The organism is Chryseobacterium taeanense (genome assembly GCF_900099685.1).
Classification (GTDB): domain Bacteria; phylum Bacteroidota; class Bacteroidia; order Flavobacteriales; family Weeksellaceae; genus Chryseobacterium; species Chryseobacterium taeanense.
Window position 1 is genome coordinate 115343 of the sequence record NZ_FNDW01000010.1, and the last position, 45390, is coordinate 160732.

39 protein-coding genes and 1 pseudogene (1 of these 40 running past the window's edge) are annotated in these 45390 nt (G+C 35.8%); 23 read left to right on the plus strand and 17 right to left on the minus strand.

The annotated features are described in order from the left end of the window. On the plus strand, positions 1-1113 hold the 3' portion of the coding sequence (locus BLR30_RS13650; RefSeq protein WP_089859941.1) for a type IA DNA topoisomerase. 1005 nt of this gene lie to the left of the window's left edge; only the last 1113 of its 2118 coding nucleotides appear in the window; the start codon falls outside the window, past its left edge; it ends in the stop codon at positions 1111-1113. 71 nt (positions 1114-1184) lie between these two features. Here the strand turns inward: BLR30_RS13650 and BLR30_RS13655 are convergent, their stop codons facing one another. Both BLR30_RS13655 and BLR30_RS13660 read right to left on the minus strand, forming a co-directional pair. Next, entirely contained in the window at positions 1185-2351 is a 1167-nt protein-coding gene (locus tag BLR30_RS13655; protein WP_089859944.1) for an FAD-dependent oxidoreductase, read from the minus strand. A gap of 25 nt (positions 2352-2376) precedes the next feature. After that, entirely contained in the window at positions 2377-3129 is a 753-nt protein-coding gene (locus tag BLR30_RS13660; RefSeq protein ID WP_089859947.1) for a helix-turn-helix domain-containing protein, read from the minus strand. Between the two features lie 111 nt (positions 3130-3240). On the opposite strand from BLR30_RS13660, the gene BLR30_RS13665 reads away from it, so the two are divergent. The 4 genes from BLR30_RS13665 to BLR30_RS13680 all read left to right on the plus strand — a co-directional run bounded on the left by BLR30_RS13665 (position 3241) and on the right by BLR30_RS13680 (position 6976). Further along, positions 3241-3663 carry a PaaI family thioesterase gene (locus tag BLR30_RS13665; RefSeq protein WP_089859950.1) on the plus strand — a complete coding sequence of 141 codons (423 nt, stop codon included), beginning with the start codon at positions 3241-3243 and terminating at the stop codon, positions 3661-3663. Positions 3664-3735: 72 nt separating this feature from the next. Beyond that, positions 3736-4080 carry a phage holin family protein gene (locus BLR30_RS13670; RefSeq protein WP_089859952.1) on the plus strand — a complete coding sequence of 115 codons (345 nt, stop codon included), beginning with the start codon at positions 3736-3738 and terminating at the stop codon, positions 4078-4080. A 160-nt stretch (positions 4081-4240) separates the two neighbouring features. Then, positions 4241-6235 carry a S9 family peptidase gene (locus BLR30_RS13675; protein WP_089859955.1) on the plus strand — a complete coding sequence of 665 codons (1995 nt, stop codon included), beginning with the start codon at positions 4241-4243 and terminating at the stop codon, positions 6233-6235. A 249-nt stretch (positions 6236-6484) separates the two neighbouring features. Continuing rightward, the gene (locus tag BLR30_RS13680; RefSeq protein ID WP_089859958.1) at positions 6485-6976 is read left to right on the plus strand and encodes a DNA-deoxyinosine glycosylase; all 492 of its coding nucleotides are present in this window, start codon (positions 6485-6487) and stop codon (positions 6974-6976) included. A gap of 50 nt (positions 6977-7026) precedes the next feature. On the opposite strand, the gene BLR30_RS13685 is transcribed toward BLR30_RS13680, so the two are convergent. After that, positions 7027-7719 (minus strand): AIM24 family protein, encoded by a 693-nt coding sequence (locus tag BLR30_RS13685; protein WP_089859960.1) that lies wholly within the window; start codon positions 7717-7719, stop codon positions 7027-7029. A gap of 174 nt (positions 7720-7893) precedes the next feature. On the opposite strand from BLR30_RS13685, the gene queA reads away from it, so the two are divergent. The 5 genes from queA (at position 7894) to BLR30_RS13710 (ending at position 13420) form a co-directional block, all read left to right on the plus strand. Continuing rightward, positions 7894-8943, plus strand: a complete 1050-nt coding sequence (gene queA / locus BLR30_RS13690; RefSeq protein ID WP_089859963.1) for a tRNA preQ1(34) S-adenosylmethionine ribosyltransferase-isomerase QueA — start codon at positions 7894-7896, stop codon at positions 8941-8943. A 71-nt stretch (positions 8944-9014) separates the two neighbouring features. After that, a complete protein-coding gene (gene rlmN / locus BLR30_RS13695) occupies positions 9015-10049 on the plus strand; it encodes a dual-specificity RNA methyltransferase RlmN (protein WP_089859965.1) in 1035 nt (344 codons plus the stop codon). 74 nt (positions 10050-10123) lie between these two features. Continuing rightward, positions 10124-11062 carry a sterol desaturase family protein gene (locus BLR30_RS13700; protein WP_089859968.1) on the plus strand — a complete coding sequence of 313 codons (939 nt, stop codon included), beginning with the start codon at positions 10124-10126 and terminating at the stop codon, positions 11060-11062. 327 nt (positions 11063-11389) lie between these two features. Beyond that, positions 11390-12268: a hypothetical protein gene (locus BLR30_RS13705; RefSeq protein WP_089859971.1), complete on the plus strand. Its 879-nt coding sequence runs from the start codon at positions 11390-11392 to the stop codon at positions 12266-12268. A gap of 174 nt (positions 12269-12442) precedes the next feature. Continuing rightward, entirely contained in the window at positions 12443-13420 is a 978-nt protein-coding gene (locus BLR30_RS13710) for a polyprenyl synthetase family protein (protein WP_089859974.1), read from the plus strand. Position 13421: 1 nt separating this feature from the next. Here the strand turns inward: BLR30_RS13710 and BLR30_RS13715 are convergent, their stop codons facing one another. Beyond that, positions 13422-13715 (minus strand): hypothetical protein, encoded by a 294-nt coding sequence (locus tag BLR30_RS13715; RefSeq protein WP_089859976.1) that lies wholly within the window; start codon positions 13713-13715, stop codon positions 13422-13424. Between the two features lie 137 nt (positions 13716-13852). On the opposite strand from BLR30_RS13715, the gene BLR30_RS13720 reads away from it, so the two are divergent. Together BLR30_RS13720 and BLR30_RS13725 are read left to right on the plus strand one after the other, a co-directional pair. Continuing rightward, the gene (locus tag BLR30_RS13720) at positions 13853-16285 is read left to right on the plus strand and encodes an alpha-ketoacid dehydrogenase subunit alpha/beta (RefSeq protein ID WP_089859979.1); all 2433 of its coding nucleotides are present in this window, start codon (positions 13853-13855) and stop codon (positions 16283-16285) included. An 82-nt stretch (positions 16286-16367) separates the two neighbouring features. After that, complete coding sequence (locus BLR30_RS13725; RefSeq protein ID WP_089859982.1) at positions 16368-17225, plus strand: DUF7003 family protein; 858 nt, start codon at positions 16368-16370, stop codon at positions 17223-17225. A gap of 2 nt (positions 17226-17227) precedes the next feature. On the opposite strand, the gene BLR30_RS13730 is transcribed toward BLR30_RS13725, so the two are convergent. Beyond that, the gene (locus BLR30_RS13730) at positions 17228-17617 is read right to left on the minus strand and encodes a winged helix-turn-helix transcriptional regulator (protein ID WP_089859985.1); all 390 of its coding nucleotides are present in this window, start codon (positions 17615-17617) and stop codon (positions 17228-17230) included. A 292-nt stretch (positions 17618-17909) separates the two neighbouring features. On the opposite strand from BLR30_RS13730, the gene BLR30_RS13735 reads away from it, so the two are divergent. Next, positions 17910-18971: an NADH:flavin oxidoreductase gene (locus tag BLR30_RS13735; protein ID WP_089859988.1), complete on the plus strand. Its 1062-nt coding sequence runs from the start codon at positions 17910-17912 to the stop codon at positions 18969-18971. 446 nt (positions 18972-19417) lie between these two features. Here the strand turns inward: BLR30_RS13735 and BLR30_RS13740 are convergent, their stop codons facing one another. Beyond that, positions 19418-20620: a C1 family peptidase gene (locus BLR30_RS13740; protein ID WP_089859991.1), complete on the minus strand. Its 1203-nt coding sequence runs from the start codon at positions 20618-20620 to the stop codon at positions 19418-19420. An 84-nt stretch (positions 20621-20704) separates the two neighbouring features. Beyond that, on the minus strand, positions 20705-20941 hold the full coding sequence (locus tag BLR30_RS13745; protein WP_089859994.1) for a hypothetical protein: 237 nt from the start codon (positions 20939-20941) through the stop codon (positions 20705-20707). A 371-nt stretch (positions 20942-21312) separates the two neighbouring features. On the opposite strand from BLR30_RS13745, the gene BLR30_RS13750 reads away from it, so the two are divergent. The 8 genes from BLR30_RS13750 (at position 21313) to BLR30_RS13790 (ending at position 29440) form a co-directional block, all read left to right on the plus strand. Then, the gene (locus tag BLR30_RS13750) at positions 21313-21831 is read left to right on the plus strand and encodes an RNA polymerase sigma factor (protein WP_089859997.1); all 519 of its coding nucleotides are present in this window, start codon (positions 21313-21315) and stop codon (positions 21829-21831) included. An 11-nt stretch (positions 21832-21842) separates the two neighbouring features. Further along, complete coding sequence (locus tag BLR30_RS13755; protein WP_089860000.1) at positions 21843-22937, plus strand: TonB-dependent receptor plug domain-containing protein; 1095 nt, start codon at positions 21843-21845, stop codon at positions 22935-22937. Positions 22938-23081: 144 nt separating this feature from the next. Next, positions 23082-25058 carry a vWA domain-containing protein gene (locus tag BLR30_RS13760; RefSeq protein WP_089860003.1) on the plus strand — a complete coding sequence of 659 codons (1977 nt, stop codon included), beginning with the start codon at positions 23082-23084 and terminating at the stop codon, positions 25056-25058. Between the two features lie 143 nt (positions 25059-25201). Then, entirely contained in the window at positions 25202-26377 is a 1176-nt protein-coding gene (locus BLR30_RS13765; protein WP_089860006.1) for a TlpA family protein disulfide reductase, read from the plus strand. Positions 26378-26476: 99 nt separating this feature from the next. Beyond that, the gene (locus tag BLR30_RS13770; RefSeq protein WP_089860010.1) at positions 26477-26980 is read left to right on the plus strand and encodes a GbsR/MarR family transcriptional regulator; all 504 of its coding nucleotides are present in this window, start codon (positions 26477-26479) and stop codon (positions 26978-26980) included. A 79-nt stretch (positions 26981-27059) separates the two neighbouring features. After that, entirely contained in the window at positions 27060-27431 is a 372-nt protein-coding gene (locus BLR30_RS13775; RefSeq protein WP_089860012.1) for a hypothetical protein, read from the plus strand. A 567-nt stretch (positions 27432-27998) separates the two neighbouring features. Further along, on the plus strand, positions 27999-28448 hold the full coding sequence (locus BLR30_RS13785; protein WP_089860018.1) for an SRPBCC family protein: 450 nt from the start codon (positions 27999-28001) through the stop codon (positions 28446-28448). A 95-nt stretch (positions 28449-28543) separates the two neighbouring features. Beyond that, positions 28544-29440 carry a TIGR01777 family oxidoreductase gene (locus tag BLR30_RS13790; RefSeq protein WP_089860021.1) on the plus strand — a complete coding sequence of 299 codons (897 nt, stop codon included), beginning with the start codon at positions 28544-28546 and terminating at the stop codon, positions 29438-29440. Between the two features lie 228 nt (positions 29441-29668). Here the strand turns inward: BLR30_RS13790 and BLR30_RS13800 are convergent, their stop codons facing one another. The 10 genes and pseudogenes from BLR30_RS13800 to BLR30_RS13845 all read right to left on the minus strand — a co-directional run bounded on the left by BLR30_RS13800 (position 29669) and on the right by BLR30_RS13845 (position 42925). Beyond that, on the minus strand, positions 29669-30025 hold the full coding sequence (locus BLR30_RS13800; protein ID WP_089860025.1) for a hypothetical protein: 357 nt from the start codon (positions 30023-30025) through the stop codon (positions 29669-29671). A 6-nt stretch (positions 30026-30031) separates the two neighbouring features. Continuing rightward, positions 30032-30901, minus strand: coding sequence for an RHS repeat domain-containing protein (locus BLR30_RS18045; RefSeq protein WP_317041396.1), 870 nt, complete (start codon positions 30899-30901; stop codon positions 30032-30034). A 365-nt stretch (positions 30902-31266) separates the two neighbouring features. Further along, positions 31267-32187 (minus strand): RHS repeat protein, encoded by a 921-nt coding sequence (locus tag BLR30_RS13810; protein ID WP_089860032.1) that lies wholly within the window; start codon positions 32185-32187, stop codon positions 31267-31269. Between the two features lie 136 nt (positions 32188-32323). Next, complete coding sequence (locus BLR30_RS13815; RefSeq protein WP_089860035.1) at positions 32324-32764, minus strand: hypothetical protein; 441 nt, start codon at positions 32762-32764, stop codon at positions 32324-32326. Between the two features lie 625 nt (positions 32765-33389). Further along, positions 33390-33661 (minus strand): annotated as a pseudogene (locus BLR30_RS17600) (RHS repeat domain-containing protein); the annotation flags it as partial. 103 nt (positions 33662-33764) lie between these two features. Beyond that, on the minus strand, positions 33765-34310 hold the full coding sequence (locus BLR30_RS13825; RefSeq protein ID WP_139164635.1) for a hypothetical protein: 546 nt from the start codon (positions 34308-34310) through the stop codon (positions 33765-33767). A 13-nt stretch (positions 34311-34323) separates the two neighbouring features. After that, positions 34324-37848 carry a DUF6443 domain-containing protein gene (locus BLR30_RS13830; RefSeq protein WP_089860041.1) on the minus strand — a complete coding sequence of 1175 codons (3525 nt, stop codon included), beginning with the start codon at positions 37846-37848 and terminating at the stop codon, positions 34324-34326. Between the two features lie 5 nt (positions 37849-37853). Further along, complete coding sequence (locus tag BLR30_RS13835; RefSeq protein WP_089860044.1) at positions 37854-40904, minus strand: hypothetical protein; 3051 nt, start codon at positions 40902-40904, stop codon at positions 37854-37856. A 45-nt stretch (positions 40905-40949) separates the two neighbouring features. Beyond that, the gene (locus BLR30_RS13840; RefSeq protein ID WP_089860047.1) at positions 40950-41246 is read right to left on the minus strand and encodes a hypothetical protein; all 297 of its coding nucleotides are present in this window, start codon (positions 41244-41246) and stop codon (positions 40950-40952) included. Then, the gene (locus BLR30_RS13845; RefSeq protein WP_089860051.1) at positions 41246-42925 is read right to left on the minus strand and encodes a T9SS type A sorting domain-containing protein; all 1680 of its coding nucleotides are present in this window, start codon (positions 42923-42925) and stop codon (positions 41246-41248) included. The genes BLR30_RS13840 and BLR30_RS13845 overlap by 1 nt, the downstream gene beginning before the upstream one ends. A 454-nt stretch (positions 42926-43379) precedes the next feature. Between BLR30_RS13845 and BLR30_RS13850 the strand changes: the two genes are divergently transcribed. Then, positions 43380-43637: a hypothetical protein gene (locus BLR30_RS13850; RefSeq protein WP_089860054.1), complete on the plus strand. Its 258-nt coding sequence runs from the start codon at positions 43380-43382 to the stop codon at positions 43635-43637. A gap of 24 nt (positions 43638-43661) precedes the next feature. After that, positions 43662-45104, plus strand: coding sequence for an alpha-L-fucosidase (locus BLR30_RS13855; protein ID WP_089860058.1), 1443 nt, complete (start codon positions 43662-43664; stop codon positions 45102-45104). Positions 45105-45390 lie beyond the last annotated feature (286 nt).

Consider the following 45390-nt stretch of genomic DNA (forward strand, 5'->3'; position numbering starts at 1 on the left):
GCTCCTTTATTAGAAGCTCCTATTCCAAAATCCAAAGCCGTTTTTGACGACACGAAAGTTACGGATCACCATGCGATTATTCCCACGGAAGTTCCGCCTTCTCAGAATCTGAGCCGCGAAGAAAAACTGATCTATGATTTAATTGCAAAACGTTTTATTTCCGTTTTTTATCCTGAATGTAAAATTTCCAACACGCTCGTGGAAGGTAAAGTAGGAACCATTCCTTTCAAAACGAGTGGAAAACAGATTCTTGAACCGGGCTGGAGAGCCGTTTATGCCAAAGAACCGAAAGATGAAACCGAAAAGGAAAAGGATAAAGAGGAAGAACAAACCATTCCCGAATTCACGGTTGGAGAAACCGGGTCGCACGATCCGATGATTCATCAGGGGAAAACGTCGCCGCCAAAACCATACACCGAAGCAACGCTACTCCGTGCTATGGAAACAGCCGGAAAACAGGTAGAAGACGAAGAACTTCGTGAATTGCTCAAAAACAACGGAATCGGAAGACCGTCTACCCGTGCCAACATTATCGAAACGCTTTTTAAAAGAAAGTACATCGAAAAGAAAAGAAAAAACCTCATCGCTACCCAAACCGGAATTCAGTTGATTGATACCATTGAAGACGAACTTCTTAAAAGTCCTGAACTTACTGGAGAATGGGAGCTTAAACTTCGCAAAATTGAAAAGGGTGAATATGAAGCCAATCATTTTAAAGAGGAACTCATTCAGATGGTTACAGAGCTTACCGAAAAAGTAGTCTACGGAAAAGGAAAAGTAATCAATCTGGAAGAAGAAAAAGAGGTGAAGGAAAAGAAAAAACGTGAACCTGCTGCTAAAAAAGAACTTCAGTCCTGGGAAGAAATCAAATGTCCGAAATGCAAGGAACATCATCTCATAAAGGGAAAAACGGCCGTCGGATGTTCAGATTTTAAAAACTGCGGATTTAAAGTTTCATTTGAAATCTTTGGAAAAAAACTTTCCGATAAACAGTTGATGGATTTAATCATAAAAGGAAAAACTTCAAAACTGAAAGGTTTTAGCACACATCCTGAAAATATGACAGAAGGAGTTTTATCAATAAATGAACATTTTAACATCATCCTTGTCTGATCCTGGATTTATCAAAAAAAAATAGAAATACTTCATAGCATTTCTATTTTAAGTATTATTGATAAGTTTGTTTAGTAATGATGACTCTTGAAAAAGCTCAGCATATTCTCAAGAGCATTTTCAGCGTGCATCAATTCTCCGTTGTCTAGAGATTCTTTTGCCACTTTTGCAGACCTTTTCCTCATGCTGATCTCGTATGACGAAATAGCTTCACGCAAATTTTTATACTTGTCAGAGGTAAGGCATTCGCTCAGTTCCAGTGCATCAAGCATCGCCATATTTACTCCTTCTCCCGCAAATGGAGGCATTACGTGTGCTGCATCGCCGATCATGGTTATATTAGATTGTGCTTCCCAGGTCTGATCAAAAGGAATACAGTAAATAGGACGTGGAATAAAAGGAGTTTCTGTATTTTCAAACAGTTCAAGCCATATGCTGTCCCATTCAGGATAAGTCGTTTTATACCAATCTAATATTTGAGTTCTATCAGTGAAATCTAAGTCGCTTTCTGATGCCCAGTTTTCATCCGTTCTGAAACTGGCGTAAAAACCGATATCGCCGTTTCCTTTTTGTCCCATCAAAAGATTTTTATTGTTTCCGAAAGCCATTATTTTTCCGCCTCTCAACAAAGCATTAACTTTTGGAGCGGCTTCTTTTACCTGTTGAATATTTCCTTCAAGCATGGTGATTCCGGTGTAAAAAGCTTTGCTGTCCGTAATGTATGGGCGGATTTTAGAATTGGCACCATCACAGGCTATAACAATATCTGCATAAGCTGTTGTATTATTTTTAAAATGCAAAAGCCATCCTTCACCCTGATTTTCCATAGAAACAAAATGACTGTTCCAGACTACAGTTGCCGGTTGTAAAGATTCCAGTAAGATTTTCCGTAATGTACCACGATCTATTTCTGGACGAAAATGCTCTTTTCCGAAATCTTCTTCAGGTTTCGATTCATGATCGCTAAAAAAAATCTCAGCATTTTCGTTCATGATAAGTTCCCTGTCGGCACCAATAAGATAGTTTTGTTTGAATTCTTCCAGCAAACCTGCCTTACGAATGGCAGCCAGCCCGGAATCATCATGAAGATCAAGAGGAGAGCCTTGAACCCGTGCATTTTTATTAAGATCTCTTTCAAATACTTTTACTTCGGCACCTTTTAGTTGTAACAATCTTGCCAGCGTCAATCCACCCGGACCACCACCAACAACGGCAATAGATTTATTTTTTATGAGCATAATTTTAAAATTTTATGCCACAAAATTAGGTTGTATGATAAATCAAAAATTGTAAAAATCGGTCGTTTTCGTTTTTAAAAAGTTCCTTAGGCGAAACCCCGGAAAGCTTTTTAATTTCTTTAATAAAATGAGACTGATCGGTAAAATTAAGCTGAGGAAAAAGATTTCCGTCTTTAATATGATACAAAGAGGCCTGAAAACGCAGGATTTTACAATAATATTTTAATGAAATTCCTAAATGCTTATTAAAATAACGGTTAATTTGGCGCTCATTCCAATTAATACTTTCCGCAAGATCTTTGATTGCGATTTCTCCGTGGCTCGAAAAAATAAGTTCGAAAAGTTTTTGTTTTCGTTCATCAATTTTTTCAGGTAATAAAGATTTTATTTTTTGAGAAGCTTTTTCGGTAAATTTATCAAAATCTTCCAGGTCTTCAATCGTAAAGCCCCAGAAATCGGAAGGAAGCTCTTTTCCTCCGTTTACAAAATCTGCAATAGATTGTTGAAGGATATATTCCAGAGCAAGCGGATTGAAGTTAATAGCAAAAAAAGAAGAAATTTCTCTTTTCGGCATGGGTTTAGGTTGGGTTTCCAGCCCCATCAAAACAATTTTAAATTCATTATGAACGGTCTTGCAAAAAAGTAAATCGATTTTACCATTTGGAATAATAATGCCTTCATTGAATGTTGATAGATTTTGAAGCGAAGAATAGCCGTACACTAAATCACTAAAGGATTGAACGGGCTTTACAAATTTATAGACTAAATCATTGCTCATAGGATGATTTTGGCGTTTTATAAATAAACGAATTTACAGTTTCCTTATTCTATAAATTCAATTTAAGTGAAAATTTTTAAGTTATGTTATATTTGTCTTAAATTAAAAATAATGACACCCGAAAAAAAGCAACTCATCACAGGTAGTTTTCACCGTTCTGAAACTTTAAAATTTTACAAAGCTGAATTATTGGAAGTTGAAACCGACTTTATTTCCATGAAAATTCCTAAAATGGATCTTATGACCAGAAAAGCAGGAATGTTCAACGGCGCGATGATTGCTTCGCTTGTAGATGTTTCTTCAGGATATGCTGCAGTAAGTCATTATGATGAAGATTGCTATGTTGTTACCGTGGAATTGAAAGTCAATTATTTACGTCCTGCCATTGGTGATGCTTTGGTTTCAAAGTCGTATGTCATAAAAGGTGGCGCAAAGATCAGTGTCATCCGTACGGAAATTTATACCACAGACGAAAACGGTGGATCTGAAAGTCATGTGGCTACGTCATTGGTAACGATGATGAAAATAAAGTAAACTTTTAAGGAATTTATAGTATATTTAATGTAGAAAGTTATAAACAAATTAATGAACTAAAAAATAAAAATTATGAACTTAATTATTCGTCTTTTGGTAACAGCCATTGTTGCCTATCTTCTTACCATGATTTTACCGGGTGTTCACTTTTCAGGATTTGGCGGAGCTATTATTTTTTCCATCGTTTTGGGAATTTTAAATCTGATTGTAAAACCGATATTGAGCATTTTAGGATTGCCTTTAACGATCATCACGCTGGGATTATTCGCACTGGTAATTAACGCACTTATCATTCTGATTGCCGACTATTTTATCGACAGTATGGTAGTCGATGGCTTCTGGTGGGCACTGATATTCAGTATTCTTCTTTCTTTGGTAACTTCACTGGTCAATTCAATGATTTCTGATAAAGATTAAAAAAATACATAGCAAAGATTGATAAAGAGTGGACTTCTGTTCGCTCTTTTTTATTTGAAAATTGATAAATCAGTTGTTAAAAATAAGTAACTTTGGAACCTTTGAATTAAACAGAATTATGAAGTTCCATATTTCATAATCAAAAAACGATATCAATAATATGAAATTAAAGTACAGTCTGCTGGCTTTGGCAGCTCCGCTCTTAATGAATGCACAAAAAGTAATGACGCCTGAAATTTTATGGACTTTAAAAAAAGTGGGAGTACAGGCCGTTTCACCCGATCAGTCTTCGCTTATTTATAAAGTAGGGCAGGTAGATCTTAAAACAGAAAAAACCAAAAGTGAAAACTATTTTCTGAATGTAATTAATAACCAGTCCGATAAAATGGATTTGGGAAAAAAAGTTCTTATTCAGTGGGATAAAAACGGGATTTATGCACAGGAAGGCGATAAGATTTTTCTTTCTAAAGACAATGCAAAAACATGGACAGAATTTTATACCATTGGTGAAGTTGACAATGTAGTAATCTCTCCAGATGGTAAGAAAATAGCTTTCAGTAAACAGGTTCTGGTGGAAAAAGTAATGGGAAAAGATAAATATCCTGATACTCCGAAAACCACAGCACAGGTTTATACCGATTTGAATCACAGACATTGGGATTATTTTAACGAAGGAAAATACAACCATGTTTTTGTAGTGAATATTTCAGACAAAGCAGAGGCTGCAAAAGATCTTCTCGATGGTAAAATGTGGGATTCTCCGCAGCGACCTTTCGGAGGAACTGAAGACTTCATCTGGAGCCCGGATTCTTCCCAGCTTTTATATGTTACAAAACCTAAAAGCGGAAAAGAATATTCAACAAGCACCAACACAGATATTTTTGCATATGATCTTGCAAAAGGAACCACGAAAAATTTAACGGAATCTAATAAAGGATATGATGTAAACCCTAAATTCAGTCCCGACGGGAAATCTTTGATCTGGCAGAGCATGGCGAGAGAGGGATATGAAGCGGATAAAAATGACGTAAAAATCCTCGACTGGAAAACCGGTAAAATAACAAATCTTACCGCAGGCTGGGACGAAAGTGTTTCCGGAGATGTTTTCTGGGGTGCAGATTCTAAAACTATTTATTTCACGGCAGCATTCAGAGGAACTAAACAATTATTCTCTTTAGATCCAAAAAATGCTAAAGTTCAGCAGATTACCAAAGGTAATTTTGATGTCAATGAAATTTTTGCAGATCAGAAAAAATCCCTTTTAGTAGGAAGAACAGATATTAATCATGCAACAGAACTGTTCTCCGTGAACATTAAAAACGGAGAAATGCAACAGGTAACGGATGTGAATAAAGATACCTACGCAAGTCTTTCTCAAGGAAAATCTGAACTTAAAATGGTGAAAACCACCGATGGTAAAGAAATGGGAGTGTGGTTCCATTATCCACCCAATTTCGATCCGAATAAAAAATATCCTACTTTAGTGTATTGCCAAGGCGGGCCGCAATCTGCATTAACCCAATTCTTCAGCACAAGATGGAATTTTGCTTTAATGGCAGCTAACGGATATATCGTTGTCGCACCAAATAGACGAGGAATGCCAGGGTGGGGAACAAAATGGAACGAAGAAATCTCTAAAGACTGGGGTGGACAACCCATTAGAGATTATTTGGCTGCAACTGATTATGCCAAAACGCTACCTTATGTTGATGGAGAAAGAGTGGCGGCAATCGGCGCAAGTTATGGTGGGTACAGCGTGTTCATGCTTGCGGGAATCCATGAAAACAGATTCAAAACATTTATCGCGCATGACGGATTATTTGATATGAAATCATGGTATCTGACAACTGAGGAACTTTGGTTTGCGAATTGGGATTTAGGTTCTCCTTGGGAAAAACCACTTCCGAAAGCTTATACTGAATTTAATCCAAGCAATTTTGTTGATAAATGGAATAAACCGATCATGATCGTTCAGGGCGGAATCGACTACAGGGTTCCTTATGAACAAGGGCAGGAAGCTTTTCAGGCTGCTCAGTTAAGAGGTTTGAAATCCAAACTGGTGTATTTTCCTAATGAAAATCACTGGGTGCTTCATCCACAAAACGGTTTGGTTTGGCAGAGAGAATTCTTTGGTTGGTTAAAGGAAACCTTATAAACTGTGATCTACCATCATCAATTCTCCTTCTTTGTAGGAATGTCAACAATTCAGAGACTTTTTAACGGGGTGGGTAGCAAATATAAAAAATCAACAGAGAAACGGGCTTTTTAGTCCGTTTTTTGCTTTTCAAAAATATGTTCATTTGCTGAGTGAAACGTCATTGCGAACGAAAAATATTCAGTTTTATTTAAAAGAAAATCTTAGCGTTTATTGCGTTAAAAATATAAAAACCTATAAATTTGATTTATGCAAAACAGAATTTCTTCTTTCCCGCCGATTATTGATAGTAATTCTAAAATTCTAATTTTAGGATCCATTCCCGGAGTGAAATCATTAGAAAAACAACAATATTATGCCCATCCTCAAAACAAATTCTGGAAAATCATATTTGAATTATTTAATGAAGAATTTACAGAAGATTATGCGGAAAGAATTGGTCTGCTGAAGAAAAACTATATTGCACTATGGGATGTTATCGATTCCTGTGAAAGAAAAGGAAGCCTTGATTCGGAAATTAAAAATGAAGAAGCCAATCAGATTGAAGAACTTCTGGAAAATCATCCGGATATCCGGGCGATCTTTTGTAACGGAGGAAAATCATTTAAAAATTTACAGAAAATTTTAGGTAAAAATTTCAGAGTTCCTATTTATCAGATGCCTTCGACAAGTCCACTTCATACGGTTTCTTTTGAAAAAAAATTGGATGAATGGAAAATAATTTTGGATTTTTTAAAATAAAAAAGCAGAAATAAAATTATCCCTGCTAAAATTATTTATCTACTTAAGTTTTATCTTTCAATTCTATAAACTTCCTCATACGGCTGAATCAATACCCATCCGTTTCCGGAAAACTTCATCTGAAATTCTTCACCACTTCCTCTTCCGATAAGACTTTTAAATGAAACGTTGGTTTTTAAATCCGGAGTCAGATTTCCCGACCAGGCAACAGTTGCATTAGGATCTGTAAAAACCGGTGCGTCAGGCGTAACCATTAAAGTCAGAGGTTCGCCGTGCGTTGTGATAGCAATATGCCCCGTTCCTGATAATCGTACCTGAAAAAGTCCGCCAGACATAACTCCTGCGATACTTTTTAACATCGTAATATCACTTTTTACACTTTGCTCATGGGCGAGTACATCATTACCATTGACACAAACCGATTCATTGTTTAGATAAAGAATCCGTACTTTTTTACCTTCGTCGGCAACATATAATTTCCCGGTACCTTCGGCTTTCATAAGCCTTGCTCCTTCGCCACTGATTGCTTTTTTTAACAGATTTCCCAAACCTCCGGAAAGCATTCCCTGTCTTTCAAAATTAATATTTCCGACATAGCTGACCATACTTCCCATTTTTGTCCAGACTGATTGATTATTAAGGTTAATTTCCAGAAGAGCAGGTTTTTCCAGCTCAAAATAGTCCCTCTGCTCAGGTTTTTCTTTCGTTTCGTTGACGAAAGATTCAATTGAATATTTGCTCATAGGTGTAAAAATTAAATCGCAAAATACAATTTTCATGCTTAATTTTCGCCGTAAAATCACGGTTTTTTGCTTCAATGTAAATAATACTTGACAAAGGGGTATCTAATGTCGTATATTTGCAGTCCGAAAATTACACCCTGTAATTTTGATAATTTTTAAACCGTAATTTAAAAAATGAAAACATCAGATTTTAATTTTGATCTTCCTGCAGAATTATTGGCAGAACATCCATCCGAACACAGAGACGAAGCGAGACTAATGGTTTTGGACAGAAAAACTGAAACCATCGAGCACAAACTGTTTAAAGATGTTGTTGATTATTTTGATGAAGGAGATCTTTTTATCTTCAACAATACCAAAGTTTTCCCGGCACGTCTTTATGGAAATAAAGAAAAAACAGGCGCAAAAATCGAAGTTTTCCTATTGAGAGAACTTGATAAGGAAACCCGTGTTTGGGATGTATTGGTAGACCCTGCAAGAAAAATCAGAATTGGAAATAAATTATTCTTTACTGAAGACGAATCTTTGGTTGCTGAGGTAATCGATAACACGACATCCAGAGGAAGAACATTAAGATTCTTGTTCGATGGTTCGTATGAAGAATTCAGAGCAAAATTGAAAGAATTGGGAGAGACCCCGCTTCCTAAATATATCAAAAGAGATGTCGAACCTGAAGATGCTGAAAGATATCAGACCATCTACGCAAAAGTAGAAGGGGCTGTTGCTGCACCTACTGCAGGGCTTCACTTCTCCAGACACCTTATGAAGAGACTTGAAATTAAAGGGATTGATTTTGCAGAAGTTACTCTTCACGTAGGTTTGGGTACATTCAATCCTATTGAAGTAGAAGATCTTTCTAAGCATAAAATGGAGTCTGAAGAAATTTTCATCGACGAGAAAAATGCTCAGATCATCAATAATGCTGTTGATTCGCACAGAAGAGTATGTGCTGTAGGAACAACAACAATGAGAACACTGGAAACTTCAGTTTCTTCAAACAAGAAAATTTCGGCTTTCCACGGATGGACCAACAAGTTCATTTACCCGCCTCATGATTTCGGAGTTGCCAATTGTATGATTACCAATTTCCACACGCCAAAATCTACATTAATTATGATGATTGCAGCGTTTGCAGGGAGAGATTTTGTAATGCATGCTTATGAAGAAGCTGTAAAAGAGAAGTACAAATTCTACTCTTACGGTGATGCCATGTTAATTCTTTAAAAGATATCAGGTATAAGGTAGCAGGTCGCAGTTGGCACCTGTTACCTATTATCTGCAACCTATTACCTACAATGAAAGACATCAGAACTTTATCACTCGATCAGCTCAAAGACTATTTTGCTTCTTTGGGAGAAAAGCCTTTCCGTGCGAAACAGGTGTACGACTGGCTGTGGAGTAAAAATCTCCATTCGATTGATGAAATGACGAATCTTTCGAAAACTCTTCGTGAAAGAATAGCCGAAGAGTACACAATTAATCCTGTTTCTGTAGATCAGCTCCAAAAGAGTACAGACGGAACGATTAAAAATGGTGTTAAACTGCACGACGGTCTACTGGTAGAATCAGTTTTAATTCCGACAGAAACCAGAACGACAGCTTGTGTTTCTTCGCAGGTTGGCTGTTCATTAAACTGTGAATTCTGCGCAACCGCAAGACTCAAGAGAATGAGAAACCTTGAAGTTGCCGAGATTGTGGATCAAGTTGCCCTAATCGACAGCCAGAGTAAAATGTATTTCAACAGACCGCTTTCGAATATTGTCTTTATGGGAATGGGAGAGCCGATGATGAATTACAAAAACGTCGTGGAAGCCATCAGGAAAATCACCCAGCCGGAAGGTTTGGGAATGTCTCCGAGAAGAATTACCGTTTCTACATCAGGAATTCCAAAGATGATTAAAATGTTGGCTGATGAGGAATTGAAAGTGAAACTGGCCTTGTCACTTCACTCTGCCATCGAAGTAAAGCGAAATGAGATCATGCCTTTTTCCGATAAATTTCCTTTAACGGAAATTATGGAAGCGCTTCAATATTGGTATCAGAAAACTGGTTCTGTCATTACTTTTGAATATTGTGTTTGGAAAGGAATAAATGATGGCGATGAAGATATCAAAGCTTTGATCAAATACTGTAAACAGGTTCCTTCTAAAGTTAATTTAATTCAATACAATCCTATTGGTGACGGTAAATATGACCAATGCAATAAACAGGCAGAAGAAAATTATATTCGTCAGCTTGAAAATGCAGGTATTGTCTGCATGGTAAGAAAAAGCCGTGGTGGAGACATCGATGCAGCTTGCGGTCAGCTTGCTAATAAAACTTCGGATTAAAATTTCATTAAAAAAATCAAAAAAAATCCTTAACGTTTTCTTAAAATCCTAACTTTGCACAAAATCAGGTGACAATGATGGATTATTTTATGGGTAAAGACGGTCTTGAAAACGTTTATGCCTGGTCAATTCCGGTTCACGCTACAATTATTCTTGCAGAGATGATTTACAGTCATGTCGCAGAAGCTAAACTGTACAATGGCAAAGATGTGGCTACAAGTATCTATCTTGCTTTGCTCAACTTCGGGCTAGATCTTGTGATGAAGGCTTTTGCTATGGGTGTCATGTTTTTCTTTTATGATCTCAGGCTTTTTTCATGGGAATTTACAGGATGGTACTGGCTGGTTTGCTTCATTGTTACAGATTTTGCCTATTATGTCCTTCATTATGTAGATCATCATTCCAGAGCATTCTGGGCGGTTCATATTACCCACCATAATTCTGAATATTTTAATCTGACGACAGGTTTCAGAAGTCCTGTTCTGCAGCCGCTTTACAGATATTTGTATTTTTCTCCGCTAGCTTTTTTGGGATTTAACCCATGGCATATTATGGTTGTTTATGCGATCGGACAGGTCTATGGAACCTGGGTTCATACGCAGACCGTAAAAAGTATGGGAATTTTAGAATATATTTTGGTGACACCTTCTCATCATCGGGTTCATCATGCATGCAATATCAAGTATCTGGACAGAAACATGGGAATGTGCCTGATTATCTGGGATAAAATGTTCGGGACATTTGAAAAAGAAGATCCGAATGTACCCGTAAAATATGGAATTTATCCGAAAATGCCTGACAATAAACCTGATACCGTTCTTTTGTACGAATGGCGAAAAATCTGGAAAGATATTAAACAACCAGGTTTAAAATTCTCAGACCGAATCAACTATATTTTTAATTCTCCCGGATGGCGGCATGACGGAACCGGAAAAACAGTGAGACAGTATCAAAAGGATTATTGGGCACGGAAGAATAGGAAAAACTCAGAAGCACATAAGAAAACAGCGTAAGTTTTAATAACATTAATTGATTTTCAACGCAATCTATATAATCAATTCAGGCGAATTTAGTCCGTCTTTTTATTGGCTTACGTATATCAATGCTTCAAACATTTGCTGATTGTTAACGCCTTTGCGAACGAAAAATAAATGCAATCATTTAAAATAAAGCTTTGCGCCCGCTGCGTTAAAATACCTCAAAGCTAACCAAAGGGATGCAAACGAAAAATTCTCAAGCAATTAAATAAACGTCCTTAGACGCTGCGTTAAAAAAATATTCTTTGTTATATAAACTTGAAATAACACAAAAATTAAGGTCATTTATAATATTTTTACGGAATGAAAAAAATATTTCTGGCTTTAGCAATTACAATTTCTGCCCTTTCATTCTCTCAGAGAACGAATCTGTTAAAAATCAGAAAGTACAGAATAAGTTATCTGGATGAAAGAATTAAGGAAACGTCTGGTCTTAGTTTGATGAACGGAAAGCTTTACACATTCAATGACAGCGGAAATTCACCTGAACTTTTTGAATTGGATAAAACAACAGGCACAATCGTAAATACAATAAAAATCAACAGTAAAAATAAAGACTGGGAAGCATTGGCAAATGATGGAAAGGACTTCTATATCGGCGATTTCGGCAATAATGGAGGAACGAGAAGAGATCTGGAAATTTATAAGATACCATTTAATGGAAATGTGCCTGAAAATGATTCGGTGAGCTTGATTTCTTTTGAATATCCTGAGCAAAAAGACTTTGTTTCCAGAAATACTTTTACTGATTTTGATGCCGAAGCCATGATATATCTTAACGGAAAAATCCACCTTTTTACCAAGGAATGGAATTCAAAATCTACTACACATTATACTATTGATCCTGACTACCCGGATAAGCAGGAAGCTCAGAAAATAGAAGCTTTCAAAACAAATTTCGTGGTTACTGATGCTTCTTATTTTAACAAAAAACTATACCTCATCGGCTATACAAAGAAAACAGAAGTTTTTCTAAATATCTTTAATGAAAGCGCTCCCGGAATATTTTTCAGTGAGGATCCTAAAAGATATTATTTAGGAAGTGCTTTATCGATTGGTCAGATCGAAGGAATTGCCGTGGATGAAAGCGGAATTTATATTTCCGGTGAGAAATTTCATTCACCAATAGGTGGGTCAAAGCAGAGTCTGTATTTTATTCCAAATGAAAGGCTCAAAGATTAATAATTTAAACATTTGCCGAGCATCTTTGTGAACGTAAAATATTCAAATAATTATATAATTCTCTGTGACTTTGCGGTAAAACTAAAAAAATGATATTCGTATTATATTACCTTAAAATTGACTGAAAAAAATTATCTTTGTGGGAATTAATAATTTATCCATCATCCAAAGATTGTGGCGAACACTGTAGAAGAAATCAAGCGACCGATCAATGAGGAAATGAAACTTTTCGAGCAGAAGTTTTATGAATCCATGCAGAGTAAAGTACCTTTATTAGACAAGGTTACGCGTTTTATCGTTACTACAAAAGGAAAGCAGATGCGTCCCATGTTCGTTTTTCTTTGTGCAAAACTTATAGGTGAGGTCAATGAAAAAACCTATCGTGGCGCTTCCATGATCGAGCTCATTCATACAGCAACATTAGTTCATGACGATGTGGTGGATGAAAGTTTTAAACGACGCAACTTTTTTTCAATCAATGCTTTGTGGAAAAATAAAATTGCAGTTTTGGTAGGAGATTATCTTTTGTCAAAGTCAGTTTTACTATCAACAGATCATAAAGATTATGATTTACTTGGAGTAATTTCCAGGACAATTCGTGAAATGTCTGAAGGCGAACTTTTACAGCTTGAAAAAGCCAGAAAACTGGATATCACGGAAGAGGTGTATTATGAAATTATCCGTCAGAAAACCGCTACCTTAATCGCTGCATGCTGCGAGATTGGTGTTTTGTCGAACAATACTGATGCAGATTTGTCGAAGAAAATGATGGATTTCGGAACTTATACCGGAATGGCATTTCAGATCAAAGATGATCTTTTTGATTATTTAACTTCAAATGTGATCGGAAAACCGGTAGGAATTGATATCAAGGAGCAGAAGATGACACTGCCATTGATTTTTACCCTAAGGATGGCTGATGAAAAAGACAGAAAGTATTATTTCAATACCATCAAGCGCTATAATAATGATCAGAAAAGAGTAAAGGAACTTATCAGTTTTGTTAAAACTTCCGGAGGGCTGGATTATGCAATTTCTGTCATGAAAGATTTTCAGCAAAAAGCCAAAGATATTCTTAATGAATTTCCCGATTCTGAAGCCAGAAAATCTTTACATATTATGCTGGATTACGTAATTGAGCGAAAATTTTAAATTAAATTATTCTTACCGTCACAATAATTACAGCTAAAACTATACAAAATAAAGCGATTAAAAATAAATAATCCGCAATGGTTTCAAATCTGTGTCCGCGCATTTCGTGTTGAGATCTGATTGCCAGAAAAGAAAAAAAACAGCTGAATGCAAAGAAGAGACAGGCAACACCTGCAAACTCGTCCAAATATGTGCTGTGACTGATCTTAGTGATCTTTAAAGAGGTAATAATAACCAGTGAAAATCCCAAAAGATTGCTGGAAGCATTCAGAATATGGGTGGACTTCTTTTCCATCTTTACAATTTTTTTCCAATATAAATACAATTTTTTTTATTATCAAATTTTTAAAAAAGATTATTAAAAATTAAAATTAATTTAAAAAGTGTATATTAGCAAAATACTTCAAGAATTATAAAATTTTTTATCGGGCTATGCAGACAACCTATATTGAAACACAGCAAATTTCCTTTCAAGACTTTAAAAATCAAATACTTGGAGATTATAAGTTGGGTAGGGTTTCTCGCGAAATGTCATATCTGGGCAGAAGAGAAGTTCTTACGGGAAAAGCTAAATTTGGTATTTTTGGGGATGGTAAAGAGCTTCCTCAGCTTGCAATGGCGAAAGTTTTCAAAAATGGAGACTTCCGTTCGGGATATTACAGAGATCAGACTTTTGCATTGGCTATTAATGCATTGACTGTTGAGAGTTTCTTTGCACAGTTGTATGCAGACACCAGTGTTGAAAGAGAACCGGCCTCTGCGGGAAGACAAATGAACGGGCACTTTGCAACAAGAAGTTTGAATGAAGACGGAAGCTGGAAAGATTTAACGGCCCAGAAAAATATTTCTTCAGATATTTCTCCGACTGCCGGCCAGATGCCAAGATTATTAGGATTGGCTCAGGCTTCTAAAATATATAAATCGGTAAAATTTGACGGTTCAGAAAAATTCTCAAAAGACGGTAACGAAATCGCTTTCGGAACGATCGGTGATGCTTCTACTGCGGAAGGCCACTTCTGGGAAACGTTGAATGCCGCTTGTGCTCTTCAGGTTCCTATGATCGTTTCAATCTGGGACGATGGTTATGGAATTTCAGTTCCTACAAAAAATCAGAGAGCCAAAGCGGATATCGCTGAAATGTTAAGCGGTTTCCAGAGAAAAGAAGGTGAATTCCAGGGATGTGAAATTATTCAGGTAAAAGCATGGGATTATCCGTCATTATTGGATGCTTATGCCAGAGCAGAACAGTTTGCGAGAGTAGAAAGTGTTCCTGTGGTAGTTCATGTTGTTGAAGTGACACAGCCTCAGGGACATTCGACTTCAGGATCTCACGAAAGATATAAAAATGAAGAGCGTCTCGCCTGGGAATCTCAATTCGACGGCTTGGTTAAATTTAAAGAATGGATTTTAAATTATTCCATCGAAATTGACGGGCATGAAGAAGTTCTGGCAACTGCTGAAGAGCTAAATGCAATTGATGAAGAGGCTAAAAGAACAGTAAAAGCCGGACAGAAAGCTGCCTGGGAAAACTATCAGAAGACAATTACAGATTTAGTTCATGCCGTTTTACCTTTAGTTGAAAACCTTAAAGGTCAGAACACTGAAATTGAAAATTATATTACTCAGTTTAATAAATTGGTTTCCAAGGCGAAGAAAGATGTTTTTCATTTGGTGAGAAGATCTTTATTAGCAACAAGAGCAACAAATTCTGCAGAAAGAAACCAGCTGATGCAGAAATACAATGAGATTTTTGAGGTAGAAAAAGATAATTATTCTTCTCATTTATATTCTCAGTCTCAGTGGAAAGCTGAAAATGTAAAAGAAATCAAACCAGTCTTTTCTGAAAATTCTGAAGATGTTGACGGTAGAGTAGTGGTGCGAAATAATTTCGATAAAATTTTTGAAAAATATCCTGAAACTTTAGTATTTGGAGAAGATGCCGGAAATATCGGTGACGTAAACCAGGGACTTGAGGGAATGCAGGAAAAATACGGTGAAGTTCGTGTTGCCGATACGGGAATCCGTGAAGCGACGATCTTAGGACAAGGTATTGGGATGGCGATGAGAGGTTTAAGACCAATCGCTGAAATTCAGTATTTAGATTATATTTTATATTGCTTACAGGGAATGAGCGATGATCTGGCAACGGTTCAATACAGAACAAAAGGAGGTCAGAAAGCGCCTGTAATCATCAGAACTAGAGGCCACCGATTAGAAGGTGTTTGGCATTCAGGTTCTCCGATGGCGGGGATTCTTAACCTTTCCAAAGGAATTTTGGTGTTGGTTCCGAGAAACCTTACAAAAGCTGCTGGATTCTACAATACGATGCTTCAGAGTGATGAGCCTGCCGTAATTGTTGAATGTTTAAACGGATATCGATTAAAAGAAAAACAACCGGATAATTTAGGTGAGTTCACGGTTCCTGTAGGAAAAATCGAGGTAACAAAAGAGGGAAGTGATGTGACGTTGGTAACGTACGGATCGACCTGGAGAATTGTTATGGAAGCAGCGGAGGAATTGGGGAAATTAGGAATTTCTGCGGAAGTGATTGACGTTCAATCATTAATTCCTTTTGACTTAACCCATGAAATTGCTGAATCTGTGAAGAAAACCAACCGATTGGTAGTGATCGACGAAGATGTGGAAGGAGGAACTTCAGCGTTTATTTTACAGCAGATTTTAGAAAAACAAAAAGCATTCAGATTCTTAGATTCTGATCCGTTGACGATTTCTGCCAACGATCACAGACCCGCATACGCCAGTGACGGAGATTATTTCAGTAAGCCATCCGCAGACGATATGGTAGAGAAAATCTACGCACTATTTAATGAAACAAATCCTCAGAAATATCCTGCGATATTTTAACTGGAACTTTTAGATAAATTTTGGAACCGCTTTCTTTGAGAGCGGTTTTTTTACTAAATTAGTTCTTGCAACAATTGGAGTTATGAGATTAATATCAGTTATAGCTATTTTATTTACCCTGATTTTTTATAATAAACAAACCAGAGAATCTCAGATGATTTATACTGAAAATGAAATTTTAAAACAATTAGATTTAGCTTATAAGCAAGAACCCAGTGAATATTATCCTAAAGTTCGATCACAGGATATTAAATATAATTTTTTTCTCGATTTGGAACACGGATATTTCGAAACTGCCGGAAGTAGAATTCATTTATATGCAAATGAAAATCAATGGGCCATTGTTTTTGAAAAGAGTGGTTATCAAAATAGAGCAACAAGGGCTGAGATTGAACTTGACTATATTGGTAATTGCATTAATTATCCCATAGACAGATTTCCTGATAGGGATTATATTTCAAATGTAAGTAATATTGTGCTAATTGACAGTGATGAGTATATGAGGATTGAAAATAAAAATGGCACTACTAATGTAGAAAACTTTGAACTCATTGCAAATGATATCGAGGAGATAAAAGTTCGCGGTAAATTAATTCCATTTAACAATAATTATAAAGATTATGAGAGAGTAGGAATAAATATAAGAGATTATGACAATCCAAAAAAATTAATTGGTTTTGGAGATCTAATAAGGTTTTATCATGAAACAAATCCTATTTTAGTTTCGGCATCAGAAGATGAAATCAAAAAATATATTCCTAAAGATCTTAAAAGATTAATGGTAATCGATGAATTTCATTACGATCCAGATATTTTACCAAGTAAACAAGAAGTTTATAAGCTTATTTCTAAAATTTTGATAACAAAAGACACTTCTTATTGGAAACCAACTCAGCAATCTAATAATAGTTGGAAAAAATGGGAATCTGGAAATTTATAAAATTAAACAACAGCCTTTTTGGTTTTCTTACTTTCTAAAAGAGTCTTACAAGCCTTCTCTTTTTCCGGATCATACACATGGTATTTCATTTCCCATTCTTCCAATTGGTACAAAATCGGAAGCAATGCCAAACCTTTCTCTGTTAGTGAATACTCAACCCTCGGCGGAATTTCTTTAAACTCTTCACGGATGATCAATCCATCGGCTTCCATTTCCCGAAGCTGATCGGTAAGAACTTTTCTGGAAATAATATTAATACGCACTGCAAGCTCACCGAAACGCAATTTCCGGTCTTTAATGACCAAAACAATAATCGGTTTCCATTTGCTTCCCAAAGCAGACATGGCTTTGCCAAGCGGACAGCTGTATTGCATTAATTCGTTCTTTTTCATTTATAATCTTTTTTTGAACGCAGAGCGCACAGAGATTTTTAATATTAATTGTTTTCAAGTTTCACAAAGCCGCTTCGCTTATAAGTGCGTACAGCAATTTGATAGTATAAACTCTTCTAAAATATCACCAACCTAAAGTTCTCTCAATCTCAGCCTTTACCTCAACCTTAAAAGTTACCTCCACGTTACCATTATCAGTTACCGCAAAGTTACCACTTTTTTTACTTTAAAAGATACAAAAATGAACTATTATTAGTTACTTTGTGTAACAATAATAAAAACAAGTGTAAAAATGAGCACAGAATCATTATTTAAACCTTTTCAATACAAGAATTTAACACTAAAAAATAGAATCGTAATGGCTCCGATGACGAGAGCTCAATCAGACAACGGAGTTCCGACGCAGCAGATTGCAGATTATTATGCAAGAAGAGCAGCTGCAGAGGTTGGATTAATCCTTTCTGAAGGAACGGTCATCAACAGGCCTGCTTCAAAAAATATGCAGAACATTCCGGATTTCTATGGAACGGAAGCCTTAAACGGATGGAAAAATGTGATTGACGCTGTACATGAAAATGGAGGAAAAATGGGACCTCAGATCTGGCACGTAGGTGATACGAGAAGTACTCCCGACTATCCTGTGGAGGATATGGAAAAAGCTTCTACAATGACATTGGAAGATATTCAGGATACGATTACTCAGTTTGCAGCATCGGCAAAATCAGCTAAAGATCTTGGATTTGATGTATTGGAAATCCACGGTGCGCATGGTTATCTTATTGACCAGTTTTTCTGGGAAGTAACCAATACAAGAACAGATGAATACGGTGGAAAGACCATTAAGGAAAGAAGTAAGTTTGCTGTAGATGTTGTAAAAGCAATCAGAGCTGCAGTGGGAGAGGATTTTACCATTATTATCCGTCTTTCTCAATGGAAACAGCAGGATTATTCAATAAAATTGGCAAATACGCCGGAAGAAATGGAAGACTGGTTATTACCGTTAAAAGAAGCGGGAGTCGATATTTTTCACTGTTCACAGCGAAGATTCTGGGAAGCTGAATTTGAAGGTTCTGACCTCAACTTCGCAGGATGGGCAAAGAAAATTACCGGTCAGCCAACGATTACCGTAGGATCCGTAGGTCTTAAAGGAGATATAATGGGTACTTTTTCCGGACAGGGAACCGAAAAAGAAGATCTGACAGAGCTAACAAGAAGGCTTGAAAGAGGAGATTTTGATCTCGTTGCGGTTGGTCGCGCCTTATTGCAGGATCCCGAATGGGCAAAGAAAATTAAAGAACAAAATACCGAAGCATTGCTTGATTTTTCAGCAGAAAGCCTTGGAGTATTATACTAAAAGTTATTGGTCAATAGGTGAATCTGCTTCGCTGTCAGTTTTATCAGAATTGACAATCTACTATTCACTGCGAAGAAGAAATCACTATAGATTATTTTACCATATCTTGATTACCTATTTAAATTTTTTAACAGTTCCGGCTCAGAACAAAGTTCTGAGCCGGAGTTATTTTTAATGCAAGTTTTAATTCAAATACTACCATTAAAGCTATAGCTAACCTATATTTTCTCAATGCTTCCTCAACCGAGCGGTCAACGCACCGTTGATGCTACGGTCAACATATCCTTTATCGGGCGGTCAACGAGGTGTTGACAGTACGTCACTTACCGTATGTTTAAATTAATATCTAAGATTAATCTAAAAATAAAACCGTCTTCAAAATTGAAAACGGTTTTACAAGATTTAATTATCTAAAATTGCCATTTGCATGACAAGAATGATCATTTTTACAGACCAATATTTTTAGTTGGTTTTAATTGTTTTTTGATGCTTTTCGGCAGCGCATCTTTATGAACCAGAATCGCGGTAGATTTGTACTCCACGTAAGGTCTTGTCACATAAATATATCCCTCAAAATCATTGGTTACACCCCATGAATTTTTCACCATATAATATTCCTTTCCACTTTGGTCTTTTGCCAGTCCTACGATATGCATACCGTGGTCATCTGTTGTAGACAGGTTATTCAAAGCCTGCTGACGCATATCCTCTGTGATTGTTTTGTCTTTTTTAGGCTCTGTAAATAAAGTTCCTTTATTGTCTTTATTGATCTGATCCAGGTTCATGTCCGGAACATAAGCCACTCCATTTTTGTAAGAGAAATAAGGTTCCGAAACATCAGTTGCCCAACCCACAGAATATCCTTTATTTACAGCATTATCGATAATGGCCGTTAAATCTTTCATTGGAACATTCCAGTCAGAATCATGGCTCCAGTTGTCCGGGATCGGAACTACGAATTTCTGATAGTATGGATAATCTTTATAGGAAGAGATTTCTACATAATCTTCCGGATTGATGCCTACTACTTCTTTTGCAAATGTTTTTGGCGTGTAAGATTTTCCTTCGTAAGTAAAATTAGCAGGAACTTTTCCTAAATACTGATCCAGAATGGAATCTACGGAAGACATCCAGTTGTCTGTGAGTTTTCCTTTAGATCCGGCCTGAACAAGACTGTCTAAAACAGGCTTCAGTTTACCCTGCATTTCAGAGAAATTATTCATTGTCTGCCCCTGCTTTAAACCTGTATAAACATCCTGAGGAACAGCCCCATATTTCTTATACATATTGATTACGTCGTGCAGTTCTCCACCGTCACCCCAGCTGATCGCTCCGTTGTTTAAAACATATAATTTTGCTTTATCATGATAAGAATTTCTTGCGGTAAAGATTTCTGCAAGATCAACGGGCTTTTTACCCATTCTCTGCATTTCAGATTCTAGGAATGAATTTCCGGAATAGCTCCAGCACGTTCCTGAAGAACCCTGGTTTTTTACCGATGTTGCACCTACATCCTTCAGTGTAGTGAACTGGAAATTAGCATTTTGAGACTGATTGTTTTTTAACTTATTGATTAAGTCATCCTGAGCAAACATCATACTTCCTGCAGACAAAACAAAAAGTAATGATATAAATTTGGTATTTTTCATTACTATGAATAGATTATTTATACGAGTAGTCGTTCATAGTAGAGATTTGTTACAAACAAAAAGGTTAAATCTGTTTATGATTTTTTATGAAAAGGTAAAAATAGATTGATAAAATTTCATAGCCAATGCTTCATCTATTTCGTCCGATGCTTTATACATTCCGGACAAAGCTTCATATACTTTGGACGAAGCCTTATCCATTTTGGAACATGTCATATTTATTTTGTCCGATGCTTTATCTATTCCAGACAAAGCTTTATCTACTTTTGCCGGTGTCTTATCTATTTTGGAAGATGCTTCATATCTTTTAGAGGAAGTCATAAATATTTGAGACGATGCTTAGTTGTATTTAAAATGTTGATGATAAACTTGTTTAAACTAATTTCAGAATTAACCGCAAAAGTTACAAAAGATAATCACAATGAAATGATTAGTATATTTAAAGTTTTCAAAAGAATAAAAATCGAAGATTTTTTCAAGCTATTGTAACCTTTTTCATTTGTAATTATCAACTTTAAATAAAAGTTGAGCTCGTCTTTTGCAACTTTTGCGGTTATATAAAAGTTTAAACAGCCATTATATTTGGAATCATTTTGCCATTTTCGTTGAATTCATTTATTTTTAAAAAAAGTTTATCATGTTTCCAACCTTTTTACCATCTTCTGCATCTATGCAGATATAAATCCTGATGTATGGAACAAGAGCTATTATTGGAATTAAAGCAGAACGACCGCAATGCGCAGCGGAAAGTCTACGAAAGGATGGCGGGGAAGCTGTACTCGGTTTGCAGACGTTACCTTAAAAATGATGAAGATATTGAAGAAGTGCTGGCCGACACTTTTTATAAAATCTTTACTAAAATAAATCAGCTTCATCAGCCGGATATTTTTGAAGCGTGGGCGAGAAAAATTACCGTGAATGAATGCCTTCAGAAGTTGAGGGCTACTAAAAAACTTCATATTTCTCTGGAAGAAAATCATGTAAGCTTTACCGATACTACAATTGAAAATGTTTCTTTTGAAAAAGACATCCTCAGTCTCCTGAACTTTCTGCCGGAAGGATGCAGGGCGATTTTCAACCTTTTTGCCATTGAAGGCTATCCTCACAAAGAAATTGCGGTAATGCTTTCCATCAGTGAAGGTACTTCAAAATCGCAGCTCAATTTTGCAAGGAAAAAACTTCAGGAACTTCTGGTGAATCAAAACATTTAAACTTTACAGCAATGGAAAATAATCACGATATAGATAAAACTTTCAATGAGGCTTCTAAAAACTTAGAGGAACCTGCGACTTTTCCGGGGTTTGATAAAGTTTGGGCGAAGGTTGAAGAAAAACTCGATAAAAAAGAAGAAAAAAAGCGGAAAGTGATTCCGGTTTGGATTCCTTATGGAATTGCAGCCAGTCTGTTGATCGCATCCGGAATTTTTTACTTTACTGATAAAAAGCAAAATAAGGAAGTGCAACAGGGAGTAATGGCGGCTCATATGAGTATTCAGGAGGATATTTCTGCTGAATCTTCACCACCAGTTCAGGAGATTGACAGTCTGGTAAAAATGAATATTCAAAACAAAACATTAGCTGTTCCTTCCGAAAATATAATAGCTTATCATGCAGCATCAAAACCGAAGACTCCTCTTCCTGCTTCTCCGGTTTCTGAAATGAACGCTGCTGTAGCATCTAACGAGCAAGAAGAAAAGACGGCCGAAAAGAAGATGACGGCGATGGACAGTTTAAAGCGTCAGAACATAGAGGAAGTGATTGCCATGGGAATGAGGAAAGAAAAAGCTTCGATGAATGCCATAGCTTCAAGTCAGAAAGTTTCGAGTTTTAATACTGTCGGAGACACTGCGGAATCTTCCTATTCAAACCTGGCATTCAAAGAAACGGAAATTAAATCTTATAATAAAGTCAATGTAAAAGCGCAAAAACCTTTAGCATTTAATCCGGTTACAGAAAATCGTTTAGCTGAAAAAGCAGATACAAGTATGTTTAAAACAATTCCGGGATTAAGTACCAATGCTGTATCAGGGAGATCAAATAAGGCGGAGGGCTCGATCAATATTCGTGGAACAGCTCAGACGAATCAACAGAATCCTATAATCATCATTGACGGCAAAGTATCTGATATGAAAACTTTCAGAACTTTAGATTCAAAACATATTGATGAGGTAATTGTTTTGAAAGATGACAGGGCAGCATTATTATTTCCCAGAGAGAAAACCCGTAATGGTGTAATTGTGGTTGTCACGAAGTCTATTTCCCCAAAAGAGAAGAAAAAACTGAAAAAAATTCTTAGCGAGAATGTACCTGAAAAATAAACCTAACCATTTGAAAACTAATACTCATTCAATATAAAATCTTATAAGAAATTTCTTCGGAAGTTTCTTTTTTTTAAACTTCACTGCAACTTTTTAAATAAAAGGAATCCTTTATATAGCAAGTTTAAATTTGAAATGATACATATGAAAAAAATAGGAGCAACGATATTTGCAATTGCTTTATTGGCAGGTTGTAAAACAAAAACCGTTTCAGCATCAAAGGAAATAAAAAAGTTCAGTGTTGAAAAAGATAAGGATCAGGATGGTATAAAAAACAATCGTGACAAATGTCCGGAAGAAGCGGGATCTGTTGAAAACAAAGGCTGTCCGTGGCCTGATATGGATTATGACGGTATTTCTGATAAAGATGACTCTTGTAAGGATGTTGCAGGGCCTGTTGAAAACAAGGGTTGTCCGTGGCCTGATACAGACGGAGACGGTGTCATAGATAAAGACGATGCCTGCCCGACTGTTGCAGGACCTGCAGAAAACAATGGCTGTCCGTGGCCGGATACAGATGGTGACGGATTGTTAGATAAAGATGATGCCTGCCCAACAGTTCCCGGACTCCCAGAATATAACGGCTGCCCGAAACCTAAAACAGTGACAGCAATGGAGGTTGAATCTTCATTCAGACCGTATGTAGGAAAGTCATATAACAATCACAGATTTAATAAGAAAACGCTTAAGAAAGTTTCAAAGAAAAATATTGAATATGATAACGAAGAATATGATGCATTGGTAGAAAACCCTTTTGAGCTGACGAAGAACCAGCCTCTATCAACTTTTTCTATTGATGTGGATAATGCTTCTTATTCTAATGTCAGAAGAATGATTGAGTATGGGAGGGTTGATAAAAATGCTGTAAGAGTGGAGGAAATGATTAATTACTTTAAATATAGTTATCCTCAGCCGAAAAACAATCAGCCTTTTTCTATCAATACCGAACTGGCTCAGGCACCCTGGAATCCTAATCATAAATTGCTTAAAATAGGATTGAAAGGAAAAAATATTCCGATGAATAATCTTCCTCCTTCCAATATTGTATTTCTGATTGATACCTCAGGCTCTATGGAAGAAGAAAATAAGTTGCCATTGCTGAGATCTTCATTAAAGATATTGCTGGATCAGCTAAGATCGAAAGATAAAGTTGCCATCGTTGTGTATGCGGGAAGTGCAGGAGTTGTTTTGCCTTCAACCTCAGTTGCTGAAAAAGGTAAGATCATCAAAGCACTCGATCAGTTGCGGGCGGGTGGTAGCACTGCCGGCGGAGCAGGAATTGAACTGGCTTATAAACTGGCTCAGGAAAATTTTATAAAAGCAGGAAATAATCGTGTCGTTTTGGCAACAGACGGAGATTTCAACGTTGGGGTTTCTTCCACGGGAGATCTTGAAAGTTTGATTGAGAAAAAAAGAAAATCCGGAGTTTTTCTTACCTGTCTGGGCTACGGAATGGGCAATTATAAAGACAACAGAATGGAAACTCTGGCAGATAAAGGAAACGGAAACTATGCCTATATCGATAATTTGCAGGAGGCTAATAAGTTTCTGGGAAGAGAGTTTGCCGGAAATATCTATACGATCGCAAAAGATGTGAAAATTCAGATTGAATTTAATCCTAAATATGTAAAATCTTATCGGTTAATAGGCTACGAAAACAGGAAACTAAGAAATGAAGACTTTGAAAATGATAAGATAGATGCGGGCGAGCTAGGTAGCGGACATACCGTGACGGCTTTGTATGAAATCATTCCGACCAATACCAATTCCGGGTTTTTACCAAAGCAGAACAAACTTAGGTATTCGGCAACTTCGACTACACAAAAATTTGGGGATGAACTTGGGACGATAAAGTTCAGATATAAAAAACCAAGGGGATCGAAGAGTTCGGAAATTGTTCATGTTATAAAGAATTCAGATACTCCGAAAGTAAGCACGGATTTTAAATTTGCTTCTTCTGTAGCTTGGTTGGGTCTTGTATTAAGGGATTCAAAATTAATCAAGAGAAAAAGCTTGACAGAGATCGAAAATCTAGCAAAACAGAACACAGGAAAAGACACAGAAGGTTATAGAGCGGAATTTATTGATATGATTCAGAAATATAGAAGTTTTCATAAGTAAATATAAGTTAGGTAAAGTAGGCATTCTCGGGAATGCCTTTTTTTGTTTAATAACTGTATTTATAGAATCATTCGGGAAAATTCACATCATTTTTATCCTTGATAGGGCGGTTTTTTGTACTTTTAAAGGTATTAAAATATATCATGAAAAACTTCAGTTACCTGTTCAGACTTATAGTTTTGGTATCAGTGTTTATTGGTTCGGAGCTCAGCGCTGAAACTCCGGAAAACACAATTAAAATTTTCAGGAAACTTTCTGAAAAATTACAGTCTGTAAAGAAAATATCGTATCACTATACAAGGGAATTTACTTATCCTGCAGAGGATTACCACAGCAAATCGGAGGGTGAAATGTATATTGATTTCAGAAAAGAAAATGAACTTGTAGGTTTTCGGTATCAATATAAGGACGAAACGGGCTTTTCTGTGTTCAACAATGCTGAACTTTTTGAAGTTTCTGAAGAAGACCGGACCATTCAAATCAGCACCAAACTTAAGATCTCGGATTTTGAGGGGCTATCTGCATTATACAATTCCATGATTACAATGAGGAATATGCTACCGGCTGTTATTGCAGACAGAAATATGGTGAAACAAGTTAAAGATACTTTAATTGGGAAAAAAAGATTTTATCTTCTCAGCTTTCAAACCCAGGATATGTATCCTGATTATCTTGGGAGGACGTTTAAAAAAACTACTCAAAAAATAACATTTTACAATACTATAATTGTTGATAAAAAAAGTTTCCTGCCGGTGAGTTATATTCAGCTTAAAAAAGGAAGCAGGGATGTTAACCGGACGGATTTCTCCAATATTATGCTTGATCCGGCAACTCCGGAAGGGGAAAGCTGGTATTATTCAACCTACCTGAAAGACTATAAAGAAAGGAAAAAGGAATCGGTAATGGCTATCGGCGTAGGTCAGCGTGCCCCGGATTTTACTCTTGTTCAAAATGAAAATGGAGAGAAAGTGAGCCTGAATAACTTCCGGGGACATCCGGTATTGCTGGAATTCTGGATCAAGAACTGCAGCTACTGTATTAGTGCCGTTCCTGAGCTTAATGTGCTTAATACGAAGTACGGACTTTCAGGCTTAAAAATATTGGGTATCAATGCAACGGATAGTCAGCGGGTCATAAATCAGTTTGTGCAACGGCAGAAAGTAAACTATACGGTTTTGCTTGGCGATGCAACCGTAAGTAAAAACTATGGAATATCTGCATTTCCACACATCATACTCATTGATAAACAGGGTTATGTGATTTATTCCGGTGGTTTTGATATCGCTATTCTGAATGCCTTAATTAGTAAAAGCTTATAAGTATTGTTTTTTCTAAATGAGAATAATCTTATTTAATTTTCAAAAATTATTGAAAATTCAAAATATTTAATTATATTTGTTTAAGATTTAAACAGCAATATGAAACTTTCAGAAGCAAAAGAAAAATATATTCAGACTTGGGGCACATTTGCTACCAATTGGGGAATCAACCGTACGATGGCGCAGGTTCATGCTTTGCTTTTGGCAACCGGAAAACCGCTTTCTACTGATGAGGTGATGGAAGGACTGCAAATATCAAGAGGAAATGCAAACATGAATCTTCGTGCTTTAATGGACTGGGGAATTGTAAGAAAGGAATTTGTAAAAGGCGACCGCAAAGAATATTTTGTTGCTGAAAAAGACGTTTGGTTTTTGTTTAAACAGATTACTAAAGAGAGAAGAAAAAGAGAAATAGAACCGGTGATTTCATTTCTCGAAGAATTAAAAAATATTGAAGATAAGGATTCTGAGGAAGCTAAAGAATTTATCAAATTAATGGAAGACTTCAGTTCGGTGACCGGAAAAATAAATAACATTATGGATCTTGCCATAAAAAGCGACGATCACTGGCTGGTAGGTAAAATTACCAACTTGTTGAAATAGAAAGGATAATGATCCTTTTTTATTTCAGTTAAACTTTCAAAAATTACTGAAAATATAAAAATGTTAAAAACTTTATATTATGAAACTAAAAGTCTTAAAAGCAGAAGTGATATTCCAGTTAATGGTAAGCCTTATAGGTCTTTTGTATGTAACTGTCGATTATTCTCAAAAAAGCGCGGGGATGACATTTTTTATCGCGCTTTTTTATGTTGGTATTTCAAATTTATTGGGATTCTTATTAAGAGTTTCTCTTTTCGCAAGCAAATTCAATCGCTACTATTTTTTCGGTGTTATTTTATTTTTCGTCATATTATATTTAGTATCCATATTTACGATGGATTCTAGAATAGACATGGTGTTTTACTTTATGGGAATAGGAGGTGTACTTTTTAACATTTACTATCTGTTGTATGGTTTTTATCTTATTAAAGTGACGCAGAAAATAAAGTAGAAGGTCAGGATTTTAACTCATAAAAAGCGGTAAACAATCAATAATAAATAGAAAATATGTAAAATGAAAACACTAGTCTTTAAAATCTGGATGTATTTCACATTCAAATTACAGAATAAACGTACCAGAGGAGATTTTTTAAACCTTTAAAGATAATAGCCATGAAAACTTTACTGAAATATGATTTTCGCATTCAGCAGACAGTAATTCTTATTTTTATTATAACATTATTAATGCTTGCCATTACAAAAAATGAATCTCTAATTACGTTAGCGCAGATTGAATTTTTTCTTCTAGCGATTCTTCAATATACTTTAAACATAGCGAAATTTTACAATAAAAATTATGTGAGAACGCATTCCAGAATCATATATACATTTATTTCTACGTATGTAATTATCACTTTTTTGCTGTTTATTTTGTGCCTGAGTCTCAAGTATCCTATTCTCAACAACTTTCTTGAATGGATGCCTGTTTCCTGGCTCATAGCATCACCTGTTTTGATTATATTGTCTTTAAGTATTAGTTTTTCTGATCGGAAGAAGAAACAATTGAAAAACAATTAATATGGCAAAAATTCATTTACAAACAATAATCAACGCTAATATTCATAAGGTTTTTGATCTGGCAAGAGATATTGATCTTCATCAGAAATCAACTTCCAAAACTAATGAAAGAGCTGTTGCAGGAAGAATTTCGGGACTTATTGAAGAAGGGGAATCTGTGACATGGCAGGCAAAACATTTGGGTATTTATCAGACTTTAACCACAAAAATTATCACTATGGAAAAGCCATATCAATTTACTGATGTCATGCTGAAAGGTGCTTTTAAATCCATGAAACATCAGCATATTTTTAAACAAAAAGAAAATTATACGATGATGATTGATATTTTTGAATTCGAATCACCTCTTGGAATGATAGGCCGGATTTTCAATAGGTTGTTTCTTGAAAAGTATATGAAAAATCTTCTTATGGAAAGAAACAGATTAATTAAAGCAACCGCTGAAAATTAATTGAATAGCTAAAATCAGCTGAAATTTGTAAAGTTTCAACCTGAACAATCCTACAAACTATTAACCATCAACAGTTAACGATCAATCATAATATCATGAAAATAATCATCGCTGCCGGAACAGGCTTTCTCGGAAAAAACCTTGAAACATATTTTACTGATAAAGGACATAATATCTATGTTTTAACCCGAAATCCTCAACGTAAAAATGAATTGTATTGGGATGCAAAAACATTGGGCGAATGGAGCAAGGCGCTGGAAAATGCAGATATTTTAATCAACCTGGCAGGAAAATCGGTCGATTGCAGATATACTGACAAAAACAAACAGGAAATTTATGATTCAAGAATCAACAGTACAAAAATTCTTCAAAAGGCTGTCGATCAATGTATCAATAAACCCAAAGTTTGGCTGAATGCCAGTTCGGCAACAATCTATATTCATTCGGAAACTCATCTGAATACTGAGGAAAATGGAATTATTGGAGATGATTTTTCGATGAATATCTGTAAAAGCTGGGAAAAGGAATTTTTCAAAGAGAAAACAGAAAATGTCAGGAAAGTTGCTTTACGAACTTCTATCGTATTAGGAAATAATGACGGTGCCTTTCCAAAACTTAAAATGGTTACGAGATTAGGTCTTGGCGGAAAGCAGGGTAGAGGAAACCAGATGGTAAGCTGGATCCATATTGATGATTTCTGCAGGGCTGTTGAGTTTATTATTAATGATGAAAGTATGTCCGGTTCCGTGAATATAACTGCTCCGAATCCTTTATCCAATGAGCTTTTCATGAAGAAACTGAGATACAAGATGAAAACCCCATTTGGATTAAATGCTCCCGTCTGGCAGTTGGAATTTGCCTCTCTATTTTTAAAAACCGAAACTGAATTATTACTAAAAAGCCGCAATGTATATCCTGAAAAATTACTTGAGAATGGTTTTAGTTTTTCGTATCCTAATATTGAAAGGGTATTTCGTAATTTGGCATATTAGATTAAAAATAAGGAAATTCTGAAAAAATTTGAAGCAATATAAAATATGAGCGAAGAAGACAAAGCTCTCGTAACAAGATTTCTCGATCTTACCACAGGAATTTTAATGAAAGAAAAGGCTATCAGTAAGTTTTGCTTTACTATAAAACACAAGAATCTGTCTCACTTTTTAGTTGTGAGACGGGTTCTTATTTTTATCTGTGCAAAGTTTGTAAATTTGAGCAGCGGGCTACAATAATAATTCCAATCTTTTTGCAAGTATAAAATCTGAATCATTTTCTGATTTATCGTCAGTACTTTCATCTGGATCTAAGCTTAAATAGATTTGATTATCAAAATATATTAATTTATAAGCCTCTATATTATAAAAAATATAGTCGGAGTTATAATAAAAATTAAACTCAACAATATTATTAAATAGTAAACCTATTTTAGAAAATTTACTTTTTTTAGAAAAACCGCTTATTGTAATTTGTATTTGTGTTTCTCCATGTTCATCTTTATTAAATTTTATCTCTTCTATCGAAGTGCTTATTAATGAATCATCATTAATAAATATTTCTTTGGCTGTATTTGTTATATCCATAAACTTTTATCTACGTATTTTAAAATCTTTGAGTAATTCTCCTTTTTTTGGAGGTCTTCCTGGCTGTCTATCTCCTCTACCTGATGGATTATTAGGGTTTGGTTTGTAATCATGTATATGATCGTCTTGTTCGTTTTTCGGATATTTCGGACCATGTCCCTTATTATATTCCTTTTGAACATTTCCATCAGGTCCATATTTTTTAGAAGTTGTTTGAGACTCATTTGTTTCTACAGTATTTGGTTCCCCTTTATCTGGAAGTCTATTCTTTCTTCTTTTTCCATCTTCTGTTTTAGTTGCACTTTTTTCATCATTTCCTTCTTTGCTTTTATCAATCTTATCATCACCTTCACTCTTCATTACGTTATTATAAATATTTATAGCAGCAGAGGAGGCAGTGCTAAAAAGAGACACTGTAAGTTTAGAAGGCGTTGAAACTCTATCTTTTAAGTTTTCAATCCCTCTGCTGAACCAGGTAGGAATTATTCTTCCAACTGGATGCAGTCCCGTTGTAGTACTACCATATGCTGGTGGTGGTGGAGCAATAGGAACTGCTCCGGGACCGATAGGAATTGCTTCTAAACCTTCAAGTTCAACATGATTAGTTACTTTATTTTCAGAAAACGCATAAGGAGTTTGATAGTTATAATCTTCGGCGAGAATATCAATATTAAAGAATCGCCCTAGATCCGGCATATAATTTCTCCATTTAAAGCTATACCATCCGGTCTCATTCTGCAATTCTTGTCCTTGGTACTTATAGTGATAAGCAGAATTTCCAGCCAATACATTATATCCTTCATGCTTCAACCCAAAAGGATAATAATTGTTTTCCTCAAGAACTTCTATTCCACTGCCATTATTGAAATAACTCAACCTTGTATTTCCTAAATGATCTACATAATTGTAAATAAATTAATTTTTTTTAAAATTTATCAGAGGTTTTCCAAAAATTTTTGGCAGCCTTTTTTTTACGTTAGCCATGATTTCTCATTCCATAAAGTGCCAATCTTGCCTTAGCATTGCTCCAAAAGAAAAACAGATTATTAAAAAAATAATCAATAAACTATTTAAAATATAGTCCAATAATTTACTATTATATCTGTAAATCAAATAAAAATTAATTGCCAGTAACAGTATTATCAAAGGGGTAAATTCTAAAAAATAATCATACTGAAAATATAATAAAAGTGCTGTATAAATTATTGAAATAATTAAAATTACTTGTGGTATTCTTTTCATTATTGATTGGGTATTAATTCTCTTTTTACAATATCTCTAACTTTTGTGCTTAAATCATTATTTATACTTTTATGATCTGATGTAGGGGCAAGAACATTTACTATTTTAGTAGTCTTATTATCGCTTGTAGGTTCTATTTTCTCTCCTCCGTATATATTTTTTGTCTGGTAGTAATTAACTGCTTTCGATACGTTAGACGGTATCTTTGTATCAGAATAGCTATCCATTATATCTAAAGTCACCATTAAATCTACTTTTAAATTTTTATTTTCATTTACTGATTCTACCAGATTATCGCCTCCTAAACTATGCCCAACAGCAGCAACCACACCATCTGAATGCACATTATTAAAATTTGAGATAGTTGATTTGAGGTCATTTTTTGTATTTTCATTCTGTGATGAATCAAAAACAACAACTCGAGTATTAGAATTAGCTAAACCAACTAATCCTCCAATACCAGTAAGATCAAGGTTTCCTTTTCCTTTAAAATCAGGATTATTGCTACCTCCTACATTCTGAGATTGGGTATATCCTTTCTTCGTATCTCCCGACCATCCCTGTACAACAACAACTAAATTTTTATAGCCATCATTCTTTCTAAAATCTACAGCTTCTAATCCCTCCAGCTCTCTTGCATCAACAACACGATTTTCAGAAAAATTATAATGAGATTGGTAAGCATACTTTTCACTCAAAGGATCTACATTAAAAAACCTTCCCAGATCAGGCATATAATTTCTCCATTTAAAACTATACCAGCCTGTCTCTGTTTGTAATTCTTGCCCCTGGTACTTGTACTGATAAGCAGAATTCCCTGCCAATGCATTATACCCTTCATGCTTCAACCCAAACGGATAATAATTGTTTTCTTCAAGAACTTCAACGCTGCTGCCATTGTTGAAATAACTTACACGCACATTTTCTAAATGGTATACATAGTTGTAAATATACTTGTTGTTTTCAAAGGTTAGTAACCCACCGTATTGCGGTGGGTTCTTCTTTATTATTGTTCACGGATTATAATCCGCGTCATCGGGATCGAGTTTATTACATTTAACTTTCCGAAATTATTCCTACAAAAACCAAATATTCATTATCAACTTTTGATTTTACAAAAATTGTATCATAATTTTCTTTGATCGCTTCATATTCTTTATCGAAAAAGAATATTTTTTTTCCTTTTCTATAAATAGATAACTGTTTTACAGCTTCGTCTTCTTTAGAATATTTTCCACCTTTATCAAAATCATCTGTATATAAACCTTCTGAACCACAACCAATATATTCAGAAAGTTTTCCATTTCTATATTTTCTTATATTTTCAATAGTTAATTTTTTACCTTCATAATAAATATAGTTGGGACATAATGGATTTTTACTATAATATGCATTTATTACTGAAAAATCTCCCTTGTATTTATTACAGGATAATATACTAAATGCAATACTAATTAGTATTACTGGGCTTTTTAACTTCTTGTGTTCTTTGTACATTTGTTCTTGGTTGTATAATTACTTTTACATTAGAATATCCAAACATCGAATCTTTATCAGTTTGTTTTCTGATTCCTCCGATTACTCTTTTAGCTTCACTATCAGAAGTATTTTTCATAGAATTATTATTATTTACAATTCCAAAATAAGCTAAAGATCCAGAGTGTCTAATTTTGTTTTCTTCTTCATTTTTATATACTCCTCCTACATGAATCATTACACTTGAAGCAGATGTGGCATCCTGACCTTTATCATTTTTACGTGGTTCCGAATCTAAGATTTTACTTCCATCCTGTCTTAATTCAAAGGCAGCAGTGTCATTACTATGAGGATAAACATCGATAAATTCAGTATCATATTCGTTAGAGCCACTTGCTTTTGGTTCAAACGCAATATTGTCTAAAGTCATTGTATTTCCTTTATCCTGACTAACTACCCAAGAATCACGAGTGACCATAAACTCCATTTTGAAATTTGTATCTTCATCATACGTAACAACTGCTTTATACAAAGGAACACCTATAGTTAAATAATCGTTTTTTCCTTTTGTATAATTTCCTACTAACTTTTGTTGTGTCCATCCAACTATTTGATTTGTAATTGTAATGATTGGATCATAAGGTTCCATACCATCTGGATCTGTGAACCGAATAGGATTATTAAAAGCATAATTGTAAGTACTGTGACGATTCATCTTCTCCGCCAACGGATCCACGACACCCCACCGTCCAATATCCGGCATATAAAACCTTGCCCCATAATCAAATCATACATCCCTGTTTCTGTCTGCAGTTCTTTACCGCTATACTTATACTGACAAGCAGAATTTCCAGCCAATGCATTATACCCTTCATGCTTCAACCCAAAAGGATAATAATTGTTTTCCTCAAGAACTTCTACGCTGCTTCCATTATTGAAATAATTCAAATGTGCATATCAATTTTTTAATCTATTAAACCCACCGCAATTGCGATGGGTTCTTTTTAATCTCAGATTAGTTTTAATGAATAAATTTTGAACAATCTGGAGAAGGATTAGAGAATGTAATATCTTCGTATGAATCCGAAAACTTTAATTTTTTACTCATTAAAATTGATTTCATGCATCCTGAAATGGGAATCGGTGATAAAAAAGTTACTTCATCTTTTTTATCTAAAACAATATGCCAATTTTCAAAATCGTAATTAACTATTGTTTTCTTTTGATTGAAATTTTCATATGCAACTTTTTTAAACATTTTCTCTATGCTTTTACATTCATTATTAGGTAATATGAGTTTATAACCTTCAAATATATAAACATTATTATATTGAATACCTTCCATAAATTCAGGCTTAAAAAAAGCTACATCAATTGAATATTCACTCTTTTCTTTTGTTTGGTCATGAAAAGTTACTGCTAATATTTCATTCTTTTTATCAACTTTTCTTTTTTTAGAAATATATTCTATATATCCTTTAATAATATTATGTAAATCTTGTTTCTTTATAGCACTTTTGTTAAATGTAAAAAAGAAAATAAGAATGATTAAAAGTATTTTTCTCATAAATTTTACTGATTTATTTTTTCTTTCCTGTATATACTGCTTGGTTGTAATCATATCTTACATATCCACCATTTGCCCCATTATTTTTAAGCCATGTATTATAAACGTACTTAGATATTGCATTATTTCGTTTTGAACGGCCTTTATCACCAGCATCTTTATATGCTATTCCAAATGTCGGATTTCCTTTGTTCCAATTTCCTTCACTAAATCCAGATGGATTATATTCAAATCCTGGATGCGAATGAACAGCTTCAGAATAAACAGCATCTTTTGTTATATGCATACTACCAGAGCCCATACTCAAATTATGATTTGTTAAAACATCTGCAGCACTTGCGTGACTTTTCTCATCATAATTTGTACTTATTATATTTGTAGAATATCCGTCAGAAAAATCAAATTTATCTTGTCCAAATTCCATTTTAGTGTTGTCTGCAATAAATTCGAAAATTTGTGTAGCTATATTATAATCATTTACTTGGAAATAACCAAAATCAGGCCCAGCTCCAGCAATAGAAATTTTTTCGTTCTTCAATTCTCCTATTTGTGAGTCCCCTGTTGGATTATCTTCTGTTACGTTAGTGCGAGCAATTTTGATAGACTTAGATTCATTTTCATTGGTAACCGTATCATAACTATTATTATCTTTTGTTCGCTCTATTTTACCATCATTGAATATCTTAATTTTATCTTCATTCTGCATTCCGTCTGGATCAACAAAACGTATTGGATTATTATAAGCGTATGTGTATGGACTCCAACGTCTCGAAGTTTCCGCCAGCGGATCCACAACACCCCATCTCCCAATATCCGGCATATAGAATCTCGCGCCATAATCATACATTCCCGTCTCGGTCTGGAGCTCCTTTCCGTTGTACTTGTACTGATACGAAGGATTTCCAGATAACACATTATACCCCCCATGCTTCAACCCAAACGGATAATAATTGTTTTCCTCGAGAACTTCTATTCCAGTGCCATTATTGAAATAACTCAACCTTGTATTTCCTAAATGGTCAGTATAATTGTAAATATACTTATTATTTTCAAAATTATAGTAGCCTTCAGCTGTAGGTACAAATGATAATGTTAAAACAGCCGAACCTTTTCTTCCGATAGCTTTACTTTCATACTGAAAACTGTCAAGATATTCTGTAAGTTTTGTCGAGAGTTCGTTAATTGTTCCTAATGGATTAGGGGGAGCATAATTGTAAGTCTTTCTTAATTTGGTTCCGTCTGCACGGTAAAGATAGATTGTATTTTCCCTAACAATTCCCGAACGGAGTGCAAGACCTTGTTTAAATTTCATATAATCCGGCAGATTCAAAAAATTATAATCAATCTGAAGAATTCCCTTATCCTCTTGAGAAGTCATATTTCCATTATCATCATAGCCGATCTCTACTCCCGAGGTTTCGGGATATCCTCTGTAATCGGTTGAAGAATCAGTCACCGTTCTGAGTCTGTTGCTGCTGTTGTTATTAAAATAAGCATACGTCAGATTATCAATTAATCCTGCTGTGGTATTGCCTTCCAAGGAAGCCGTCCTTTTCAGATTGGTGATATTTCCATTAAGGTCATAGGCTATTTTTTCAAAGTATTCGTTAGCAGAAGGATGGTCATCTCTTTGATAAAATCCTGCGGACAGTCGGTTCAGTCTGTCATAAACATAGCCGTATCTCCTCAGATAATCTCCCGAAGTGGTATTCGTACGCCAGTCTACTTCAGCGATATTACCGTTGTATTTTGGTAATACTTTTAAATTGGTGTCAAAAGGATCGGGTGTTTGCTCTCCTTCCACCTGATTATATTTTATTTCATACCCGAACAGTTTACCATTAAGATTAGCAGGGTCATTAATCTTAGTCATCCACCCTCTGATATTATAGCTGTAGCTGATATCCTGAAGCGGTGTGGAAGAAGATACTCCCCCGACTTTCTTCCCGGAAAGCTGGGAAAGCTCATTATAAGTGTTCTGGGCTAAATATTCCACAGGATTGCTGTCCACCTGATGGGTATGGGTCAGCAATCTGTTCTGGGGATCATAGGTAAAGTTCTCGGTAATCACCCTATCAGTATCGGTATCCAGTCGTTTGTGGCGGGTGATGCTCTGCTGAACCACGCCTGCAAAATCAAGCCTGGATTCCACTTTTGTTCTTCCGCCCAAATGGTTGATCGAGTAACTTCCGATCGTTCTTCCTTTTTTGTCGTAGTAGGTATAGTTCTTCGTCCAGTTATCATCCTCGATGTTTTTAACCAAACTCATTACCGGGAGGCTTTTGGTACTTAAACCGTTGGCATCAGGAGTGTCTGTTAGAACATCTGCTCCCTGAATGACCGTAGGAAAAGCAGGGTTGAAGCTGTAAGCAGGATAAGTATCGTAATAATTAACAGTCAAAATACTGAAATTTGACTCATTTGGATAAGCTCCGCTTTTGGTGTAATATACATCTATTCCATTATTACTCCAGCTCGAAGTAGCTCTTGATTCATTGGCCGAGCCAAAGCTTTCAACGGCCTCCACAAATTGAATTCTACTTGAGCCACTAAAGCATATGCCCGTATAAACAGGTCTCGAAAACTGATCGTATTTCGTGAAAAGCCACTGGTCATTCGCTCTTAAATTAGCATCCTGTGTCATCACCAATCGGTCCTGCTTATCATACACCATATACTCCCAGCCTTTGCCGGGAAGTTTTTTTTCGACCAACCGGTTTCTGCCGTCATAGCGGTATTGATAGTAAAGATTTTCCATGGTAGAACTTTCAACAGTTGGAGCTGATGCTAACGGTGGAATGACAAACGCCAGTTGATTGTATTCATTATATACATAATAGGTGTCGGCTTTTTCCGTCGCACTGAGCATTTTTCTGACTAACAATACCTGTCCCTCTCCGTTTTTAAATTCTATCGTTGTATTCCCGTCCTCGTCAATAACCGTATTCTTGTACAGCTGATTGGGTAAAAAATATTGCAGAAGCTGCACAGAAGTCTGCGTTCTGCCATCAACCCAAGTGGTAGAGGTTTCATACTTTCTAACATAATCCTCCTGAATATTGACATCATAACCAAACTGTACAGGTTTTGTATCCCACGCAGTACCTACCTGTTTTTGTTGAAGGATTCTATCTAACGGAGAGTTTTCCAGGATTTTCTCTGAAAAGATTTTCTCCGAACCGTAAAGGTTAGGCTGGATAGCATTACTCAATGGTGAGGTATAAATGGCTCCGTTTTGTGTTCCCTGTTGTGGCACGGGAAGATAGTCTTTCACCTGTCTTCCGAAGCCGTCGTATTCGATATGGGTCACCATATCTTTGCCTTGTGGTGAGGCTTTGATATTCACTACCTGCTTGGGTCTGCCCAAGCCGTCAAAATATTGAACGGTTTCTGAGGTTTTCGTAGGCTGTCCGGTAACTGCATCGTAATCAAGGTAGGTTTTACTGTAAATATAGTTCTCTGTGCTACTGGATTGGTTCTGCGCATTCGACAGTCCGGACAAAAGCAAAGCGCCTATGGGGATTAATATTTTTTTCATCGGTATTAGTTTTTGTAATTGTACTTGAATTCTTTTAATAATTTACCCGTCTGATTCTGCTCTCTGATTTCCTTTAACCTGTTGGCTGTATCATATAAATAAACTTCCCTGATTCCTGAGGGAGGCGTAATGCTTCTTACCCCGATAAGAGGATCATAGGTATAAGTGGTAATCTGATACCCTGTCATACTGCTGTCCTTCCTGAAATTGTCCAATGCGGTTAAGATTGCTGTCTCGTCATTGTTCGGAACTGCTGAAGCATCCGTATCCGAAGCGGAAATAATGGCCGTTGCCAAATTACTTACCTGCGCATATGTGGCTCCTACAACTTTGGCGATAGGCTGGGTGTTATTATACCCCCAGATAATGGCCGTTGGGATACCGTCTTTCGTGGTGTACTGCTGTAAATTGCCTTTGCTGTCGTATTTATCGTACGTAACTTCTGTTTTTGAAGAAGAAGGGTTTTGAAGATCATACGATAAAACAGAAGTTGGAAGTACTAGATTTCCGGTCTGAGATGTTGGTAATGACGTTGGGTAAATGGTTTCGGTCTTACTCAAGGTTTTGGTCGTTCCTCCAATCGTCTGGGTAGTCGTCGTTTCCAAGGGAATCCCAACCATGTTTTTATCAATCATTACCTGGTTACCTTTTTCGTGGGCGTAACTGTAAGTTGTATTCTGAACAGTTCCTTCAGTACTTACTCTTTTAGTTTCGATAATATTGATGGCAGGACTAAAAGATAGATCTGGAGTGAATGTATTTGTTACCTTCGAAACTAAAGTTGAATTTCCTACATAATCAGTTTGTTCAACTTCGTAATTTTGAATATCTGCGGATTCTCCGAAGAAGATTTCGGGAGAAATAGAGTAAACAAATTGTTGAGGCCCGTTACTTGGATTTATTAATAAATTTTTTTGGATTTCTAAATTCGCTCCAAAAAAGGCAACTTCGGGAGCAAGACCGGAAGTGTTGAAACCGAAATTATTATTTTTTCTTGTATCAAAATTATATTTATTGCTTATTTTCTGCAGGAGATTGTTATTATTATCAAAAACCTTTTTACTTAATAATAACCCATTTTTCCAATTGTCATAAATGTCCGGAAGGTCACTCTGAATATATGAGTAATCGTTTTCAGATGCATTTGAGAATTCATATTCTATCCTTCCCTTTCCAATTTGGGTTTCTATCACATGGGTATATCCCGCAATATTGTCTGATCCGAAAAAGTTTTTTACGTTTCCGTTATTGCTTACCTGATAGTAAAAATAAGGCACAATAGGAGGATTATAAATGGTAGAATTTTGAGCCAGAAAATCTAAGTTGGAAACAATTCTTTTTAAATACTGAACAGAACTCTTTAATACCCCAGAACCGATGAAAGTATTTGTTAATACATCCTTTTTTTTATATTGATAGTCTATTTTTTTTATTAAATTATTATTTTCATCTCTATCTTCAACAGATGCAATACGAACTCCCCCGACATTTGTATCTTCAATTGACGTATGCTTTTCAGTGTAAGTGTAACCAAGTCCAAAAGCACAATTACAATCCCCTATTCTGGTAAGTTTTAGTGTAATAGGCATTGCCGGAATTTTAGGAATTGTCTTAGTTATATTGAAAGATGATGATATCGGCGAATCCGGACTATTATAGGTTGCGGTACCTGTACACGACGTTTGCGTAATGACTTCGTGATCCTGCGGAATATTATTGAGACAATTATTTCCAAAAGTTAATTTAAATTTTAAGTCCGGCAAATCATATATGGGATCAGAAGCCGGGGGTAAATTAACGGTCGTCTGCATATATCCCAACGGTGAAATACTAGGGTTGTTCTCATATATAAGAAGATCCTCTCCCATATCCAGTACAGTTTCTTTTATTGCCTGAATAGAGTTGTTCTCATAATTAAATAGTTTCTTACCTCCTGTAGGATATTTTATGGATTTCAAAGCTCCTATTTTAGCATACATATTAGAATTTTTATCTCTACCAAAAGGATAATTATATGTTTTAGTAGCGTCTATATTTATCAGAATATTTTCTGACATAGCGTTCCCTGTTGACAAATCATTACTTTTTATAGAATTGGGTAAATTCCGAATGTTGGTATCGTTGACTAAAGAATTAATATATCCCCAGTGATCATCTGCTGAGCTTCCTCTAATAGGAAAAGGGTAGGATTCATCGTATTCAAATTCGTAAGAATTAGTTTGCAGAATATTTTGTATACTGTTAAGTTTTAAACGGTATTTTTCAGGTACTTCGGATGCATAATCCGAGATGAAATAAGAATAATTGAATTGGTATTTTTCTATATTTTTCCCGGCGGCGTTTTTAACATTAATTTCTCTTAATGCAATTCCGTTGGTAATGTCTTTTCTATAAGCAGAATTACCAATCATGTATCCCGCATCATCATTATATATAAAATTTATTTCACCGCCCGGAAATATAATTTTCGTAATAAGCTTATCGATGTGGGTGGTATTATAGATTTCCTTTTTGTAAGGTGGTACCTCAACTTGTGGTGTAGCACCGGTTGTTGATGTCTGAATATATGTTTTGAAGTAATCTGTTTCTGAAATATTCTGCTCAGTATAGCTGTAATTCTTATTATATTGAAAGTTAACTTCCTTTCCATTTACACTCACTATTTTTACAACGTAGTAACTCTCAATGCCTGATGAAGGTAATGAATTGGGAGAATTGGTAATGGTACCTGCAAAATTTTTGAAATAATACTTCATTCCTTTTTCATCCGTTATGAGAAAGTTCTGAGTGTCCAATTTTTCAATTTTATTCCTGTCATTAGGAATGGGAATTCCCTTATTATCTGTAAGGATAAAAGAACCGCTAAAATCAGCTAGTGAATATTTATAAATATCAGGTTTACTATCAATTCTACCATCCAATATTCCTTGGATCAGCTCATTATTTTGTAATGTGCTTTCAGGAGTATATCCCGTATAATTGCTTATATTTAATGTGCTTATATTTTGTAATTCACTGAAGTTTTTAAAATAAACAGGAAAGTTTTCATCTTCCAAACCTTTTACACTTTTAAAAATATTTCCCGGAATATTAAGGCTCCATCACAATCCTACCGTGCTTGCCTGTTCATTTAGTTTTATACCTCCAGTGTTATATGAGATACTTATTGGAATATTTAAACCCCCAAGTCCTATAGAGTATATCGGTATTGAAATATTTGCTTTACCTCTATATAAATCCATGGGGATATCACTGACCTTACTTAACTGGTAAGCATTTGCTGATACAGGAGGTAAAATATCTGTATTTTTTTGCTGTGTGTCTATATTTTGTCCAAAAATAGCATTGCTTCCAAAAATAGTTGCTACTAAGACTTCAATTAATCTTATTTTTTTCATTATTTCTTAATCAATTTAGCACTCGCTGTTTTATTATCAATTGTTTTCACGCTTACCAGGTACGCTCCCTGGACCAAAGCCTGCGTATTAATCTTGGTCACTTTATTTTTCGTTTTCACGCTCTGCAACTGCCTTCCGCCCATATCATACACCGTAATCTCCGCTTCAGACTTCCCATCTCCCAACATCCCGCTTTCCACATACGCATAATCACTCACCGGATTCGGATAAATCTTAATATCCTGCTTCTCGACCAGTTGGTCAATCTGCTTATCGCCAAGCTTCACAATCTTCCAGTTCTCTTTTCCTAATTCTTCAGCACTCGTTCCGGCCAATACAATCGAACCGTCCTTGTTCAGCTTAATATCCGAAAGTCTTTCCTCTTTTTTCTTTGATTCTCCCTTCACATACTTTCTCCACTGCTCATTTCCGTTTTGATCAAGGTAAAGCATCCAGAACGTCTCATCATCCGTTTCTATTCGTCCTTCTGCCTGCGTGTATCCTCCGAGCAGAATGCCTTTAGACTTCCCGCTTCCATCTTCCTGCTTCCCGGTAATGATACTCATCCCCATCAGCACATCCCTGTTCTTGAAATTGTAGGATTTCTGCCAGATCTCTTCGCCTCTTTCATCGAGGGAGATCAACCAAAGATCTGTTCCTTCTTCAATCCCTACCGTTTTGTTGCCTGATCTTTCCGATCTTGATTCTCCACCGATTAAATAGCCTGTAGAAGTCAACGCCAGCGTCCTCAAATGATCGTCCCCTTTTCCTCCGAAGTTCTTTTCCCATTCTACTTTTCCGTCTTTATTCAGCTTGATGATCCAGTAATCACCCTCGCCAAAATTGTCGGTCGTTTTTGGTTGACAGTTGATGGTTTTACCACTTCCGGCTTCCAGCTTCGTGCTTCCAGTTTTTACCTCAGAACTTCTCGAATACACGCCCAACAAAGCTCCGCCATCTTTCGTCGGAATCATCTTTTCCACCTCATCCAAGCCTTTTCCACCCAACACCAGTTGTGATAATTCCTTTCCGTTTTTATCCAGCCGTATTATCAAAACATCTTTCGACCCGAAACCTCTCGTTGCTTTCCCTTCGACTCCGTTCAGGGAACGCGGATCCGTTGATTGGCTCGTTGCCTGAGCGGAGCCGAAGGCAACATTCCCCGCCACAAAAAATCCCATATCCGTCGTCTGGATTACCGCTCTGGCTTCCTCATCCGAAGTGCCACCAATGGTTTTCTGCCACAATTCACCCCCGAATTCATTGATTCTAATAAGCCAGATATCAGACCCTCCTTTAGAATCCTCTTTTTTATCCAAACCTTTTCCACTGAAACTCGTTCCTGCTAATAAAAACCCACCTTCCTGGGTATTCACAGTAGCCGAAAGAAAATCATGATTTTTCCCCGAGAAATATTTTTCCCAGACTTCTTCTCCCTGCTGATTTAATTTAACCAAATGAAAATCGTAGCCATTGTTCCGCTTTTCCTGAGATTGCCCCGGTCCCTGAGCCTGTCGAAGGGTACTACCGGTTATCAAATATTGCTGGTCGATGGTTGTCGTGATCTGGCTTAAAAAATCCTGCGTGGAAGATTTAATATCTTTCTGCCAGACTACTTCCTGGGCCTGAATGGCCAGAACAGAGCATAAGAACAATGCTCCTGAGTAGATTCTGTTCATACTGAGTGTTTAAATTATTAAGATATGGTTTGTGTGATGACGTTATTTTTTAAGAAAATAAAGACTTGTTTTCCTTAAAAAAAATGAAGCAATTACAAGAAATTGCATGGATAAAAATGGTTGTTATCATGGTGTTTGTTTATTAATTTTTTAAGTTTTCGGATTCAGATATAAACCTCTTGTGCAAAACTAATTCTCTTAAGCGACAAATCATGTCGTGTTATTTGGGTAGACGCAGTTTTTGCTTCTAAGATTGGATCATATTCTTTCAATCCGGAGCGAAATTATAAAAAAATAACATACCATCATCATAGATTAAAAAGAATTTATACGGACGAAACAACGTCACAAAAAAACTATAATGAATAAAATTTAAAGCTTAATATCAACAGGTTATTTTTATTCTTGCTTATGTGATTTTTAACAAAAATTAATCTCCTGCAAAGCCAGTTAAATGAAAATCAGACCAACGAAAAAATTACAAAAATTATCAAAAGATGATCTGAATTTTCCGACAATCCTTCGGGAGTTCTTCGGAAGTTCTTCGGAAAAAGTACCGTTTTTCCGAAGCCGACCCGAAGCCGACCCGAAGGTGATCCGAAGAAGACCCGAAGAAAGTACCCTGGAAACCCGTCAAATCCCGTCAAAATGCGTCAAATCTCGTCACAGTTTTCATAAAACATCAATTGCTTGCGGATTTATTAAAGGATGATTAAATTAGCAAAAACTAAACTTAATGCTCATCAGATCCAAAACTAAAACCGTATTGCTCGCTTCTTTACTTATTTCATCTTCTTTTTTTTCACAGGCTCACAATGTTTCCGAAGGGTATCAAAAACCAACAGATCCTCTGGTGGTAAAGAATCTTGAAAATTGGCAGGATCTGAAATTCGGACTGTTTATGCATTGGGGAACCTACAGTCAATGGGGAATTGTAGAAAGCTGGAGTCTTTGTCCGGAAGATGAATCATGGACGCAAAGAAAACCTGAGCATGGAAAATCATACTACGAATATGTGAAGAATTATGAAAATCTTCAGACGACATTTAATCCGGTTCAGTTTAATCCTCAAAAATGGGCAGATGCCGTAAAAAAGGCAGGAATGAAATACGTGGTTTTTACGACAAAGCATCACGATGGCTTTGCGATGTTCGATACACAACAGTCTGATTATAAAATTACTTCTTCAAAAACACCTTTTTCCAAAAATCCGAAAGCGGATGTCACAAAGGAAATTTTTAATACGTTCAGAAAAGAGGGCTTCAAAATTGGAGCATATTTTTCAAAACCCGACTGGCATTCTGATGATTACTGGTGGTCATATTTTCCGCCCAAAGACCGGAATGTAAATTATGATCCAAAAAAATATCCTGAAAGGTGGAACAGTTTTAAAAACTTTACTTTTAATCAGTTAAATGAACTTACCTCCAATTATGGCAAAGTTGATATTCTTTGGTTAGACGGCGGATGGGTACGCCCATTTCGCACCATTGATCCGAATGTTGAATGGCAGAGAACCATCAAAGTTGAACAGGATATTGATATGGATAAGATCGGAGCAATGGCTCGGAAAAATCAACCGGGAATCATCATTGTAGACCGTACCGTTCCAGGAAAATGGGAGAATTATGTTACGCCCGAACAGGCTGTTCCGGAAAAAGCCCTTTCAATTCCATGGGAAAGCTGTATCACGATGGGCGATTCATTTTCATATGTTCCGAATGATAATTATAAATCGTCTCAGAAAATCATTGAAACATTGGTGAAAATCATTTCAAGAGGTGGAAACTATTTAATGAACATTGCTCCCGGCCCCAACGGAGATTACGATCCGGTGGTTTATGAAAGATTGAAGGAAATTTCTGTGTGGATGAATAGCAATCAGTCGGCGGTTTTTGCGACAAGAACTGTGGCACCTTATCACGATGGGAATTTTTATTACACCCAAAGCAAAGACGGAAAAACAGTGAATATTTTTCATTTAGACGAGAAAACGAATTATGAAGTTCCATCAACACTACATTTTACAATTCCTGACAACTTTAAACCCAAATCATTGAAAGTTTTAGGATTAAAAAATAAAATTAATTGGAAACAATCAGGAAACATCATTAAAGTTGATTTACCGGTAGAAAGAAATCAATTGAAATATTCAACCGTAATCCAGATAAGTGAATAAGGTTTTTAAACCGACTTAGGAAATCGGAGCGTTAAGAAAATTAAAACTTAATCCGTTAAGAAATTCCCATTGTTTGAAGCGCGACACCAACATTAAACCGAAGAACCAATATTGAATTCGCGCAAGTTTTGGGAATTTTAGGATTAAATTTTAATTTTTAGCGAAGAGTTCCAAGTCTTGAACTTTTGTTTCTCGTATGTTTGCGTAAGAAAGATTTACGTTTTACATAGGATAACAAAAAGCTAAGAGACAGAAGAAATATTTTGTGTCAGGTAGTTAATTTGAT

Excerpts from the sequence above, each read along its gene's own strand:
- BLR30_RS13655 (WP_089859944.1), bottom strand. The coding sequence starts at position 2,351 with ATGCTCATAAAAAATAAATCTATTGCCGTTGTTGGTGGTGGTCCGGGT.
- BLR30_RS13660 (WP_089859947.1), bottom strand. The coding sequence starts at position 3,129 with ATGAGCAATGATTTAGTCTATAAATTTGTAAAGCCCGTTCAATCCTTT.
- BLR30_RS13665 (WP_089859950.1), top strand. The coding sequence starts at position 3,241 with ATGACACCCGAAAAAAAGCAACTCATCACAGGTAGTTTTCACCGTTCT.
- BLR30_RS13670 (WP_089859952.1), top strand. The coding sequence starts at position 3,736 with ATGAACTTAATTATTCGTCTTTTGGTAACAGCCATTGTTGCCTATCTT.
- BLR30_RS13675 (WP_089859955.1), top strand. The coding sequence starts at position 4,241 with ATGAAATTAAAGTACAGTCTGCTGGCTTTGGCAGCTCCGCTCTTAATG.
- BLR30_RS13680 (WP_089859958.1), top strand. The coding sequence starts at position 6,485 with ATGCAAAACAGAATTTCTTCTTTCCCGCCGATTATTGATAGTAATTCT.
- BLR30_RS13685 (WP_089859960.1), bottom strand. The coding sequence starts at position 7,719 with ATGAGCAAATATTCAATTGAATCTTTCGTCAACGAAACGAAAGAAAAA.
- queA (WP_089859963.1), top strand. The coding sequence starts at position 7,894 with ATGAAAACATCAGATTTTAATTTTGATCTTCCTGCAGAATTATTGGCA.
- rlmN (WP_089859965.1), top strand. The coding sequence starts at position 9,015 with ATGAAAGACATCAGAACTTTATCACTCGATCAGCTCAAAGACTATTTT.
- BLR30_RS13700 (WP_089859968.1), top strand. The coding sequence starts at position 10,124 with ATGATGGATTATTTTATGGGTAAAGACGGTCTTGAAAACGTTTATGCC.
- BLR30_RS13705 (WP_089859971.1), top strand. The coding sequence starts at position 11,390 with ATGAAAAAAATATTTCTGGCTTTAGCAATTACAATTTCTGCCCTTTCA.
- BLR30_RS13715 (WP_089859976.1), bottom strand. The coding sequence starts at position 13,715 with ATGGAAAAGAAGTCCACCCATATTCTGAATGCTTCCAGCAATCTTTTG.
- BLR30_RS13720 (WP_089859979.1), top strand. The coding sequence starts at position 13,853 with ATGCAGACAACCTATATTGAAACACAGCAAATTTCCTTTCAAGACTTT.
- BLR30_RS13725 (WP_089859982.1), top strand. The coding sequence starts at position 16,368 with ATGAGATTAATATCAGTTATAGCTATTTTATTTACCCTGATTTTTTAT.
- BLR30_RS13730 (WP_089859985.1), bottom strand. The coding sequence starts at position 17,617 with ATGAAAAAGAACGAATTAATGCAATACAGCTGTCCGCTTGGCAAAGCC.
- BLR30_RS13735 (WP_089859988.1), top strand. The coding sequence starts at position 17,910 with ATGAGCACAGAATCATTATTTAAACCTTTTCAATACAAGAATTTAACA.
- BLR30_RS13740 (WP_089859991.1), bottom strand. The coding sequence starts at position 20,620 with ATGAAAAATACCAAATTTATATCATTACTTTTTGTTTTGTCTGCAGGA.
- BLR30_RS13745 (WP_089859994.1), bottom strand. The coding sequence starts at position 20,941 with ATGACTTCCTCTAAAAGATATGAAGCATCTTCCAAAATAGATAAGACA.
- BLR30_RS13750 (WP_089859997.1), top strand. The coding sequence starts at position 21,313 with ATGGAACAAGAGCTATTATTGGAATTAAAGCAGAACGACCGCAATGCG.
- BLR30_RS13755 (WP_089860000.1), top strand. The coding sequence starts at position 21,843 with ATGGAAAATAATCACGATATAGATAAAACTTTCAATGAGGCTTCTAAA.
- BLR30_RS13760 (WP_089860003.1), top strand. The coding sequence starts at position 23,082 with ATGAAAAAAATAGGAGCAACGATATTTGCAATTGCTTTATTGGCAGGT.
- BLR30_RS13765 (WP_089860006.1), top strand. The coding sequence starts at position 25,202 with ATGAAAAACTTCAGTTACCTGTTCAGACTTATAGTTTTGGTATCAGTG.
- BLR30_RS13770 (WP_089860010.1), top strand. The coding sequence starts at position 26,477 with ATGAAACTTTCAGAAGCAAAAGAAAAATATATTCAGACTTGGGGCACA.
- BLR30_RS13775 (WP_089860012.1), top strand. The coding sequence starts at position 27,060 with ATGAAACTAAAAGTCTTAAAAGCAGAAGTGATATTCCAGTTAATGGTA.
- BLR30_RS13785 (WP_089860018.1), top strand. The coding sequence starts at position 27,999 with ATGGCAAAAATTCATTTACAAACAATAATCAACGCTAATATTCATAAG.
- BLR30_RS13790 (WP_089860021.1), top strand. The coding sequence starts at position 28,544 with ATGAAAATAATCATCGCTGCCGGAACAGGCTTTCTCGGAAAAAACCTT.
- BLR30_RS13800 (WP_089860025.1), bottom strand. The coding sequence starts at position 30,025 with ATGGATATAACAAATACAGCCAAAGAAATATTTATTAATGATGATTCA.
- BLR30_RS13815 (WP_089860035.1), bottom strand. The coding sequence starts at position 32,764 with ATGTACAAAGAACACAAGAAGTTAAAAAGCCCAGTAATACTAATTAGT.
- BLR30_RS13825 (WP_139164635.1), bottom strand. The coding sequence starts at position 34,310 with ATGAGAAAAATACTTTTAATCATTCTTATTTTCTTTTTTACATTTAAC.
- BLR30_RS13830 (WP_089860041.1), bottom strand. The coding sequence starts at position 37,848 with ATGAAAAAAATATTAATCCCCATAGGCGCTTTGCTTTTGTCCGGACTG.
- BLR30_RS13840 (WP_089860047.1), bottom strand. The coding sequence starts at position 41,246 with ATGAAAAAAATAAGATTAATTGAAGTCTTAGTAGCAACTATTTTTGGA.
- BLR30_RS13845 (WP_089860051.1), bottom strand. The coding sequence starts at position 42,925 with ATGAACAGAATCTACTCAGGAGCATTGTTCTTATGCTCTGTTCTGGCC.
- BLR30_RS13850 (WP_089860054.1), top strand. The coding sequence starts at position 43,380 with ATGAAAATCAGACCAACGAAAAAATTACAAAAATTATCAAAAGATGAT.
- BLR30_RS13855 (WP_089860058.1), top strand. The coding sequence starts at position 43,662 with ATGCTCATCAGATCCAAAACTAAAACCGTATTGCTCGCTTCTTTACTT.